The sequence below is a fragment of the Pedococcus sp. P2_A3 genome (assembly GCF_056405035.1).
In genome coordinates this window covers 113,269-169,620 of sequence record NZ_JBFUCW010000006.1, presented here as the reverse complement: position 1 = coordinate 169,620, position 56,352 = coordinate 113,269, and the positions used below count along the sequence as shown (strand labels likewise).

Here is a 56,352-nt window from a genome sequence, read left to right as displayed (position 1 = left end):
GAGCCAGCCCTCGGCGGCCCCGTGACCGGTCAGCACGACGTGGACGATCGTGCGTTGCGCGGGCAGCTTGCTCGGGATGGCGTGCTGGTGAAGTCGCCAGATGAGTGACAGCCCGTCGCAGTCGGCTTCGGTCGGGTCGCCGAACACCCACTCGGCCGCCCAGTGCCCCATGGCCCAGACGACTGGCGTCAGGGCGTGGCCCGACTCGGTCAGGCGGTAGCCGCCCGGCCGACCGCATGCACTGACCGTGCGCTCGACCAGGCCCATCCGCTCGAGCTGGCGCAGTCGCTGGGCGAGCAGGGTGCGGCTGACCCGGGGGATGCCGCGGTGGATCTCGTTGAAGCCACTGGCGCCGACCATCAGCTCCCTGATCACCAGGGGTGTCCACCGGTCGCCGAGCACGTCGACGGCCACCGAGATCGGGCAGTAGTCCCCGCCCCGTTCGCTCATGGATTCCATGGTGCACCGACTCGGCCTGCCGGGGTAGTACGAAATCTGTACCCCGGGGCGTGCCTGCGAGACCCCCGAGGCGCCCGGTTTGCCCTCTTCCGAGTGACCTCCAGCGGGGGGCGCGAGGCCGCGAGGGGGTACGACATCGCCACTCGTTGCGAGCACAGGGGCCCACGCATCCTCGGTGCAGACGACGGCGCGGTGCCGTCGCACGACGAAGGAGCACCACATGAGCACCACCACGAACCTGGTCGATCTGGCGGCAGTCAAGGCCAAGCAGCAGAAGACCTGGTCCAGCGGCGACTTCTCGGTCGTCGCCTCCCGCATCGTCCTCGTCAGCGAGCAGCTGGCCGAGAGCGCGGACCTGCGCGCCGGATGGACGGTGCTCGACGTGGCCTGCGGCAACGGCAATGCGACCCTCGCCGCAGCCCGGTCCGGCACGCACGCCATCGGTGTCGACTACGTGCCCGCGCTGCTCGAGGACGGTCGGGGCCGGGCTCTGGCCGAGGGGCTCGACGTCGAGTTCCGCGAGGGCGACGCCGAGGCCCTGCCGCTGCAGGACTCCTCGGTCGACGCCGTCCTCAGCGTCTTCGGGACGATGTTCGCGCCCGACCACCAACGGACCGCCGACGAGGTGCTGCGCGTGGCGAGGCCCGGGGGGACGGTCGCGCTCGCGTCCTGGACTCCGGGCGGCTTCATCGGGCAGATGTTCCGCGTGATCACCTCCCACGTCCCTGCGCCGGCCGGGGTCGCCTCACCGCTGCTGTGGGGGACGGAGGAGCACCTCGCGGAGCTCTTCGGGACAGCGGTCGACACCATCGAGTCGCAGGAGCGCGAGTGCGTCTTCCGGTTCACCACGGCCGAGGAGTTCGTGACGTTCTTCCGTCGCTGGTACGGCCCCACCCTCAAGGCCTTCGAGGCCCTCGACGCGAGGGGGCAGGCGGCGCTGGGTGCAGACCTGGTGGAGCTGGCCGACCGGTTCGACCGCAACCGTGACGGCGGCAGCATCAGCATCCCCTCGACCTACCTCGAAACGGTGATCTCCCTGCGCTGAGGCGTGGGGGGAGAAAGGAGAACAGCATGACGATGGTCACCTTCCAGGCCCTGGGAGCCGTCGCGATCGTGGTCGGTCTGCTGGGCACCTGGCTGGCGGCCCGGAGGCGCAGCGGATGGCTGCTGTGCATCGCCTCCTCCGGACTGTGGTTCCCGGCTCTGGTGTCGGGAGAGCAGTGGGTGGCGGTGGTGAACTGCTGCCTCTCGGTCGGGATCTGCGTCCGCAACTTCCGCACCCAGGACGAAGGCGCCACGACAGCCTGACCCGCAGTCCTCCTCACCCGAGTCTTTGAGTGATCCGACGGGCCAGGGTCCGTCGGATCACTCAAAGACTCGGGTGAGAGGGCTGGGGGCGGGGGTCCTAGGCTGGCCACCATGAGCCCGGTCTACGACTGCAGCACCGACGAGGGTCGACGCGACGGGGTGGCCAGGGCGGTCGAGGCCGTCCGCGCCGGCGAGATCGTCGTCCTCCCGACCGACACCGTGTACGGCGTGGGCGCCGACGCGTTCTCCGCCGAGGCGGTCGCGTCGCTGCTGGCCGCCAAGGGGCGGGGTCGCGACATGCCCCCGCCCGTGCTGGTGCCCAGCATCCGCACCGTGGACGGGCTGGCCACCGACGTGCCCGCCTGGGCGCGTGACCTCATCCGGGAGTTCTGGCCGGGGCCGCTGACCCTGGTCTTCAAGGCCCAGTCGTCCCTGATGTGGGACCTCGGGGAGACCAACGGCACCGTCGCCCTGCGCATGCCCCAGGACGACATCGCGCTCGCGGTGCTCAGCGAGGTCGGCCCGATGGCCGTGACCAGCGCCAACCTCACCGGTCGGCCGGCAGCCACGACGGCCGCGGATGCCGCGTCGCAGCTGGGCGCGGCCGTGTCGGTCTACCTCGACGGCGGCCCGACGACCAGCACCGAGGTGTCGACGATCGTCGACTGCACGGGCGAGGAGCTCGTGGTGCTGCGGGCCGGTGCGGTCAGCGAGGAGCAGCTCCGTGCCGTCCTCGAGCCGACGGAGCCCGAGCCCTCGGAGACCCCCGAGAGCGACGAGACCCAGGCAATAGAGTTGCCCGCGGATCCCGCCACCCGCAGCACCGACGCCACCGGCAGTACCGACGCCACCAGCACTACCGACGCCACCAGCAGCACCGACGACACCGACAGCACCCTCCCAGGAGACCCGCATGAGCGCTGACACCTTCTACGGCTCCGACTTCGGCGCCCTCGAGTCCTTCGACCCCGAGATCGCGGGGGTGCTCGTCTCCGAGCTCGACCGCATCCGTAGCGGTCTGCAGCTGATCGCGTCCGAGAACATGTCCAGCCCCGAGGTGCTCACCGCCCTCGGCTCGACGCTGTCCAACAAGTACGCCGAGGGCTACCCGGGGCGTCGCTACTACGGCGGTTGCTCCGAGGTCGACAAGGCCGAGACGCTCGCGATCGAGCGGTGCAAAGCGCTCTTCGACGCCGACCACGCCAACGTGCAGCCGCACTCCGGGGCCAGCGCCAACCAGGCGGTCTACGGCGCGTTCATGCAGCCGGGAGAGACCATCCTCGCGATGGCGCTGCCGATGGGCGGCCACCTCACCCACGGCACCAAGGTCTCGTTCTCCGGCAAGTGGTTCAACGCCGTCCACTACGGCGTGGACAAGGAGACCGAGAACATCGACTACGCCGAGGTCGAGCGCCTCGCCAAGGAGCACCGGCCGAAGATCATCCTCGCCGGTGGCTCGGCGATCCCGCGGCTGATCGACTTCGAGTTCTTCCGCAAGCTGGCCGACGAGGTGGGCGCGATCTTCTGGGTCGACGCGGCGCACTTCATCGGGCTGGTCGCCGGCAAGGCGATCCCGAGCCCGGTGCCCTACGCCGACGTCGTCACTTTCACCACCCACAAGGTGCTCCGGGGGCCCCGCTCGGGCGCACTGGTCTGCAAGGAGGAGCACGCCGCCAAGCTCGACAAGGCGGTCTTCCCGATGATGCAGGGCGGCCCGCAGATGCACACCATCGCGGCCAAGGCCGTGAACTTCAAGGAGTGCTCGACTGCCGCCTACCAGGACTACGCCAAGCGCGTCGTGGAGAACGCCGCGGTCCTCGCGACCTCGTTGGGGGAGAAGGGGATCCGGCCCACGACGGGTGGCACCGACACCCACCTGTCGTTGCACGACCTCCAGGGAGTCGGCGTGACCGGCGCCGACGCCGAGGCGCGGTCCGACGCGGCCGGGATCGTCCTCAACAAGAACGCCATCCCGTTCGACCCGCAGAAGCCCAACATCGCCAGCGGAATCCGGGTCGGCACCCCCTGTGTGACCACCCAGGGCATGGGCCCCGACGAGATGCGCCAGATCGCCGACCTCATCGCCACGGCGGTCACGCGCGGTGACGCCGACCCCGACCACGCCGTCTCCAAGGAGGTCCGCGCCGGGGTCACGGACCTCGTGACCCGTTTCCCGGCATACCCTCGAGGCTGAGTCCCGACCCACCCGAGAGGCGCCTTGAGTGCGCGAGTACCTCCTCGTCCTGATGGTCGCCGCGGTGATCACGTATGCCGCGACGCCGCTGATGCGCGCCGTCGCGGTGCGGACGGGCGCCTTCACCCCCGTCCGCGACCGTGACGTCCACTCGACACCGATCCCGCGGCTCGGGGGAGTGGCGATCTACCTCGGCTTCGCGGCGTCCATGATCGCCGCCAGCCACCTGCCGTTCCTCGGTCAGGTCTTCCGGCTCGGCCCCGAGCTGCGGGGGGTGCTGCTGGGCGCAGGGATCGTGTGCCTCATCGGGGCGATCGACGACGTCCGGGAGATGGACTGGCTGACCAAGATGGGCGGGCAGATGATCGCCGCCGGCATCATGGCGTTCAGCGGCGTCCTGCTCTACCAGCTGCCGATCGGTGGGGTGACGGTGCTCCCACAGCCGATCATGGTGGGTCTCACCGTGTTCGCGGTGGTGCTGTTCACCAACGCGGTCAACTTCATCGACGGGCTCGACGGGCTCGCAGCCGGCGTGGTGGTGATCGCGGGCGCGGCGTTCTTCATCTACAGCTACGGCATCTCACGCAGCTACGACCCGCCCAACGTGTTCTCGTCGGCCACCCTCATCTCGGCCGCCCTGATCGGCTGCTGCGTGGGTTTCCTGCCGCACAACTACCACCCGGCGCGGTTGTTCATGGGTGACTCGGGGGCACTCCTGCTCGGGCTCCTCCTGGCTGCCGCGACGATCTCCACGACCGGCGCCGTGACCCCGGCGCAGGTGAGCACCAACCCCGTCGCCGCCACGCTGCTGCCCCTCGTGGTTCCGGCGGCGATCATCCTGCTGCCGCTGGTCGACATCCTCCTGGCGGTCGTCCGGCGCACGGCCCGCGGGGAGCGCCCGTGGCACCCCGACAAGCAGCACCTGCACCACCGCATGCTCCAGCTCGGTCACGGTCACCGGCGAGCCGTGCTGCTGCTCTGGCTCTGGGCGGCCGTCGCCGCCCTCGGGTCGGTGAGCTTCATCTTCGTCGACGACGCCCGGGTCGCCGGGGCCGGCGTGCTCGGCGCGATCGTGGTCATCGGGGTGCTGACCATCTGGCTGCCACGCTGGTCGATCCCGGGTCACCGGCCGCATTCGCACTGAGCCACCCTCCGAGCGTCCGGTCAGCTGTCGGGCAGCCCCAGGCGCTCCCTCAGGCCGGCGCGCACGGCGGGCCACTCCTCACGCAGCACGCTGTAGACCACGGTGTCGCGAAAGCTCCCGTCGGCCCGTCGCGTGTGCCGCCGCAGCACGCCCTCGCGAGTCGCACCGAGCTTGGCGATGGCGGCCTGCGAGCGCAGGTTCACCGCGTCGGTCTGGATCTTGACGCGGCCGAAGCCGCAGTCGAAGGCGTGCCCGAGCAGCAGCAGCTTGCACTCGGGGTTGACCTGGGTGCCCCACCAGCGCGAGCCGTACATGGTCCACCCGAGGTGGATCCGCTCGTTCTCGAGGTCGACGTCGCCGAGCGACGAGGTGCCCACCACGGTGCCCGACGCGCCGAGACCGCCCTCGCCCGTGAGCCTCACGGTGTAGGCCGTGCGGCCCCGGGCTCCGGCGGCGATGGTGTCCTCGGTGGCGGTGCGCGTGGCGGCGAGGTCCTCCGGGGGTGGGCGCATGATGAAGCCCTGGGTGTAGACCGCCGGGTCGGTGTAGACCGCGTGCAGCCCGGGGGCGTCCTCCATCGTCATCACGTCGAGCCGGACGAACCGGCCCCGCAGGGGTGCACCGGTCGGGGGAGTGGCTGGCATGCCCGCAGGCTACCGACGCAGCCACCCAGCGTCGTGGGTGCCAGCCCGCGTCGAGGCGCGTCCAGGCGCGTCCAGGCGCGTCCTGGCACGTACGACTCGGGTGGTGGCGTGCGGGGCCCCCGGTGGAAAGGCCTGAACTGCTTGTGATACCTTTCACAAGCACCCCAAGGAGGGTGCAGACCACCCCTTTCGCCAGGCACCGCAGCCCCGACGAATCAGGCAGGCCAGACCGATGAGCGCAGCTCCGCACACCGACCGCGACCCGTTCGCGGTGATGCTGCGTGGAGCCCTCCTCCCGACCATCGCGGTGGGTCCGGTCGCGGTCGTCGTCGCCGCGATCGTGGGTGGCGGCAAGGCAGCCCTGGGCGCGGCCCTCGGCTTCGTGATCGCCTTGGCGTTCTTCGCCCTCGGCCTGCTCGTCATGCGCAAGCTGGGGAGTGCCTCCGACCCGCTGCGCTTCCTCGCGAGCGCGCTCGCGGTCTTCATGGGCCAGATGATCTTCCTGCTCGTGGTCATCATCGCGCTGCAGGGTGCGACGTGGCTCGACGGCACCGCCTTCGGCCTCACCGTCCTGGCGGTCGCACTCGTGTGGCAGGTGTTCCAGGTGATCGCCTTCGTCCGCTCTCGTCGCCTTGCTTTCGACGAKCCGCAGGAAACGCGGCAGGATGGGGGCTCGGCCACATGACCACAGGAGCTCACYGTGACCACACCGCCCTCGCGACCGTCGCCGGACGCCCGGCAGACGCCGTTGCAGAAGGCCGACTCGGGTCATCAACGGCTCGACGAGGCGAGGATGTGGAACGTCGTGTCCTACCTCATCACCGGGCCGGCGATGTTCGGCGCCATGGGCTGGGGACTCGACCACTGGCTGGGCACGACCTGGCTGGTCGCCGTGGGGATCGTGGGCGGGATGGCACTGTCGCTGTACCTCGTGTGGTTCCGGTACGGTACGCAATGACTTCCGCAGGTCAGCTCCCCCCTCTGTATGCCGGGCTCAGGCGCATGAGCGCTGCCCCCGTTGGCCCGTGGACTGTTTCGAACGCAAAGCTCAAGGAGAACCTGTGAGTCTGAACGTGCTGGGTGCCATCAGCCTGGCTGCCGAGGGCGGCAAAGGTGAGGGCTTCCACGCCCCCACGCCGGCCGAGTTCTACCAGCCTCTGATCGGTCACGGTGACTTCGCGATCACCCGCCCCATGGTCGTCCTGGCCATCTCGGTGGCGCTGATCTCCTGGTTCCTCGTCGCCACCACCAAGCGCGCGGCCGTCGTGCCGGGCAAGGGTCAGTGGGTGACCGAGAACGCCTACAACTTCGTGCGCAACGGAGTGGCTCGCGACATCATCGGCAGCCACGACTTCCTGAAGTTCGTCCCCCTGCTGTTCAGCATGTTCATGCTGATCCTGGTCAACAACCTGTTCGGCATCATCCCGCCGATCCAGTACCCGACCATGAGCCGCATCGGGTTCCCGATCGCGTTGACCCTGTTGGTCTTCGTCATCTACCACGCCGTCGGCATCAGGAAGAACGGCGCGTGGGGCCACATCAAGCACATGATCCCCCCGGGTCTGCCCAAGGGCATCTACGTGCTGATCATCCCGCTCGAGCTGCTGACCTACTTCGTCACGCGCCCGCTCACGCTCGCGCTGCGACTCTTCGGCAACATGTTCGCCGGCCACATGCTCCTGCTGCTGTTCATCACCGGTGGCGAGTACATGCTGATCCACGGCGGGCTGGGGCTGAAGGTCGCCGGGGTCGGCTCGTTCGGCATGGCCTTCGTGCTCACGGCCTTCGAGGGACTGATCGAGTTCCTGCAGGCCTACATCTTCACGCTGCTCGCAGCCACCTACATCGCCGGCTCACTCGCCGACGAGCACTGAGATCGTCCGGGCCGTCGACCGGCTCGGTGCAGGACCGCCACACCCACAACTGAATACGCCACACGAACTCCCGCTCGGCGAGGTGCCGACGGACCTGATAACCGAAAGAGGACCACTGACATGACTGGCAACATCGCCATCCTCGGCTACGGCCTGTCTGCGATCGGCCCCGGTGTGGGCATCGGCCTGATCTTCGCCGCCTACATCAACGGCGTCGCCCGCCAGCCCGAGGCGCGCGGCGTCCTCCAGGGCATCGCCATCCTCGGCTTCGCCCTCGCCGAGGCGCTGGCCATCTTCGGTCTGGTTCTCGCGTTCGTCTTCAAGTAAGCCGAACCACCCAGCCCAACGCCCCCTGGCACCACAGCACTAGGAGAACCCGTGCAGCACTTCACCGGCATCACGCAGGTGGTTGTCGCGGCCGCCGCCGAGGACAAGACCGGCGAACGCCTGCCGATCCTGCCCCTCTGGGGCGAGCTGATCTTCGGCGTCATCGCCTTCGCGATCCTGTACTGGGTCGTGGCCACGAAGGTCGTGCCCAACCTCGAGAAGGCGTACGCCGAGCGCACCGCCGCGATCGAGGGCGGGATGCAGCAGGCCGAGGAGGCCCAGCAGCAGGCCCAGGCTGCCCTGGAGCAGTACCAGGCCCAGCTGACCGAGGCCCGTGCCGAGGCTGCCCGGATCCGCGAGGAGGCGCGCGAGCAGGGTGCGGCCATCGTCGTGGAGATGCGCGGGCACGCGCAGGCCGAGGCGGCGCGCATCACCGAGGCGGCGCACAAGCAGATCGAGGCCGAGCGCCAGCAGGCGGTCGTCTCGCTCCGCTCGGAGGTGGGTCGTCTGTCGACCGACCTGGCCAGCCGCATCGTGGGTGAGTCGCTGCACGAGGAGACCCGTCAGAAGGGCATCGTCGACCGGTTCCTGGCCGAGCTCGAGGCTGGCGAGATCCAGCCCGAGAAGGTCGGGGAGGACGCCTGATGCGTGGGTCCTCGCGCGCGGCCGCCATCGCCGGGAGCAAGGCGCTCGACGCCGCGCTCGCCGGCGGGGTCGACCGTCGGGTGCTCGGTGACGAGCTGCTGGCTGTCGTCGGTGTCATCGACGGCTCCGCCACCCTGCGCCGCGCCCTCGCCGACCCGTCCCGCGAGGGCACGGAGAAGCAGGCCCTCGCCGAGCGACTGCTCGACGGCAAGGTCTCGGCCGAGACCATCGTCGTGGTCAAGAACCTCGTGGGCCAGCGCTGGGCCACCGAGCGCGACCTGTCAGACACCCTCGAGGAGCTGGCGGTCACGTCGATCCTCGCGGGTGCCGAGCAGGCCGGACGGATCGACCGGGTCGAGGACGAGCTGTTCCGCTTCGAGCGGATCGTCGCCGGCAACCCCGACCTCCGTGACCGGCTGACCAACCGTCAGGGTGACGTCGACGCCAAGGCGGGCGTCGTCAGCCAGCTCCTCGACGGCAAGGTCGCCGAGGAGACGGTGCGCCTGGCGCGCCAGGCCGTGCTGGCCCCGCGGGGTCGCAAGCTCGACCGCACGCTGGAGCGCTACCTCGCCCTCGCGGCCCAGCGGCGGGAACAGATCACGGCCGTCGTGACCGCGGCCACCGACCTCACCCCGCAGCAGCGCGAGCGGCTGTCGGCGGCGCTGCAGGGCATCTACGGCAAGCCCATCCTGCTCCAGGTCGTCATCGAGGAAGAGGTCCTCGGCGGCATCCGGGTGCAGGTGGGCGACGAGGTCGTCGACGGCACCGTGCTCCGCCGCCTCGACGAGGCCCGCCGGCACCTTGCCGGCTGACCCCGCACCCAGCCCCACGGCATACGCACCATCGCTGCTCCACCACAACTGAAGATGCAGGACCACACCACAGACTTCGGTTCGACTCATCGGACCGGTTATCGAGGAGAAGAGATCAGATGACGGAGCTTTCGATCCGTCCGGAGGAGATCCGGGACGCGCTGGACAACTTCGTTCAGTCCTACGAGCCCGGCACGGCCTCCCGCGAAGAGGTCGGCCGCGTCAGCGACGCCGGGGACGGCATCGCCCACGTCGAGGGCCTGCCCTCGTGCATGACGAACGAGCTGCTCGAGTTCGAGGACGGCACGTTGGGCCTCGCGCTCAACCTCGACGTCCACGAGATCGGCGTCGTCATCCTCGGTGACTTCTCCAAGATCGAGGAGGGGCAGGAGGTCAAGCGCACCGGAGAGGTCCTCTCCGTGCCCGTCGGCGACGCGTTCCTGGGCCGCGTGGTCAACCCGCTCGGCCAGCCGATCGACGGCCTCGGCGCGATCGAGTCCACCGAGCGTCGTGCACTCGAGCTCCAGGCCCCGACGGTGGTCCAGCGCAAGTCGGTGCACCAGCCGCTGCAGACCGGGCTCAAGGCGGTCGACGCCATGACCCCCATCGGTCGCGGCCAGCGCCAGCTCATCATCGGCGACCGCCAGACCGGCAAGACCACGGTCGCGGTCGACACGATCATCAACCAGAAGCAGAACTGGGACTCGGGCGACCCGGAGCAGCAGGTCCGCTGCATCTACGTCGCCATGGGCCAGAAGGGCTCCACCATCGCTGCCGTCCGCGGCACGCTGGAGGAGGCCGGCGCCCTCGAGTACACGACCATCGTCGCGGCCCCCGCGTCCGACTCGGCCGGCTTCAAGTACCTCGCCCCCTACACCGGCTCGGCCATCGGCCAGCACTGGATGTACCAGGGCAAGCACGTCCTCATCGTGTTCGACGACCTGTCGAAGCAGGCCGAGGCCTACCGCGCGGTGTCGCTGCTGCTGCGCCGCCCGCCGGGCCGCGAGGCGTACCCCGGTGACGTGTTCTACCTGCATTCCCGCCTGCTCGAGCGCTGCGCCAAGCTCTCCGACGACCTCGGCGCGGGCTCGATGACCGGCCTGCCGATCATCGAGACCAAGGCCGGCGACGTCTCGGCGTACATCCCGACCAACGTCATCTCCATCACCGACGGCCAGATCTACCTGCAGGCCGACCTCTTCAACGCCAACGTGCGTCCCGCGATCGACGTGGGTGTCTCCGTCTCCCGAGTCGGTGGCGCCGCGCAGATCAAGGCCATGAAGGAGGTCTCCGGTCGTCTGAAGCTCGACCTCGCGCAGTTCCGCGCGATGGAGGCCTTCGCGATGTTCGCCTCGGACCTCGACCCGGCGTCCCGCGCCCAGCTCGCCAAGGGTGCCCGCCTCGTCGAGCTGCTCAAGCAGAAGCAGGCCGCGCCGTTCCCGGTCGAGGAGCAGGTCGTCTCGATCTGGGCCGGCACCACCGGCCAGCTCGACTCGGTCGCCGTGGAGGACGTCTCCCGCTTCGAGACCGAGTTCCTCGACTACCTGCGCCGCGAGAAGAAGGGCCTCCTGGACGCGATCCGCGAGTCCAAGAAGTTCGAGGACGAGACGCGCTCGGGCCTCGAGGAGGCCGTGGGCAAGTTCAAGGAGCAGTTCCAGGCGTCCGGCTCCGAGAAGACCCCCGTGGGCCACGAGGCCGACCCGGGTGCCCTCGAGCACGACGTCGAGCAGGAGAAGATCGTCAAGCAGAAGCGCTGACCGGTATGCCGGGTGCCCACCTCGGTGGGCACCCGGCGCCACCAGCGCGGGTGCCACTTCGGCACCACCCCGACGCACCGCGGTCCCCGGGCCGCACCACCGACACAGAGCGAACGAGAGAGGCGGCAACATATGGGAGCGCAGATGCGGGTCTACCGCCAGCGCATCCGGTCCGTCCAGGCGACCAAGAAGATCACCCGGGCGATGGAGCTCATCGCAGCCTCCCGCGTGGTCAAGGCGCAGCAGCGGGTGCGGGAGTCCTCGCCCTACGCACGCGCCCTGACCCGAGCGGTGTCGGCGGTCGCGACCTACTCCAACGTCGACCACCCGCTGACCACCGAGCACGACGACGTGCGTCGCGCGGCGGTCCTCGTGGTGACCTCCGACCGTGGGCTCGCCGGGGCCTACAGCTCCTCTGTGCTCAAGGAGAGTGAGCGCCTCGTCGGCGACCTGCGGGCAGCCGGCAAGGAGGTCGTGCCCTACCTCGTCGGACGCAAGGCCGTGGGCTTCTACAAGTTCCGCAAGCGCGAGTACGCGGACGAGTGGACCGGGTTCACCGACCAGCCCAACTTCGAGGTCGCGCGCGAGATCGGCGAGACCTTGGTCGCCGCGTTCAACCAGGACTACGCCGAGGGTGGGGTGGACGAGGTCCACATCGTCTTCACACGGTTCGTCAACATGGTGAACCAGGAGCCCGACGTCATCCGCATGCTGCCGCTCGAGGTCGTCGAGGGCGAGGAAGCCCCGGCCGAGGACGACATCCTGCCGCTCTACGAGTTCGAGCCGAGCGCCGAGCAGGTGCTCGACGCGCTGCTGCCGAAGTACGTGACTGCGCGCATCTACAACTGCCTGCTGCAGGCCGCGGCATCCGAGCTGGCGTCGCGCCAGCGGGCCATGAAGTCGGCCACGGACAACGCCGAAGAGCTCATCAAGAAGTACACCCGGTTGGCCAACCAGGCTCGCCAGGCCGAGATCACCCAAGAGATCAGCGAGATCGTGGGCGGCTCCGACGCCCTCGCCGACGCCAGTTGAGAAGGTAGAGAGAAACCAATGACTGCCACTGTCACTGAAGAGACCAAGGCCGCCACCCCCGGTGGCATCGGCCGCATCTCCCGCATCATCGGCCCGGTCGTCGACGTCGAGTTCCCTGCGGACGCGATGCCGGAGCAGTACAACCTGCTGACCACCAAGGTCGAGCTCGCGGGCGAGACGAAGAACATCAACCTCGAGGTCGCCCAGCACATCGGCGACAACATGGTGCGGGCCATCTCGCTGCAGCCCACCGACGGCCTCGTCCGCGGCACCCAGGTGCAGGACTCCGGCGGCCCCATCACCGTCCCGGTCGGCGACGTCACCCTCGGCAAGGTGTTCAACACCACCGGTGATGTCATGAACCTCGCCGAGGGCGAGAAGTTCGAGGTCAAGGAGCGCTGGGGCATCCACCGCAAGGCTCCGGCCTTCGACCAGCTCGAGTCCAAGACCCAGATGTTCGAGACCGGCATCAAGGTCATCGACCTGCTGACGCCCTACGTCCAGGGTGGCAAGATCGGCCTGTTCGGCGGTGCCGGCGTGGGCAAGACGGTGCTCATCCAGGAGATGATCGCCCGAGTCGCCCGCGACCACGGTGGTGTGTCGGTGTTCGCCGGTGTCGGCGAGCGCACCCGTGAGGGCAACGACCTCATGGTCGAGATGGAGGAGGCCGGAGTCCTCGGCCAGACCGCCCTCGTGTTCGGCCAGATGGACGAGCCGCCGGGCACGCGTCTTCGCGTCGCCCTCTCCGCGCTGACGATGGCGGAGTACTTCCGCGACGTGCAGAAGCAGGACGTGCTGCTCTTCATCGACAACATCTTCCGCTTCACCCAGGCCGGTTCCGAGGTCTCCACCCTGCTCGGCCGGATGCCGTCCGCCGTGGGTTACCAGCCCACCCTCGCCGACGAGATGGGTGTGCTCCAGGAGCGCATCACCTCCACGCGTGGTCACTCGATCACCTCGATGCAGGCGATCTACGTGCCGGCTGACGACTACACCGACCCGGCCCCGGCCACGACCTTCGCGCACCTCGACGCCACTACCGAGCTCTCGCGTGAGATCGCCTCGCTCGGTATCTACCCCGCCGTGGACCCGCTGACGTCGACCTCGCGCATCCTCGACCGTCGCTACATCGCCGAGGACCACTACAACACCGCGGTGCGCGTCAAGCAGATCCTCCAGCGCAACAAGGAGCTGCAGGACATCATCGCGATCCTCGGCATCGACGAGCTCTCCGAGGAGGACAAGATCCTCGTCAACCGGGCCCGTCGCATCCAGCGCTTCCTGTCGCAGAACACCTACGTCGCCAAGCAGTTCACCGGCATCGAGGGTTCGACGGTGCCGCTGGTCGACAGCATCGAGGCGTTCACCAAGATCGCCGACGGTGAGTACGACCACGTGCCCGAGCAGGCCTTCTTCATGTGTGGTGGCCTCGACGACGTCGAGCGCCAGGCCGCGGAGATCGAGAAGAACCTCTGAGCAGGAGCACCACCGCGTGACCCGTGGGGCCGGCCGGACACGGCTGGCCCCACGGCATACCACCGGCCCACAGGGCCCACCCGGCAGGCCGTTAGACTCGAAGCACCGCACCACTGGAGGACACCGTGAGCACCCTGCAGGTTGAACTCGTCGCAGCAGACCGCAAGGTCTGGGAGGGCGAGGCCGACATGGTCGTCGCGCGCACCGTCGACGGCGAGCTGGGCATCCTGCCCGGCCACACCCCCCTGCTCGGCGTCCTCGTCGAGGGCGAGGTCAGGATCAAGTCGGGCGAGGGCTCCCAGAGCGCCACCATCGACAGCGGCTTCCTGTCCGTCGACCGCGACAAGGTGATCATCGTCGCCGAGGCCGTCGACGCCTCGAACTTCTCGGCCTAGGCACCACCGACGGCCCACCACGGCCTACTGCGAAAGGGGTGAGCATGTCGCCCGTCGTCTCCGCGGAGATCGTCGCCAGCGCCCTCATCCTGCTTGCGGTCCTCGCGCTGACCTACATCTTCGTACGGCGGCGGCTGCTCGCCTCCGGGGCACCGCTCATGCTGTGCGCCCTCCAGCCCCATGGTCGGTCGCAGTACCGCCTGGGGCTGTTGCGGTTCGCCGGGAGCTCGCTCGAGTGGTTCACGCTGATCGGGCCCTCACCCCGCCCGGCCCGCACCTGGGAGCGACCTCGCCTCGAGCTGGGGCCGCCCGGCCAGCCGGAGACGGCCATCGCCGGTCTGCCGGAGGCCGTCACCGTCGACTGCCACTACGGCAGCGACACCTTCGCCCTCGCCCTCGCGCCGGCCGCCTACACCGCGATGCGCAGCTGGCTGGAGAGCTCGCCCCCGGGCTTCAACGTCAACGTGGCCTAGGGCCGCCTGTCGTCGCGCAGCCCCATGGAGGGTCAGCCGTTCCGCGGGGGCGGTCCCTCGGCGCGACCACCGCCGGGCTGCCACAGGACGTCGCCGCCGATCGGCAGGTTGGCCACCCTCGCCAGCACGAAGAGCAGGTCCGAGAGCCGGTTGAGGTACTTCGCGGTGAGGACGTTGACGCCGCCCTCGCCCTTGCCGGACCCGGGCTGCTCGCCATAGTGCGCGATGGCGGCCCAGGCCTGCCGTTCCGCGCGGCGGACGACGGTCGTGGCCACGTGCAGGTGGGCCGACCCCACGGTCCCGCCGGGCAGGATGAACGAGCGCAGCTTCTCGACCCGCTCGAGGTAGCGGTCGCAGTCGGCCTCGAGCTCGTCGATCCAGGCCGCCTCGACCCGCAACGGGGGGTACTCGTAGGTCTCCTGCAGCGGCGTGCACAGGTCGGCGCCGACGTCGAAGAGGTCGTTCTGCACGCGCAGCAGCGTGGCGCGCACGTCCTCGGGCAGCTCACCCGCCGCCAGGGCGACGCCGATGGCCGCGTTGGCCTCGTTGGCATCGGCGTAGGCGAGCAGCCGCACGTCGGTCTTGCTGGTGCGGCTCATGTCCCCGAGGTGGGTCTGGCCGTCGTCACCCGTGCGGGTGTAGATGCGCGTGAGGTTGACCATGGCACGAGGGTATGCCGCGGGGTCGGGAGGCGGGCCGGTGGTGTGTCAGGGGTCTCGGCACGCCTCGATAGGGTGGTTCGGTGGCTGAACGTTTCCGGGTCGTCGGTGGGACCGCGCTGCGCGGTGAGGTCGCCGTGTGGGGCGCCAAGAACAGTGCCCTCAAGCTGATGGCCGCGGCGCTGCTCGCCGTGGGACGCACCCGGCTGACCAACGTGCCGGCCATCCTCGACGTGACGATCATGGCCGAGCTGCTGCGCCGGCTCGGCTGCACGGTCGACTACGACGCCCCGAGCGGGGTCGTGGAGATCGACGTGCCGGACCAGATCGGCCACCGGGCCGACTACGACCTGGTGCGGGCCCTGCGGGCGTCCACCGCGGTGCTCGGCCCGCTGGTGGCCCGCTGTGGGGCTGCCGACGTGGCGGTCCCCGGGGGCGACGCGATCGGATCGCGCGGTCTCGACCTGCACGCCGCCGGTCTGGAGGCCCTGGGGGCAAGCGTCCACGTCACCCACGGGTTCCTCGTCGCCGAGGCGCCGCGCGGGCTGGACGGTGCGGAGATCCGGCTCGAGTTCCCGAGCGTCGGCGCGACCGAGAACGTCCTGACCGCGGCCGTGCTCGCCCGCGGCACGACGAGGCTCGAGAACGCAGCCCGCGAGCCCGAGATCGTCGACATCGCCGAGATGCTGGTCTCGATGGGTGCTCGCATCACCGGCGCGGGCTCCTCCTTGGTGCAGATCGAGGGCGTCGAGCGGCTGGCCCCGGTCGAGCACGCGGTGGTCCCCGACCGGATCGCGGCCGGCACCTGGGCCTTCGCTGCTGCGGCCACGCGGGGTGACGTCGAGGTGGTGGGGGCTCGACCGGAGCACCTCACCAGCGCGCTCGAGCTGGTGCGGGCCAGCGGGGCGACCGTGACGACGACCGACCGCGGTTTCCGGGTCGACTCGGGTGGTCGGCGTCCGAAGGCGTTCGACGTGGCGACGCTGCCCTACCCCGGGKTCCCGACCGACCTCCAGCCCTTCGCCCTCTGCTGCAACGCCGTGGCCGACGGGTCGGCCATGATCACCGAGAACCTCTTCGAGGCGCGCTTCCGGACGGTCCAGGAGCTCAACCGGCTCGGTGCGGAGACGCAGATCGACGGGCACCACGTCATGGTCCATGGCGTCGAGAGGCTGTCCGGGGCGCCGGTCGAGGCCAGCGACATCCGGGCCGGTGCCGCTCTGGTGATCGCCGGGCTGGTCGCCGACGGCATCACGACGGTCAGCGGCGCGCAGCACATCGACCGTGGGTACGCCGGGTTCGCGGAGAGCCTGCAGGGTCTGGGTGCAGACGTCACGAGAGAGCCCGACGACGACCCGTTCGTCTGATCTGGGCGCCGTCCTGCAGCCAGCCGGTCGCGGGACCTTTATCAGATCTTGATCTGGACGGTGCCAACCGAAACCCCCGTGGCTCGCGTCCCTGTGAGTGAATGTCTGTCACGGACGAGGGGGTTCGCATGTCGATCAGCAGCATCGGGGCACTGCCCGTGGAGGTCCGCGCCATGCACACGGGGCAGGACGTCGCGATCACCGGTCGGATCGACGTGCACACCGTCCCCGACGTGCGGCTGCTGCTCCACGAGATCATCGACACCGGTTGCGGCGACGTGCACCTGCGGCTCGCGGCCGCAGAGATCGGTGACGCCACGGGACTCGGCGTCCTCGTCGAGGCGTACAACCGGGCCCGCCGGGCCGGACGACGGTTGGCCGTCGTCGACATGACCGAGCGCACGGGGCGGCTGTTGCGTGCATCACGCCTCGACCGCGCGCTGGTGCTCCGGGACGAGGTCGCGGCACCCACTGTGGCGGCTGTCACCGCCTGAACGCCTGCCTGACCGTGCTCCCGCACGGGTACGTTCGGCCCTATGCCCGAGCACACCGACGTCCAGGCGCCTGAGCGCGAGGCACCCGCTGTCACCGAAGCTGGCGCGGAGACCGTCACGGTCGCCGCCGCCCCCGCGCGCCCGGAGCGTGACCGCCCGTGGGTGATGCGCACGTATGCCGGCCACTCCAGTGCCGCGGCCAGCAACGAGCTCTACCGCCGCAACCTGGCCAAGGGCCAGACCGGGCTGTCGGTGGCCTTCGACCTGCCGACCCAGACCGGCTACGACCCGGACCACCCCCTGGCGCGCGGCGAGGTCGGCAAGGTGGGCGTCCCGATCTCGCACCTCGGCGACATGCGCGCGCTGTTCGACCAGATCCCGCTCGACCAGATGAACACCTCGATGACCATCAACGCGACGGCGATGTGGCTGCTGGCGTTGTACCAGGTCGTCGCCGAGGAGCAGGCCACCGCGACCGGCGCGGACCCCGCGGAGGCCGTCCGAGCGCTGGCCGGGACCACCCAGAACGACATCATCAAGGAGTACCTGTCGCGGGGGACCTACGTCTTCGCGCCCGGCCCGTCACTGCGGCTGATCACCGACATGGTCGCCTACACCGTGTCGGACATCCCGAAGTGGAACCCGATCAACATCTGCAGCTACCACCTGCAGGAGGCGGGGGCCAGCCCCGTCCAGGAGCTCGCCTACTCGATCTGCACGGCGATCGCGGTGCTCGACGCCGTCCGCGACTCGGGCCAGGTGCCGCCCGAACGCTTCGGTGAGGTGGTCGCCCGGATCTCCTTCTTCGTCAACGCCGGGGTGCGGTTCATCGAGGAGATGTGCAAGATGCGCGCCTTCGTCCAGCTGTGGGACGACCTGACGCGCGAACGCTACGGCGTGACCGACGCCAAGCAACGACGCTTCCGGTATGGCGTGCAGGTCAACTCCCTCGGGCTGACCGAGGCCCAGCCGGAGAACAACGTGCAGCGCATCGTGCTCGAGATGCTTGGCGTGACGCTCTCGAAGGACGCCCGGGCCCGCGCGGTGCAGCTGCCGGCCTGGAACGAGGCGCTCGGTCTGCCTCGACCGTGGGACCAGCAGTGGTCGCTGCGGATGCAGCAGGTGCTCGCCTTCGAGTCCGACCTCCTCGAGTACGACGACCTCTTCACCGGGTCCAAGGTCGTGGAGGCCAAGGTGGCTGAGCTCGTCGCGGGGGCCCAGGCCGAGATCGCGCGCGTCCAGGAGCTCGGTGGTGCCGTGCCGGCTGTGGAGAGCGGCTACATGAAGTCGGCGCTGGTCGCGTCGCACTCGTTGCGTCGCCAGCGGATCGAGACCGGCGAGGACGTCGTCGTGGGCGTGAACCGCTTCCAGACCACCGAGCCCAACCCGCTGACGGCCGACCTCGACGCGGCCATCCAGACGGTCGACCACGATGTCGAGGCGAAGGCCGCAGCCGCCGTTCGCGAGTGGCGCGAGCGTCGTGACGCCGACCCCGAGCGTCGCGACCGCGCGGCAGCAGCGCTGGCGGCCCTCACCGCGGACGCACGCAGCGGCACCAACCTCATGGCGGCCTCTCTCGAGGCGGCCAGGGCAGGACTCACGACGGGGGAGTGGGCCCAGGCGTTGCGCGAGGAGTTCGGGGAGTTCAGGGCGCCGACGGGCGTCTCGGGGTCGGTCGGTGTCTCGAGCGGGGGCAGCGACGAGCTCAAGGCGGTCCGTGCAGAGGTCCGGCGCACCGGCGAGGAGCTCGGGGAGCGGCTGCGGGTGCTGGTGGCCAAGCCTGGGCTGGACGGCCACAGCAACGGTGCCGAGCAGGTCGCGGTCAGGGCGCGTGACGCTGGCTTCGAGGTCGTCTACCAGGGGATCCGGCTGACGCCTGAGCAGATCGTGGCCGCGGCGGTGGCCGAGGACGTCCACCTGGTCGGTATCTCGATCCTCTCCGGCTCCCACATGGAGCTCGTGCCCGAGATCCTCGAGGGGCTGCGCGACGCGGGGGCGGGCGACGTCCCCGTCATCGTCGGCGGGATCATCCCGGACGCCGACGCCCGCGCCCTGCGCGAGCGGGGGGTGGCTGCGGTCTTCACCCCCAAGGACTTCGGGCTCAACGACATCATGGGTCGGTTCGTCGAGATCATCAGGGCCTCGCGAGGGCTCGACGGGGCCTCGACAGGATCCTGACCAGCCACGGAAGGCCCAGGAGGGGCTCGGGGGAGGTCCGAAGAGGTCGCGGTGAGGGCCTGCCGAAGGGCGGAGGGGCGATTCGGGGGCAAAGAGCGGAAACCAAGGCAAAATTCTTGTTCTGGTCTCCCCGAATCCGTGTCCATCGCGGGGCCTGATGGCTTACCTTCGGCGACGGCGTGGTGAACCGGCGGGGGAGTGTGTCCTCCGCGGGCCGCGGGTGATCCCCGAGGCCAAACGGCTTGCGGCCACGCGAAGGAGACCTCGTGTCGATGGAACCTCGGGGAAGGCGTCGTCGCGGCTACACAGCCGTCGTCGGCGTCAGCGCCCTGTCGATGGTGGCGGCAGCTGCAATCAGTGCAACTCCCGCCGTCGCGAGCACCACGCCGACTCCGGCCAAGCACCGTGGCCCGGCGCTGAACCTCCCCGACGGTCTGACGGGGGGTGGCTCCTTCAAGCTCGGCACCCAGCGTTCGCAGGCCGAGAAGGTCGACCGCTCGCTTGCAGGCGCCAAGGGCGCGGTTGACGTGATGATCGAGCTCGACGCGGCGCCCGCGTCGGCCGCCTTCAGCCAGGCCCGCACCCGCGGTGGCACTGCGGCCACCCTCGCGGCCCGCAACCAGACGGCCACGATTCGCCGCGCCCAGTCAGTGGTCGAGGCGCGCTTCGGCGCCTCCGCGACCAAGGCGCACACCCTCTACCGGGCGCACGCCTTGTACTCCGGTATCGCGGTGCGGACGGACGCCAGCAAGCTCCAGGCGCTCGCTGCCCTCCCGGGGGTCAAGGCCGTCCACCGCATCACGCCCAAGTCCCCGTCCAACTCGTCGTCCGTGCCCCTCATCGGCGCCCCCGAGGTGTGGAAGGCCAAGGCCGAGACCGGCCAGGGCGTGCGGGTCGGCGTCATCGACACCGGCATCGACTACACCCACGCCGACTTCGGCGGTCCCGGCACCGTCGCGGCCTTCAACGCCGCCAAGGCCTCCAACACGTTCACGCCGACCGCCAAGGTGGTCGGCGGTTACGACTTCGCCGGTGACGCGTACAACCCCGGTGAAGGCGTGACCACCCCGGTCCCCGACCCGAACCCGCTCGACTGCGAGGGGCACGGCTCCCACGTCAGCGGCACGGTCGCGGGTCTCGGCGTCACCAAGGCGGGTGACACCTACACCGGCGGCTACGACGTCGACATCGACCCCGCCACGCTCGCGGTCGGCCCCGGTGTCGCACCCGGCGCCTCGCTCTACGCCCTGAAGGTCTTCGGCTGCGACGGCGACACCAGCGTCGTCGGCGAGGCCCTCGACTGGGCTGCCGACCCCAATGGCGACGGTGACCTGTCCGACCGCCTCGACGTGGTCAACATGTCGCTCGGCTCCAGCTATGGCTCCCCGGACGACCCGGACGCGGTCGCGTCCAACAACCTCGCCGCCCTCGGCACCGTCGTGGTTGCCTCGATCGGCAACAGTGGCGACGTCTACGAGGTCGGCGGTTCGCCGGGCAACGCCACCCGCGTGCTCGCGGTGGCAGCGTCCGACGACCGCGACTCCGTGGTCGACGGGCTCAAGGTCGACAGCCCCGCCGGCATCGAGCCGGCCAACACGGTCGACGGCACCCAGGACAACGTCTTCGGCGCGCTGAAGTCGGTCGCGTACGACTGGGCCAACGAGCCCGGTCTGACCAACACCGACGTCGTGACGATCGGCGACTGGAGCACGACGACCGTCGGCAGCCTCACGGATGACACGGACTTCGCTGGGCGGAACAACACCGACGGTTGTGCGGTGTTCTCCCCGACGGAGGCAGCCGCGGTCGCGGGCAAGGTCCTCATGACCAAGTGGTTCGACGGCACGGGTCGTCGCTGTGGCTCGGCTGCTCGCGCCAAGAACGCGCGGCTCGCGGGTGCGGTCGGTGTCATCTACGGCAGCGACGTGAACTCGTTCTCGGCCGGGGTCACCGGTGACGCGATCATCCCCGCGATGCTGACCGTCAACCAGGCCACTGTCGCCATCAAGGCCCAGCTCGACGCGAGCAACCCGGTCAAGGTGACGATGACGAACGAGCTGCGCAACAGCGTGACCATCAGCAACCAGGGCGCGGTCGACCAGGTCGCAGGCTTCTCCTCGCGGGGCGTCGGCATCGCCGGCAACGTCAAGCCCGACGTCGCAGCCCCGGGCGTCACCACGTTCTCCGTCGCCGTCGGCACGGGCAACGAGGGCATCGCCGAGAGCGGCACCTCGATGGCCTCCCCGCACGTGGCCGGCGAAGCCGCCCTCGTGCGTGGCGCCCACTCCACCTGGACCTCCGAGGAGGTCAAGGCCGCCATCATGAACACGGCGACTCAGGACGTCTTCGTGGGTGAGAACCACACCGGCGACGTCTACGGCCCGGAGCGGGTCGGCTCTGGTCGCGTCAAGGCCGATGCGGCCGTCGGCACGACCACGCTGGCCTACGTGAAGGACACCCCCGGTGCCGTCAGCGTCTCGTTCGGACCGGTGGCCGTCACGGCGCCGACCACGACCCTGACCAAGACGGTGAAGGTCGTCAACAAGCGCCCGACCGGGTCGTCGGCCTACACGATCGACTACGCCGCGGCGCACCCCAGCCCGGGTGTGACGTACTCGTTCAGCCCCAACCAGGTCAACCTCCCGGCTGGTGGCTCGGTGGACGTCACGGTCACGGCGACCATCCAGCGCGACCAGCTCCAGGCCGTGCACGACCCGACCACGCCGAGCGACCCGCTGGGCGTGGGCGCCCAGATGAGCTACCGCGCTGACGCCAGTGGCCGCATGGTCCTGACGCCCGTCGGCACCACCCCGGGCGCGGCGCTCCGCGTCCCGGTGTGGTCCGCTCCCCGCCCGGCCTCGGCCATGGCGGCCGCCAAGACCGCCACGGTCACGGGTGCCGGCGCGATCAAGACCGGCACGCTGGCCCTCTCGGGGACCGGTGTCTCGCAGGGCAGTGGCAGCACCGGCTACGAGTCGTCGGTGTCCACGTTCCAGCTGCAGGGCGTCAGCACGAAGATCCCGAGCTGCTCGGCCACCCTGGTGGTCAGCTGCATCGCCTTCGCCGATGACCGGTCGGCCGACCTGCGTTACGTCGGTTCGGCCTCGACCGTGCCGCTGCAGGTCTCGCGGCCGGCCGATCCGACCCAGGACGGCAGGTACGTGAGCATCGGAGTGAGCAGCTACGGCCCGTGGCGCACACCGGCGTCATACACCGAGTTCGACGTGCTCCTCGACACGGATGCGGCGAACCCGGGGCCGGACGCGGTGGTCTACAACACCCGCTTGGTCACGACCGACGACTACGACTACTTCGTCGCGGAGCTGGTCGACCTCCGACCGGGTCCGGACCAGTACTCGGTCCTCGACGACCAGCTGATCAACGGCTACGACGGCAGCTTCGACACCAACCTGTTCAACAGCGACTCCCTGACCCTGCCGGTCTGGGTCCGGTCGCTGGAGGACGCCGGTCTCGTCTCGGGTGCCACCCCGAAGATCAAGTACTGGGTCGAGTCCTACACCGCCGAGGCCGGTCGGGTCGACGCGGTGGGCTCGCAGGCCGCTCCGATGACGCTCAGCGTGGCTTCGCCGGCGCTGTCCGCCTTCGGCGACTACGGCACCATGCTCAACACCGACCTGCCCGGTGCGAGCCTCGACCTCCGGCGCGACGACGCGGCCTACGCCTCGGACAAGCCGGTGGGCCTGATGCTCATCCACCACCTGAACACCGACGGTGTGCGGGCGCAGTACGTGGCGGTCAAGGCGCCGACGACGACGCGGCTCACCTCGAGCACGACGGCGTACACCTACGGCGGGAAGCCGGTCTTCACCGCCACGGTGTCTCCGGCGGTCGCGACGGGCACGGTCTCGTTCAGGGACGGCACCAAGGTCGTCGCCACCGTGCCGGTCAGCGCCGGCAAGGCGGTGTGGACGGCCGTGGGCCAGACCCGTGGGGTCCACTCGATGACGGCGATCTACAACGGTGACGCCGCGCACATCGCGAGCGGATCGGCCGCGGTCAACGTGACGGTCAACGGGCTGGCTGCCAAGGCGGCGCTCAGCGTCAACGACCGTGACTTCTCGTACGGTTACCGGCCGACGCTGACCGCAGCGGTCGCCCCCACGAGTGCCACCGGCTACTTCGTGTTCAGGGACGGCAGCCGGGTCATCGGGACCGTGACCATCGTCAAGGGCAAGGCGGTCCTCCGGGCGCCGCTGCTGGCCCGCGGCACGCACAAGCTGTCGGCGACCTACAGCGGCTCGGGGATCTACAACCCCGTCATGGCGCCGGTCGTCTCGGTGGTCGTCCGCTGAGTCCGCTCCACCCCGTGTGACCTCTGGGCCCCTGCCATCCGGCAGGGGCCCAGAGTCGTCTCCACCCCGCGCGGCAGGGACCCAGAGTCGCCTCCACGCCGCACTTCGGGCCAGCAGTGGTCCACCACCGTCCATCTGCGCCATCTGAGTGGGTCACCGGTGGCCAGAAGTCGGGCTCAGAGCCAGCTGCCGCGGCGCAGCACCCGGTGGGGGGTCAGGTGGGAGTCGACGACCACGACATCGGCCTGCTGACCAGCGGCCAGGGCGCCCACCCGAGGCAGGGCCAGGGCGCGGGCCGGGGTGGCGGACGCGGCTCGCACGGCGTCGCCCAGGGGGACGGCGAGGTCGAGGACCAGCCAGCGCACCTGGTCGAGCAGCGTGCTGAGGCCACCGGCGAGGCTGCCCGTGGCGGTCAGCCGCGCCGCGCCACCGCTCACCGTCACGTCGAGGCGCCCGAGCGAGTACCCGCCGTCCGGCAGTCCGCTCGCCGACATCGCGTCGCTGACGAGGGCGAGGTGCTCGGGCCCGACGGTGTCGAACAGCATCCGGACCGTGCCCCCGTCGAGGTGCACGCCGTCGGCGATCACCTCGACGACCGCCGCGGCCCGCCCCGCCGACGCGATCGCTGCACCGACCGGTCCGGGCGAGCGCGACAGCAGCGGGGGCATGCCGTTGAACAGGTGGGTGACGAGGGGCAGGCCGCCACGGATGCCGAGGCCCGCCACCGCGTCGAGCGCGCGCGTCGCCGTCGCGTAGTCGGCGTCGGTGTGGCCCAGCGCCCCGACCGCGCCGACCGCCGCGAGCGCAGCGGGCACGGTCTCGCCCCCGGGACGCTCCGGTGCCCAGGTCAGGTGGGCCAGCGCACCGTCACCAGCCGCCTCCGCGACGGCTTCGACCAGCGCCAGGTCGGCATCGACCAGCGCGGCCGGGTCCTGGGCGCCGCACCGCGCGGTGGACAGGAAGGGCCCTTCGAGGTGTATGCCGGCCAGCTCGCCACTGCGCACGAGGTCGCCGAGCGTGCGCGCTCCGTCGAGCAGGGACTCCGCCGGGGCGGAGGTGAGGGAGCCCACGACGGTCGTGGAGCCGTGCTGGTGGTGGTGTCGGGCGGCGCGGTGCGACCCGGCCGGATCGGGCCCGAACTCACCCCCGTTGCCGCCGTGGCAGTGGATGTCGACGAGCCCGGGCAGGAGCGTCAGACCGGCCTCCCACCCGTCAGGCTCCGCCACGTCGGACCAGCCTGCGGGCAGCGAGCCGCGCTCTCCGGCATACGCGATGGTGTCGTCGAGGACCGCCACGGCGCCGTCGGCGACGACCCGGTCCGCCAGGACGACCGCGCCGGTGAGCAGCATCGGGGAGGTGCGCGGGTTGGGGGGCGTCACCTGACGATGATGGACCGTGCCGGCGCTCGGGGTCGAACCGTGCGCCGCCCCGCGCTGAACCGGTGGCGCGGCATACGCTCGGGGGATGAGTGACCTGCAGTGTGCCGCCACCCTCCTGGTCGCCCGCCACGGTGATGCGGAGTACGGGCACCCGTCGGTGTTGTCGGACGAGGGCGGGTGGCTGTCGGCGAAGGGCATCGAGCAGACCACCGCGCTGGCCCAGTCCCTCGCCGGGCGCAGGGTGGCGGCGGTCCGCACCAGCACACTGGCCCGCGCGGTCCAGTCGGGAGCGGTCGCGGCAGAGGTCCTGGGCGTGGACTCGCACGCCGTCGAGGGGCTGGAGGAGTTCTCGGTGGGCGCCCTTGCCGGGCGGCCCCACGACGACCCCGAGCTGCAGGCGGTGTTCAGGTCCTGGGTGCACGGAGACCTGCGGAGACAGGTCCCCGGGGGAGTGACGGGGGAGCAGGTGCTCAGCCGGTACCGCGAGGCGCTGTCGTCGATCGCCGACCAGTTCCGTGGCGAGACCGTCCTGGTCTTCTCGCACGGTGGCGTCATGTCGTTCGTGCTGCCGCGCCTCTCGGGCGCCGTGCGAGACGACCTGGCGGCCGCCACGTACCTGCCGAACTGTGCCGTGGCGGAGGTGGCGGTCGACGGTGATGGTTTCGACCTGCGGACCTGGCCCGGCTCGACCGACCGAGCGGTGGTCTGACCGGACCGGCCGCAGTGCCTAGAACAGGCGGTGCTCGCTGTTGTCGATGCCCTTGAGGGCGTCGTAGTCCAGCGTCACGCAGCGGATGCCGCGATCGGTCGCCAGCGTGCGGGCCTGCGGCTTGATCTCCTGGGCCGCGAAGACCCCGGACACCGGTGACAGGTGCGGGTCGCGGTTCATCAGCTCGAGGTAGCGGGTCAGCTGCTCGACGCCGTCGATGTCGCCGCGCCGCTTGATCTCCACGGCGACCGAGGCCCCGGAGGCGTCCCGGCACAGGATGTCGACCGGGCCGATGGCGGTCATGTACTCGCGGCGCACAAGGCTCCAGCCGTCGCCGAGGGTGTGGATGTGCTCGGCGAGGAGCTTCTGGAGGTGGGCCTCGACGCCGTCCTTGACGAGACCGGGGTCGACCCCGAGCTCGTGCGCCGAGTCGTGCAGCACCTCGTGGATGAGCACGCGAAGCCGGTCCTCCGACTTGGCGTGCTGCACGAGCCAGACCGCCGTGACGCCATCCGCGACCTCGTGCTCCTCCGGTGACACCTCGGCCATCGCGCAGGGAGGGGACATCCAGTTGAGTGGCTTGTACGACCCACCGTCACTGTGCACGAGCACCGACCCGTCGGCCTTCACGAGGAGCAACCTCGTCGCCAGGGGCAGGTGGGCCGTCAGCCGACCCTCGTAGTCCACCGAACACTTCGCTATGACCAGCCGCACGAGGGGTCACTCTACGGGCCGCGAACCGTTGCGTCGTGCGGGGTCGGTGGCGCACACTCGGAGCACAGAGGTGAGCTGGTATGCCGAACGTCCTGGGCAACGTCGCCGGTCTCGTCCTCGTGATGGGCACCCTCGTGAGCGGGGTGCGTTGGCTCACCACGGGCCGGCCACCCCGTTTCGTGCAACCGGCCGTCACGAGGCTGGAGGCACGGCGCGATCTGCGGCGCCCCGTGCCGGAACCCATCCCGCCGATCCTGCTCGCCATGGAGCTGAGCCGGCTGGCTGCCCACATCCGCCGCGTCGAGGCGGGCGACCAGCCCCGCAAGGCCGAGCGGCTGATGGCGGCGCGGCTGGCCTACGACCACGCGCTGCGTGACTACTGCCGGGCCGTCGACATCCCCGTGCCCCTCGCGATCCGGGGCCTGTCCCGCGAGCAGCGTTTCCACATGGAGTCAGCCCTGATCGGCGCCGGTCACGACTGGTGAGGCCCGGGTGTGTGCGACCCGGATCGCCGGGGTGGTGACCGTCACGCCGCCCGGGGGTCCACGCGGCATACCTGCTCTGCCAGACTCGCCGCATGGCTCGTGAGTTCAGCAAGGTCGGAGTGATCGGTCTCGGCACCATGGGTGCCGGCATCGTCGAGGTGTTCGCCCGCAACGGCATCGACGTCGTCGCCGTCGAGGTCGACGAGGCGGCGGTCGAGAAGGGCCGCGGGGTGCTGGAGCACTCCACCGGTCGTGCCGTCAGCCGGGGCAAGCTGAGCGAGGAGGACCAGGCGGCCCTCCACTCGCGGGTGCACTTCACCTCGAGCCTCGACGAGCTCGCCGAGTGCCAGCTCGTCGTGGAGGCGGTCCCGGAGCACCTCGACCTCAAGAAGGACGTCTTCGGCAAGCTCGACGCCATCGTGGGTCCTGACGCCATCCTCGCGACCAACACGTCGTCGCTGTCGGTCACCGAGATCGCCGTGGCCACCGGCAACCCCAAGCGCGTCGTCGGCATGCACTTCTTCAATCCCGCGCCGGTCCTGCAGTTCGTCGAGGTGATCCGCACCGTCGTCACCGAGGACGAGGTCTTCGAGGACGTCAAGGCGCTGGCCCAGCGGCTCGGCAAGCAGCCCGTCATCGTGGGTGACAAGGCCGGGTTCATCGCCAACGCCCTGCTGTTCGGCTACCTCAACCACGCCGTCTCGATGTTCGAGTCGCGCTACGCCAGCCGCGAGGACATCGACGCGGCGATGAAGCTCGGGTGCGGCTACCCGATGGGTCCGCTGGCCCTGATGGACCTCATCGGCCTCGACACCGCCTACGAGATCCTCGACACGATGTACAAGCAGGGGCGCGACCGCCTGCACGCTCCCAGCCCGGTCATCAAGCAGATGGTCAGCGCGGGGCTCAAGGGTCGCAAGAGCGGGCGCGGGTTCTACACGTACGCCGAGCCGGGCAGCAGCCAGGTCGTCGACGACGCCCTGACCCCTCGTCCCGCAGGCGCGTCGGACGCCGCCCTGCGCGAGGTCCGTACCGTCGGCGTCGTGGGCTCCGGCACCATGGCCACCGGCATCATCGAGGTCTTCGCCAAGGCCGGCTACGACGTCACCTACGTGACCCGCAGCCAGGCCAAGGTCGACGCCGTCACCGCCGCGATCACCAAGTCGCTCGAGAAGGCGGTGCAGCGGGGCAAGCTCGAGGAGTCGGCCCGCGCCGACGCACTGTCCCACCTCACGGGCACCACCTCGCTCGACGCGCTGGCCGGCGTCGACCTCGTGGTCGAGGCGGTCGTGGAGGACCTCGCCGTGAAGAAGGCGCTGTTCGAGAACCTCGACGAGATCTGCAAGCCCGGCGCGATCCTCGCCACCACCACCTCGTCGCTGCCGGTGGTCGACTGCGCGGCCGCCACCACGCGCCCGCAGGACGTCATCGGGATGCACTTCTTCAACCCGGCCCAGGTCATGAAGCTCGTCGAGGTGGTCTACACGGTCTCGACCGCCCCCGACGTCGTCGCCACGGTGCAGGACATCTGCGCCAAGGTCGGCAAGCACGCCGTGACGTGTGGCGACCGCTCGGGCTTCATCGTCAACGCCCTGCTGTTCCCGTACCTCAACGACGCCGTGAAGATGCTCAGCGCCAACTACGCCACGGCCGACGACATCGACACGGCCATGAAGACCGGCTGTGGTCTGCCCATGGGTCCGTTCGAGCTGCTCGACGTGGTCGGCAACGACGTGTCGCTCGCGATCCAGCGCGAGCTCTACCTCGAGTTCCGCGAGCCCGGCTTCGCACCGGCACCCCTGCTCGAGCACATGGTCACCGCCGGCTACCTCGGTCGCAAGACGGGCCGCGGCTTCCGCACCTACGCCTGACGGGGGTCGCGGGGCCTCTGGGACACTGGAGCCATGYCCCGCGCCAACCGGCGTCGCCGTGACGACGCCCCGCTGAACCTCGACCGTGCGGTCGGGGGCACCGCTCGTCGCGAGATGTATGCCGGCGGCGAGTGGTTCGTCCGCCGCGTCACCGGCAGCGGGGCGAGCCGCGCGTACCTCTGTCCCGGCTGCCAGCAGAACATCGCGGTCGGGACGCCCCACGTGGTGGCCTGGCCGGCCGAGGGCATGGGCGGCCTGGACGACCGACGGCACTGGCACACCCCCTGCTGGGAGGCGCGGGACCGGCGCCACACCCGCGGCGCCACCCGCTGAACCTTCCCGGTCGGCTGGGCGCCATCCGTCAGAGCTGCACGGGTGCGAACCCGGTCCTCATGATCGCGTCTGCGGTGAAGGTCTGGTCGTAGCCGCGGTCGTGGCCGCTCCACATGAACCAGTTCGCAGGCAGGGCCGTGGTGCCGTCTGCACCGTTGATCCCGTGGTAGATGTCGATGCAGACCGCCCGGTGCGCCACCGCAGTGGCACAGATCCCGTCGTTCAGGGCGTCGGAGAACACCTTGGCGCCCTTGCGGCCCTTGGCGACCCACTCAGCAGGTCGGTCGGGAAGGTAGTCCTTGCTGGCGATGAGCTCGTTGTAGAAGTTCGTCACCCTGATGGCCGTGGGCTTCGTGCCTCGGATGCTGTGGATGGCGTCGATGATCCGTCCGAGCGCCGCAAGCGATGGCGCCACCTTCTGGTCGATGCACGACTTCGCAGCCCAGTCGCCCGAGCAGACCGGGTCGTCGTCCCGCTGCCAAGGCGCGTCGTTGGCGCCCAGCGTGATGGTGACGATGTCGGCCGCGGCGATCGCCGGCTTGGGGGCGGGCGCCTTGGGATCCTGCGTCGCGGCACCCCACGAGTCGTGGGTGATCTCGTCCAGCAGCGGTGGAGCGGTCAGTCCATTCTGCTGGGTGGCGTCGATCAGCGCGATCTCCTTGCCCGTCGATGCAGCCAGTGCGGCGCGGATCAGGTGTGGGTACGAATGGGTGCAGTCGACGCAGTCGTGGTCCCAGACCGTCGAGTCGCCCATCGCGAGGATCGTGAGCGCGGCGGGTGGTGGGCTGGTGGTCCTGGTTGTGGTGGAGGTGGTGGAGGTGCGAGGCGCGGGGGTGTCGGCGGCGGCGCATCCCCCGAGCAGCGCCACGCCGACGAGCAGGCTCGTGGCGGCAACCAATCGTGTGGTCCGCATGGTCGCAGACTAGAAACGGGTGGGCCCCCTGTCATCGGGGGAACCACGTAGCGGTCGTGTGTGTGAGCACGCGCCATGCCGCGTGCCCACTCACACACGACTCGAGGGGGCGGGCTCAGTGGCGGCGCTGGCGGGGGAGCAGGACCTCTTCGTAGAGGAGGAGCAGGCCGGCGGCGACGGGGATGGCCAGCAGCGCGCCGAGCACACCGAGGAGGGTGCCGCCGGCGAGGGCCGCGACGACGGTGACCGCACCGGGCACGGAGACCGTGCGCTGCATGATCCGGGGAGCGACGACGTAGTTCTCGAGCTGCTGGTAGACGACGTAGTAGATGAGGGCGATGACCGCCTTCTTCGGCTCGTCGAAGACGGCCACGAGGCAGACCACGGATGCACCGGCCGTGGCACCCACCATGGGGATCAGGCCCAGGAAGCCGACGGCCACGGCCAGCACGGCGGCATACGGGATGCCGACGATCATCATCATGATCCACGAGCAGATGGCGTTGATGGTCGCCACGGCGACCTGGCCGATCGCGTAGGAGCCGGTGCGGCGCATGATCTCCTCCGACAGGGAGATCACGCGGGGCCGGCGCGAGGCGGGCACGATGGCGTAGGCGCCCTGCTTGACCCTGGGGAAGGACGCGAGCAGGAACAGCGTCAGCACCAGCACCGTGAAGGCCTGGAAGATCCCGCCGATGACGGCCGCACCCACGCCGAGCACGCCACCGAAGACCTGGCTGAGGAAGTTGCCGTCGGTGAGGCGCTTGTTGAACTCGGCCTGGATCTTGTCGACCACGCCGTAGTGCCGGTCGAGGTCCCTGATGAAGTTGCTCTTGAGGATGTGGTCGAGGTAGTCGGGCGCCTTCTGGGCCAGGTCGGTGCCCTGCGAGACCACCGGCGGCACGACCACCAGCCCGAGCAGGGTGAACACCGCCACCACCCCCGCGAAGACGAGGGCGACCGCACCGCCACGACCCAGCCCGCGGCGAGTGAGGAACTCGACGAGGGGGTTGAGCGTGAGGACGAGGAAGAACGCCACGACCACGAGGGTGAGGACCGTGGTCAGGCGACCCAGCGTGTGCCAGAGCAGCACGGCGGTGAGCACGCCGATCGCCCCCACGAAGCCCATGTAGAAGGGCGACTGGCGGTTGAGGGGGCGCCCGGCTCGTCCGTAGCGCCGACCGTCGTCCTCGTCCGACTGGGAGTCGCCCTGCTCGCGGTCGTGCAGCCGGGTGCCGAGGTCGGGCTGGTCCGGGGGAGCCGAGCCGTCGGCGTGCGCGTCGCCGTCGCGCTCGTCGTGCTCACCGGACACCCCCGACACCGACCGTCGGGGCGGCAGCATGTCGGTGAGCAGGTCGCCCAGCTCCCGTGACTGCTCCGGGTCGGCGTGGGGGTGGTTGCTGGCGCTCAACGCATCGCGCTGGGCGCGCCGGAACTCTTTCCACCGGTCGAGCACTGACATGCGACGACCCTATGGCACCGGGGCGCACGCCGGACGCAACGGTGCAGGTCAGGCGTTGCGGAAGCGGTTGATCTTCGGCAGGAGCGACTCGCGCTTCTCGGGATCGGTGACGCCGAGGCCGGCTTCGGGCGCGAGTGTGAGGACGCCGACCTTGCCCTGGTGGGCGTTGCGGTGGACGTCGAGGGCGGCCTGGCCCACCTCGTCCATGGCGTAGGTCTTCGAGAGAGTCGGCTGGATGAGTCCGCGGTCGATCAGCTCGTTGGCCTCCCACGCCTCGCGGTAGTTGGCGAAGTGGCTCGAGATGATCCGCTTGAGGTTCATCCACAGGTAGCGGTTGTCGTACTCGTGCATGTAGCCCGAGGTCGACGCGCAGGTGACGATCGTGCCGCCCTTGCGCGCCACGTAGACGCTCGCCCCGAAGGTCTCGCGGCCCGGGTGCTCGAAGACGATGTCGACGTCGTGCCCACCGGTCAGCTCGCGGATCTTCTTCCCGAGCCGCTGCCACTCGCGGGGGTCCTGCTGGGTGTTCTCGTCGTTCCAGAAGCGGTAACCCTCGGCGCTGCGGTCGATGATCAGCTCGGCACCCATCTCGCGACAGATCTGCGCCTTCTCGGGCGACGACACGACGCAGATGGGGGTGGCGCCACCGGCGAGGGCCATCTGCGTGGCATAGGACCCGAGGCCGCCTGAGGCGCCCCAGATCAGCACGCGGTCGCCGAGCTTCATGGCGGCGCCGTTCTTCGAGATCAGCTGCCGGTAGGCCGTGGAGTTCACGAGGCCGGGGGAGGCCGCCTCCTCCCAGGACAGGTGGGCGGGCTTGGGCATCAGCTGGTTCGACTTCACGATGGCGAGCTCGGCGAGACCCCCGAAGTTGGTCTCAAAACCCCAGATGCGCTGCTGCGGGTCGAGCATCGTGTCGTTGTGGCCGTCGGCGTCCTCGAGCTCGACCGACAGGCAGTGCGCCACGACCTCCTGGCCGGGCGACCACTTGGTCACCCCGGGCCCCGTGCGCAGCACGACGCCAGCCAGGTCGGAGCCGACCACGTGGTACGGCAGGTCGTGCCGCTTGGCGAACTCCGATGTCCTGCCGTACCGCTCCAGGAAGCCGAACGTCGAGACCGGCTCGAAGATCGAGGTCCACACGGTGTTGTAGTTGATGGCACTGGCCATGACGGCGACCAGGGCCTCGCCCGGGGCGAGCTCGGGCACGGGCACGTCGTCGACGTGCAGGGACTTGCGTGGGTCCTTGTCCTTGCTGGCCAGGCCCTCGAACATCCCGACCTCGTCCTTGTGCACCGTCACGGCGCGATAGGTCTCGGGGATGGACAGCCCGGCATACGTCTCACGGGTGCGGTCCCCGGAGAGGATGGCGTCGCGGATTTCCTGCATCGGTGTGGCTCCTCGGCGTCGTCGGCACGTGCAGCCGAAACTACTGCTGGGTAACGCGATCCGGCGGCCGGTGAGACTCCGGTCACGCGGTGACCTACCTCACCTGCCGTCCACCTCACTTCGGGCGGCGGAGGAGGTATGCCGCGGAGCCCGGTCGCGGTGCCGGCCGCGGGCGGCGGTCAGTGCGTCTCGTGCGCGGGCTGGACGAGCTCGACGAGGATGCCGCCCGCGTCCTTGGGGTGGATGAAGTTGACCCGGGAGTTGGACGTGCCTCGACGTGGCTCGTCGTAGAGGAGGCGCAGCCCGCGGTCGCGGAGCACCTGGCTCACGGCCTCGACGTCCTCGACCCGGTAGGCCACCTGTTGGACGCCCGGCCCCGAGCGGTCGAGGAACTTCGCGATCGTGGACTCGGGCGAGAGCGGGGCGAGCAGCTGGATGTGCGACCCGCTGCCTCCGACGGCCATCATCGCCTCGCGGACGCCCTGCTCCTCGTTGACCTCCTCGTGCGCGAGGGCCATGCCATACGTGTCGCGGTAGAACGCGATGGCCTCGTCGAGGTCGCGCACCGCGACTCCCACGTGGTCGATGGCGGTGAACAGTTCGATCGGCAGACGGCTCATGACCACCACCGTAGGCACCCGGCCGTCCGGCATACAGGGGGAAGGCTTGTGGTGCTGCCCACGCAGGGGTGACCCGGCGGGCCAGGATCGGCGACGGCCCGCCGGGTCACGGTGGTGGTGATGGGGCAGACCGGTCCCCCTCGGGTGCCTCACCGGCCGCCGAGGYGGCCTGGTCAGCGCGTCACGGGGCCATCAGCGGCTCGATGGTGCGCGTGGTGATCGCCGGCCCACCGGGCCTGCCACCCAGCTCGCGCGCCGTGTGGATGGCGCTGACCGACAGCGGGCGGTCCGACACGATGTCGAGCACGCCCAGGACGAGCCCGGAGCCCTTGCCGACGGCCTCCTCGAGGGCGCAGCAGTCGTCCATCGTGGCGTGGCCGGCCTCGAGCTCGATCTTCGCGAACGGCCTCGCTGGCACCTGCTCGGGCTCCCGCCCGATGGTCTTGCCGTGCAGCACCAAGGGAGCGAAGCGCTTCTCGATCACGGCCGGGCAGGTCGACGGGTTGTAGATGGTGACGGCGGTGGCGTAGTGGCCGGCGACCACGGCGCAGGCAAGACCAGTGTCGTCGTCCCCGTGACCGTCGCCGTGGTCGTCGCCATGACCCTCGCCATGACCCTCACCGTGACCCTCGCCATGACCCTCGCCATGGCTCCCGTGGTCGTCGCCCGAGGACGGGCGGCTCGGCGGCTGCTCACCACAGACCACCTCGACGCTGTAGTGGTAGCGGCACCGGGGCACGGTGACGCGCACCCGCTTGGCAGCGACCGCGACCCCGTCGGCCACCACGTCGATCGTGCCGGTGAACACCTGGTCCTTGTCGCGGCACGGACGGGAGCCGACCCAGACGACCTCGAAGGTCAGCACGTGCTCCTCGTTCCCGGCCAGTGGCCCGTAGCCGCCGGAGGGGGTGATCGACTCGATGAAGGGCGCGATGGAGGCACTCGGCTCGAGGTGGACGTTGCCGGTCGACGCGACTGCGGCGGCGATCAGCACGCTGAGGGTCGCCACGATGGTCGTCGGGTCCACCCCGGTCGTGTGGCTGCCGCCGGTCGCGGCCGCGATGCGGGTCGCCTGGCCGGGGGTGCCCGACCCCGGACAGGTGGCGTAGTTGCCGGCATCGGCGTTCGGGTCGTCGTCGAGCGCGTTCGCCGGCCCGGTGGTGGTGCTGACGGCGACCACGGTGATGTCGGCCCCCGTCAGGTCGGCGGTGACCGAGGCCTCCGTGATGGCACTCGCCAACCCGGTGAGGTCGGTGCAGATCGGGTCGTGACCCGGCGCGTCACCGAACCAGACGACGATCCGCTTGCTGTCCGGCCGCCACCCGATGCCGGCGTTGGTCGCGAGCTCGTGGAGGGCGAAGAACTGCCCCTCGGAGGTGTCCCCGCCCTCGTTGGCGAACCACGCGCCGATGGCGAGGTCGGCCTGGGTGTGGTCGGTGGTCGGCGAGAGCTGGTGCTGGAACGCGTACGAGTTGATGCCGGGCACCGGGAAGTCGCGGTAGTTGCCGACCCCCCACGCCACGTCGAACGCCGCCAGGGCAGGGTCGCCGAGGATGGCGGCGGCGCCGGCCTTCACGGCGTCGAGGATCGGCGACATGCTGCCGGTGCTGTCGGCCAGGAGGTAGACGTCAGCCTTGGCCGCGACGCCGGTGGGCGGCACGGTGACGGTGATGGTCTCCGAGGTGCGCTCGCACTGCGACAACCGCCAGTCGTTGGTCGTGGGGTCGATCGTCACGGGCTCGCGCGGCGGTCGCTCGTGGCCGGGACCGACCGCGGTGAAGTCAGGGACGAACGGGTTGCGCCCGAGGTCCGCGACCAGGCGGTCGAGCGGGCGCAGCTCGCCCGCGTCGTCCAGGGTCACGGCGGTGACCTCATTCGGTCGCCCCTCGACCGCTGCGTGGAAGGCGCGGACGCTGCCGCCCGTGGGCAGTCGCGCCGCGCCGGCGTCGGTGATGGTGATGGCGTCGCTGCCGAGCGACGCGACGAGGTGGGCTCGCACCTCGTCGGGCACGGCCGGGCCGTGCGTGGTGTCTTCAGGCATGGTGGGGTCCTCCCCTTGAACGTGGCGGGCCGATCCCCCAGTCCGTCTGGTCCATCCACGGGAAAGGAGTGCTGGGTGACCCGCCTGATACATCGGTATGCCGCGTCCACGGCCCTTCGCGTCTGTTTGCCTCGCTTTCGTGCGCCGTCCGCGGCGCCCGGTCCGGTCCGGGTCGGGTCCGGTCCCGGCGGCGCCCGGGGACGGCTCGCCGCACGGAGGGCCCCTAGACTGGCGCCCATGTCCGCACTGTCCCGGGACGACGTCGCGCACCTCGCCGGCCTCGCCCGCATCGACCTGTCCGATGCCGAGCTCGACCGCATGGTCGGCGAGCTGGGCGTCATCCTCGAGTCCGTCGCCAAGGTGCAGGAGGTGGCCGCCGACGACATCGAGCCGATGTCGCACCCGCTGCCCCTGACCAACGTCACGCGTCCCGACGAGGTGCGTCCCTCCCTCGGGGCGGAGGCTGCGCTGGCGGCCGCGCCCGAGCAGGAGCAGCAGCGCTTCTCGGTGCCCCGCATCCTCGACGAGGACTGAGCGGCCGCGCCCACCGCTCGTCCCACGCCGCGACAGACCCCGCGACAGACCCCGCGACAGACCCTGCGACAGACCCTGCGACAGACCCTGCGACAGACCTAAGGACCACCACTCGTGACCACCGACATCACTCGCTTCAGCGCCGCCGAGCTGGCCCATTCGCTCGGCTCGGGGGAGCTCAGCTCCGTCGAGGTCGTCCAGGCCCACCTCGACCGCATCGCGGCGGTCGACGCCGACGTGCACGCCTTCCTGCACGTGGACGGCGAGGGAGCGCTGGCCGCCGCCCGGGCCGTCGACGAGCGGCGCGCGGCGGGGGAGGACCTCCACGTCCTCGCCGGCGTCCCGATCGCCGTCAAGGACGTCATGGCCACCAAGGGCCTCCCCACGACCTGCGGCTCCAAGATCCTCGAGGGCTGGATCCCGCCCTACGACGCCACGCTGGTCTCGCGGCTCAAGGCAGCGGGCATGCCGATCCTCGGCAAGACCAACATGGACGAGTTCGCCATGGGCTCCTCCACCGAGCACTCCGCCTACGGGCCCACCCACAACCCCTGGGACCTCACCCGGATCCCCGGCGGCTCGGGAGGTGGCTCCTCGGCTGTCGTCGCGGCATACGAGGCCCCGCTGGCCATCGGCACCGACACGGGCGGCTCGATCCGCCAGCCGGCCTCGGTGACGGGCACCGTCGGCGTCAAGCCGACGTACGGCGGGGTGTCCCGCTACGGCCTCGTGGCGCTCGCCTCCAGCCTCGACCAAGCGGGCCCCTGTACGCGGACCGTGCTCGACGCCGCCCTGCTCCACTCGGTCATCGGTGGCTACGACCCGATGGACTCCACCTCGATCAACGCCCCGGCGCCCCCCGTCGTCGAGGCCGCCCGGCGCGCCGACGTCAAGGGGCTCAAGGTCGGTGTCATCAAGGAGCTCGGGGGAGAGGGGTACCAAGCGGGGGTGCGGGCCCGCTTCGACGAGTCGGTGGCCCTGCTCCAGGAGGCCGGTGCCGAGGTGGTCGAGGTGTCCTGCCCGAGTTTCGACTACGCACTCGCCGCCTACTACCTCATCCTGCCGAGCGAGGCGTCCTCCAACCTCGCCAAGTTCGACGCGATGCGCTACGGCCTGCGGGTGCTGCCAGAGGGCGTCGACGACCCGAGCGCCGAGCAGGTGATGGCCGCCACCCGTGACGCCGGCTTCGGCGACGAGGTGAAACGCCGCATCATCCTCGGCACCTACGCCTTGTCCAGCGGCTACTACGACGCCTACTACGGCCAGGCCCAGAAGGTGCGCCGGCTCATCGCCGACGACTTCTCCGCCGCCTTCGGCCAGGTCGACGTGCTCGTGAGCCCGACGGCGCCCACCACCGCGTTCAAGCTGGGTGACAAGCTCGACGACCCGATGTCGATGTACCTGCAGGACGTCGCCACCATCCCCGCCAACCTCGCCGGCGTGCCAGGCATGTCGCTGCCCAGCGGTCTCGCCGACGAGGACGGGCTGCCCACCGGCATCCAGATCCTCGCCCCGGCCACCCAGGACGAGCGCCTGTACGGCGTGGGTGCCGCGCTGGAGAAGATGCTCATCGACCGATGGGGTGGGCCGCTGCTGGCCAAGGCCCCCCAGCTGACCGCGAAGGGAGCGTGACCGCGATGAGCGGCACTGCCGTCGCCGAGGAGATCGTCGACTACGACGAGGCCCTCGAGCGCTACGACCCGGTGATGGGGCTCGAGGTGCACGTCGAGCTCAACACCGCCACGAAGATGTTCTGCGGCTGCGCCACCGGGTTCGGGGCCGAGCCCAACACCCAGGTCTGCCCGGTCTGCCTCGGCCTGCCGGGCGCGCTGCCGGTCGTGAACGAGAAGGCTGTCGAGTCGGCCATCCGCATCGGCCTGGCGCTCAACTGCGAGATCGCGCAGTGGTGCCGGTTCGCGCGGAAGAACTACTTCTACCCGGACATGCCGAAGAACTTCCAGACCAGCCAGTACGACGAGCCGATCGCGTTCGAGGGCCACCTCGACGTCGAGCTGGAGGACGGCACGACCTACCGGGTCGAGATCGAGCGCGCCCACATGGAGGAGGACACCGGCAAGTCTCTCCACCTCGGTGGCGCGACCGGCCGCATCCACGGCGCCGACCACTCCCTGGTCGACTACAACCGCGCGGGGATCCCGCTCATCGAGATCGTGACGAAGCCGCTGACCGGCGCAGGCGAGCGGGCCCCTGAGGTGGCCAAGGCGTATGTCGGCGCCCTGCGCGAGCTGCTCCGTGCCCTCGGGGTGTCGGACGTGAAGATGGAGCAGGGGTCGCTGCGCTGCGACGCCAACGTCTCGCTGCGGCCCCGGGCGACCGGCGACCAGTCACAGGACGACGTGCCCCTGGGCACCCGCACCGAGACCAAGAACGTCAACTCGCTGCGCAGCGTCGAGCGGGCGGTCCGCTACGAGATCACCCGGCACGCAGCGATCCTCGACAAGGGCGGCAAGATCACCCAGGAGACGCGTCACTGGCACGAGGACACGGGAGTCACGACCAGCGGTCGTGAGAAGTCGGACGCCGAGGACTACCGCTACTTCCCGGAGCCCGACCTGGTGCCGGTCGCCCCGACTCGCGAGACCGTGGAGGCGCTGCGCGGCACCCTGCCGGAGCCTCCCGGGGAGCGGCGACGCCGGCTCCAGAACGACTGGGGCTACAGCGATCTCGAGATGCGCGACGTCATGAACGCGGGGGCGGTCGCCCTCATCGAGGAGACGGTGGCTGCCGGCGCGACCCCTGCCGGCGCGCGCAAGTGGTGGACCGGCGAGCTGGCTCGACGGGCGAACGCCGAGGGCAAGGGCGTCGAGGAGTTCGGCGTCACGCCGGCCCACATCGCCGAGCTCGACCGCGTCGTCCGCGACGGCCGGCTCAACGACTCGATGGCCCGTCAGGTGCTCGACGGCGTCATCGCCGGTGAGGGCGCGCCCGCCGAGGTCGCGGACGCCCGCGGCCTCGAGCTGGTCCAGGACGACGGGGCCCTCGAGGCTGCGGTCGACAAGGTGATCGAGGCCAACGCCGACGTGGCCCAGAAGGTGCGGGACGGCAAGGTGCAGGCCGCCGGTGCGCTCATCGGCCAGGTGATGAAGGAGATGAAGGGTCAGGCCGACGCGGGCAAGGCCCGCGAGATGATCCTCGCCAAGCTCACCTAAGCCGCGTCAGCGGCCTCAGCGGCGTCAGCGGCGGCCGCCGCCCAGGAGGCCGCCGAGCACGTCGCTGATGATGGCGCCGGTGTCGACACCGCCGGACTGCGTGCCCTTCGTGGCCCCGCCGAGCACCTGGCCCAGGATGTCCCCGATCCCGCCGCCGGTCGCGCTCCCCGAGGGCGACCGGCTCGCGTCAGCGGCGCCGCCGAGGACCTTCTTCGCCAGCCAGGACAGCACGATCGGCGCCAGGATCGGGATCAGCTTGGCGATGATCCCCTTGCCCGCTGCCCCGCCGACACCGCCCAGCTGGCTCACCACCTGTTCACGGTTGTCGCCGAAGATGTGCTGGGCGATCTTGTCGCCCTCGGCCGGGTCCACCTTGCTGAGGTCGACGCCACTGTCCACGAGGGCTGGGTCGTGCTGGCCGAGCGCCTCGGCCAACGAGGCGGCCCCGGCAGGGTCGGCTGCGTTGGCGTCGAGCCCGCCGAGCAGGGCCGGCAGCGCGGTCCTGGCAGCCTGCTCGACCTCGGCGGGGTCGGCCCCGACCTGCTGGGCGAGCTGCTGGAGGTCGACCTGCGACAGGATCTCGTCGACTGCTGACATGGGTGCCCCCTTCTGACGTGGTCGGCCGCCATGGCCGCGCCTGCCGTCAACGTACCGCGCGGTCGCCGCCCGGGCGGGACTCACAGGTCGTCGAACGAGAGCGCGACGACGCGGTCGTCATCGGGCCCGGGGCTGCCTCGGAAGGTGTTACTCGTCAGCACCCAGAGGCGCCCGTCGGGGGCAGCCACGGCATCGCGCAACCGACCGTACACGCCGTGGAGCAGTCGTTCTGGTGTGCCGATGCCGTTGCTGGTCAACGGGATCCGCCACAGCGACTCACCCCGGAGGGCACTCATCCAGATCGACCCGTCGGCCACCGCGATCCCGCTGGGCGAGGCGTCCGAGGTCGCCCACTGGGCCAGCGGGTCGGTGAACCCCGAACGCCCCGCCCTGCCCTCGACGACCGGCCAGCCGTAGTTGCGGCCGGGCTCGATGAGGTTGAGCTCGTCCCACCGGTTCTGGCCGAACTCGCTGGCGAACATCCGGCCGTCGGGTGCCCAGGCGATGCCCTGCACGTTGCGGTGGCCGTAACTCCACACCGGGGAGCTGCCGAACGGGTTGCCCGGGGCGGCCTTACCGTCCTTGGTGATCCTGAGGATCTTGCCGCCCAAGGACTTCGTGTCCTGTGACCGGTCCGGCTTCCCGGCATCGCCGGTGGTGACGTAGAGGTACCCGTCGGGTCCGAAGGCCAGTCGCCCTCCGTTGTGGTTTCCCGCCCTCGGTATGCCGCGCAGCACCACCGTCGGCTTCGTCGCCGTGCCATGCGCGAAGGTCAACCGCACGACGCGGTTGTCCTCGGCCGCCGTGAAGTAGACGAAGATGCTGCGGTCGCTGGCGAAGTCCGGCGAGACGGCCACACCGAGCAGGCCACCCTCACCGTCCGGGTTCACACCGCTGATGCGGCCGAGCACCGTCGGCGCTCGTCCGGCCCGCACCTGGAGCAGCCGTCCCTCGTCGCGCAGCGTGACCAGCCCCGAACCGTCGGGGAGAAACGCCAGTCCCCAGGGGACATCGAGGCCCGTGGCGATCGTGGCGGTGGAGGGAGTGCTCGTCGTGCTCGTGCTCGTGCTCAGGGTCGGCGTCGGGCCCGTGGACGACGTGCTGGTGCCCGGGGCTGCGCTGACGACCGGCGCGGAGACCGTGCCAGCCGCGCCCGGGTCGTCGCCGGAACACCCGCCGGCGAGCAGCACACCGACGACCGCGCAGGCGACAGCGGCCCCTGCGGGCGTGTGCCGGGGACGAATCGGTGCACGCGGCATACCCCATTGTGCGTGATGGGCACCTCGCGAACCCGGGGCGCGACGGCGCTAGCGTGCTGGACATGACCTTGGTGACCCTTCCCGGACAGGAGTGGGTCGACGCCGTCGGCCCGATCTCCGGCGTCGAGCTCGCGGTGTGGGACCTCGATGGTGTGCCCGACCGCGCCGACGAGGTCAGGGTGGTGGTGCCGCCCTACATCGGTGGTGGTGAGCGCCTCGCATCCCTGTCACGGCTCCCGCGCCTCGAGCTGGTCCAGCTGCTCACGGCGGGCTACGACACCGTGCTCGAGGCGCTGCCCGACGGAGTCCGCCTGGCCAACGCCACCGGGGTGCATGACGCCTCCACCGCGGAGCTCGCCGTCGCCCTGACCTTGGCGAGCCTGCGGGACTTCCCCGACTTCGTTGCGGCCCAACGCGATCGGGTCTGGCTGCCGTCGGTCTTCCATGAGTCGCTGGCCGACAAGCGGGTGCTGGTGCTCGGGTACGGGTCGATCGGGCGCGCCGTCGCGGCTCGGCTCACGCCGTTCGAGGTGCAGGTGACCGCGGTCGCGAGCAAGGCCCGCGCCGGTGACGAGCTGGTGCGGTCGGTGCACGGGGTCGACGAGCTGCCGACGCTCCTGCCGCACCACGACGTCGTCGTCGTCATCGTGCCGCTGGGTGCGCAGACGGCCGGTCTCGTCGACGACGACTTCCTCTCGGCCATGCCCGACGGGTCGCTGCTGGTCAACGTCGCCCGAGGCGGGGTGGTCGACACCGACGCCCTCGTGCGCCATGCCACCACGGGCCGGATTCGAGCCGCCCTCGACGTCACCGACCCCGAGCCACTGCCGGCCGACCACCCCTTGTGGGGGCTGCCGGGAGTCCTCATCACGCCCCACGTGGGCGGCGCGTCGACGGCGTTCATGCCGCGGGCGGCACGCCTGTTGCAGGAACAGCTCGGCGCGTATGCCGCCGGGAGACCCCTGCGCAACCTCGTCGCGCGCGACTGACCCCCGCGGGCCAGCAGGGCCAGCAGGGCAGGCCGGGCAGGCCGGGCAGGCCGGGCACGCCGGGCAGGCCGGGCACGACCTGGTCGCCCGGGGGGCTTGCGCCCGACGGTCAGGACCCCATCGGGACGGGTGCCACCGTCAGTGGTCAGTGCCATGCTGGGGCCATGGGAGAGACGACTGGTGCCATGGCCGGTGAGACGATCGTCGGGATCGGGACGCGCAAGGGTCTCTGGCTGGCCCGCAGCGACGACCGGCGGGAGTGGACGGTCGAGGGGCCGCACTTCCTCATGAGCGAGGTGCTCTCCCTCCTGTTCGACACGCGTCGCGCGCAGCCCCGCCTGCTGGTGGGCTTCCGGTCGTCCCACTGGGGTCCGTCGCTCCAGCACTCCGACGACTTCGGCGCCACCTGGGTCGAGCACCCGGAGGGCTCGATCCGCTTCCCCGAGGACACCGACACGGCGCTCAAGGCCACCTGGCAGCTCGTCGCCGACCCCCACGACCCCGACGTGGTCTGGGCCGGCACGGAGCCCCAGGGCCTGTGGCGCAGTGCCGACGGTGGCGAGACGTTCGAGCTCAACCGGGGCCTGTGGGAGCACCCGCACCGCCCGGAGTGGGGTGAGGGGTTCGGCGGCGGCGCGATCCACACGGTGCTGCCGAGCCCGGCCGACCCCGACCACATGCTCGTCGCGATGAGCACCGGGGGCGTCTACAACAGCCGGGACGGCGGACGGTCGTGGGCCCCCGGCAACACGGGCATCCACGCCTACTTCCAGCCCCACGACGAGTGGCCCGAGTTCGGTCAGTGCGTGCACAAGGTGGTCCGCGACAGTGCGACCCCCACCCGCCTCTACGCGCAGAACCACCGGGGCGTCTACCGTTCCGACGACGACGGGGTCACCTGGACCTCGATCGAGGCTGGGCTGCCGACGAACTTCGGGATGACTGCCCTGGCCCACCCCACCCAGGGCGACACCGTCTGGTTGGTGCCCATCGCGTCGGACGGCGAGCGCATCCCGCCGTCGGCCGTGTTGCAGGTGCAGCGCAGTGACGACGCCGGCGCGACCTGGCGCACCCAGCACGAGGGCCTGCCCTCGCCCTCCTACACCAACGTGCTGCGCGATGCCGCCGGTCTCGACTCCCATGAGGAGCCCGGGCTCTACCTCGGCACCCGCAACGGTGAGGTCTACGCGTCGGTCGACGGCGGAGAGTCGTTCGACCGGATCGTCGAGCAGCTGCCCGACGTCCTCTGCGTCAGGGCGGTCACGCTCCCATGACCGCACGCGTCGTGCTGCCCGGCCTCCTGCGCGACCTGGCCGAGGGTGCAGCCGAGCTCCCCGTGGAGCTGTCGTCCGACGTCCCCTTGGCCGAGGTGCTCGACCGCGCCTTCGAGCCGTGGCCCATCCTCGCCTCCCGGGTGCGCGACGAGCGCGGCCAGATCCGTCGCCACGTCAACGTGTTCGTCGACGGGGAGGACGCCAAGCGTGCCGAGGGCGTGCAGACACCCGTGTCGCCGACCTCCACGGTGCACGTGATCAACGCCGTCTCCGGCGGCTGACGACGGGTCAGGCGGTCCAGAGGCCGTCGTCCCAGGCCCGCTCCAGCACGCCGACGTACGGGGTGAGGTCCCAGCCGTGCTCGGCGAGCCAGTCGTCGTTGCGGTAGGTGCCGGCATACCGCTCCGACCCGTCGCACAGCAGCGACACGATGCTGCCGCCCTGTCCACGCTCGGCCATCTCGCAGGCGAGYCGCAGCGCCCCGAAGAGGTTGGTGCCCGTGGAGGCGCCCGCGCGCAGACCGGTGCGTTGGGTGAGGAACCGCATCGCGGCGACCGAGGCGGCATCGGGCACGAGCAGCATGCGGTCGACCACGGTCGGGATGAAGCTCGGCTCCACGCGGGGTCGTCCGATGCCTTCGATGCGCGACCCGCAGGCCGCACTGACTCCTTCGTCGTCACCGCAGAAGCCCGGGAAGAACGCCGAACGCTCGGGGTCGACCACACAGACCTGGCTGCTCAGGCCCCGGTAGCGGACGAACCGCCCGATCGTCGCGCTCGTGCCTCCCGTGCCGGCCCCGACGACGACCCACTGGGGGACCGGGTGCCGCTCCCTGGCCATCTGCTCGAAGATCGACTCCGCGATGTTGTTGTTGCCCCGCCAGTCGGTGGCCCGCTCGGCGAAGGTGAACTGGTCGAGGTAGTGACCCCCGCGCTCCTCGGCCAGCCGCCGTGCCTCGTCGTACACCTCCGAGGCGTCCTCGACGAGGTGGCACTGGCCGCCCTCGCGCTCGATCAGGGCGATCTTCTCCGGGCTCGTGGTGCTGACCATGACGGCGACGAACGGCAGCCCGAGCATGCGCGCGAAGTACGCCTCGGAGACGGCCGTCGACCCGCTCGACGCCTCGATGACGGTGGTGCCCTCGTGCAGCTCGCCGTTGCAGAGGGCGTAGAGGAACAGCGACCTGGCCAGCCGGTGCTTCAGGCTGCCGGTCGGGTGCGTCGACTCGTCCTTGAGGTAGAGGTCGATGTCGGGCAGGCCGGGAATGGGCACGTGCACCAGGTGCGTGTCGGCGCTGCGGTTGGCGTCGGCCTGGATCCGTCGGACGGCCTCGTCGAGCCACGCTCGGTCGGTCGGGGCGGACGTCGTGGCGTCGATCAGGGCGGGCGCCTGTTCCATCGGTCGTTCCTCACTGTGCGAGAGAGGTATGCCGCGGCGGCGGGTGCGCTGCCTCGGGTCACCTCGTCGTGTGGCACGAGGCTAGCGGTCGCCCGGGTCGCCGTCGGCGGGTGTCGAGGAGTCCTTGGGTCGGGTGGTGGCGGCCACCAGGAGGGGGAGGAACTTCCGCTCCAGCGACCCGGCCGGGACGGCGCGGGGTTCCAGGAGGTGCTGGCCGAGCCCCCCTTGGAGCACGATCGTCACCATCCGGACGATGTCGCGGGTCGGCACGGTGGGAGCCAGGCCGTGGGTGTCGGCGATCTGGTCGACGAGGGTGACGAGGCCGCCGCGCAGGCTGCGCTGGAGCGCGGCGTAGGCCGTCCTCGCCCCCGGGTCGCGCAGTGCGTGCAGCGCGAACTCGCTGATCAGGAGGTGCCAGCGACGCCGTTCCTCGGGCTGGCCCGTCCAGATCCGGATCACGCCGTCGAGCAGCTCGTCGAGGTCGAGTCCGGGCTGGGCGGCCAGCTCGGCGACCGCCTCCTGCAGCCTGGTGGCGTGCTGGGCGTAGAGCTCGAGGACGAGCTCGTCCCGGCTGGCGAAGTTGGAGTAGAACGCCCCACGGGTGAACTCGGCGCGCTCGCAGATGTCCTCGACGCTCGCGCCGTGGAAACCACGCTCGGCGAAGACGTCGGCGGCCGCGGTGAGGAGGCGCTGACGGGTTGCCTCACGCCTCGCGGTCCTCCGCGGGTGGGCGGCGCCCCCCGGGGTGGCGGGCGTCACGGTGTGCGCGGTGGCAGGAGGCATGCCCAAAAGAATACACTCTCGTATTGAATACAGATGTGTATCGAGAAGTGGGTCGCCGGTGTGACCCGGGAAACAGGGTGTGGACATGGAGCTCATCGCCGACCAGGTGGCTGTCGCGGGCATGCACGGGCCGCTCCTGCTGCCCACCAGCCTGCGTGCGACCCCGCGCCACGTCACCGTCGTCGCCGGAGACCCGGGCTACGGGCACGTCGCGCTGGCACTCGCGCTGGGGGGCCGCGTGCCGCTGAGCGGGGGTTCGGTGGCCCTCGCCGGATCGAGCGCCGCGACCGACCTGCGTCGTCACGTTGCCCTCGTCGACGTCCCCGACGTGACCGCCCCCGAGGACGCCCTCTCGGTCCGAGCGGTCGTGGCCGAGCAGCTCGCCCTCGCCGGGCGCCCCTCCAGCCGGGCGGCGACGCGGGCCTTCCTGCGCGGCCGCGGTGTYGAGGGCTTCGCCACGGAGCGGTTCGAGGCGCTGCCGCCCCACGAGCGCACCACCCTGCTCATGCAGGTCGCGGCGAGCCGCGCCGCGACGACCGTGCTCGTCATCGCGGCACCCGACCGCTGGGGCGGTGAGCCGGACCGGTGGTGGCGGGCAGCCGTGGATCTCGCGACCCAAGGGCTGACCGTCGTCGTCCAGTGCACCCATGCGACCGCGCGTGACCTCGACCAGCCGATCCACCACGAGCTCGGCGTCGCGGCATGACCGCGATCCGGCTGGCCCTCACTGAGCTGCGCCGCGTCACGGCAGGAAGGCTCCCGCGCGCTGCCCTCATCGCCCTCGTGCTGGTGCCCACGCTCTACGGCGGTCTCTACCTCTACGCCAACAAGGACCCCTACGGCGGTCTCGAGCGGGTGCCGGCCGCGGTGGTCGTCGAGGACGCCGGCACGACTCTCGCCAACGGTGAGGAGCTCGCCGTCGGGGACACGGTGGCCAAGGAGCTCGTCCGCTCCCGCAGCTTCGAGTGGCACCGGGTGTCGCGGTCGGTCGCCGACCAAGGCGTCGACGACGGCACCTACAACTTCGCGCTCGTCGTCCCTCGCGACTTCTCCAGCGCCCTGGCCTCGAGCGCCGAGTTCACGCCGCGCCAGGCCGAGCTCGAGATTGAGACCAACGACGCCAACAACTACCTGTCGCGCACCATCGCCAACCAGCTCGTCGGCCAGGTGACGAAGTCCGTTGCCGCACAGGTGACGTCGACCGCCGCCAACCAGCTCCTCGTGGGTTTCAGCACGATCCACGACAAGGTCGCCGATGCTGCCGATGGCGCAGGCAAGCTGGCCGACGGAGCCGCCCGGGCGTCGGATGGAGCGGATCGGCTCGCCGCCGGTGCAGCGCAGCTCGTGGCAGGCGAGCGGAGGCTCGTGAGCGGCGCCGACGCACTGTCCTCCGGTGCGTCGCAGGCGGCCGTCGGTGCCGACCGCCTGGCAGGGGGTGCGTCCACCCTCCAGGCGGGGTTGTCGACCCTCGACCAGCGCACGGCTTCCCTGCCGGCAGACGCCCGACGGCTGGCGCAGGGGGCGCAGCAGGTCGCCGACGGGAATGCCAGGGTGGCCGCGGCTGGTGACCGGGTGGCCACGGCCACCGACGAGCTCGTGACGGCCATGACGGCGAACGGGGGCGCGTTGGCGGACCGGTTGCGCGCCGCAGGGTTCACCGAGGCGCAGGTGCAGCAGGTGCTCGACGCCGCCGACCGGTTGAGCGCGCCGGTGTCCGACGCCAGCGCCCAGGTCCAGAACTCCTCGAAGCAGCTCGAGCAGCTGTCGGCCGGCGCGGCGCAGGTGGCGGCCGGGGCCGACCGGCTGGCCGACGCAGCCGGGCCGCTGCGGGCCGGCATCCACGACGCATCGGTCGGCAGCGCGACGTTGTCGTCCGGCGCGACGGAGCTCGCCGCAGGTAACCACCGGCTGGCCTCGGGTGCGGCGGAGCTGGCGTCCGGCCAACACTCGGCGCTCGACGGGGCGACCGCGGTGCAGTCGGGCGCGTCGGACCTCGCCACCGGTCTCGACACCCTCGAGTCGGGCGCGGGCCGGCTCCGTGACGGCCTGCGCGAGGGCCTGCGGTCGATCCCCGACCCCAGCGACGACGCCCGCAAGGCCGTCGCGCAGACGTTGGGCAACCCGGTGGGTGTGCAGGGTTCGTCCCTGGCCTCGGCAGCCAGCTACGGCGCCGGCCTGGCCCCGTTCTTCCTCAGCCTCGCCCTGTGGATCGGCGCCTACGTCCTCTTCCTCCTGGTCAAGCCGCTGTCGTCCCGTTCCCTGGCAGCGGGCCAGCCGAGCTGGCGCACCGCCCTGGGGGGCTGGCTCGCGCCGGCGGTCCTCGGGGCGGTCCAGGCCGTTCTCGTGTATGCCGTGGTGCTGCGTGGCGTGGGAATCGCCGCCGCGCACCCGGTCCTGCTCCTCGGGTTCATGCTCGCCGTCTCGATGACCTTCGTGATGATCCTGCACGCCCTCGCGGCCAGGCTCGGGTCTCCCGGCAAGTTCCTCGGGCTGGTCTTCATGGTGCTCCAGCTGGTGAGCGCGGGAGGCACCTTCCCGTGGCAGACCCTGCCCGAGCCGCTGCACCCGGTGCACCACGCGCTGCCGATGACCTACGCCGTGGACGGCATCCGGAGGCTGATGTACGGCGGTTCGATGGGTCACCTGACGATCGACCTCGCGGTGCTGGGGGCCTACCTCGCGGGGGCGTACCTGTTGTCCACCCGGGCCGCTCGGGCGGCTGCCACGTGGTCGGCGCTGCGCATCAAGCCCGAGCTCACCCTGTAGGCGCCGCAGCCCTGCCTGGGCTGGCCGTCCGGGGCCATCAGGGCCATGCTCAGGGTATGACCCTCGCCAGTGATGACAAGGTGCTCATCCTCTTCCGCCACGCCAAGGCGGAGCAGGTCTTCGGCAAGCCCGACCACGACCGCGAGCTGACCGGTCGGGGCGTGCGGGACGCCCGAGCGGCGGGGGCGTGGCTGCACGAGCACGAGCTCGGTCCGGAGCTGGTGCTGTGCTCGTCAGCGACCCGGACGCGCCAGACCTGGGCGGCCGCCGAGGAGGGTGGGGCATGCGGCGAGACGGTGGAGTTCTCGGACAGCATCTACTCCGGTGGCGCCGAGACGGTGCTGCGATCAGTGCGTGAGTCGGGGGGCGAAGCGCAGGTGGTGATGGTGGTCGGCCACAACCCCACGATGGCCCTGCTGGCCAGCGGGCTGTCGGAGGGCGACGGCTCGAGCGCCGCGCACGACTGCCTCGCAGCGGGTTTCCCGACCTCGGCGATCGCCGTCCTGCGCTACGCCGGACCCTGGTCGGGACTGAGGTTCGGCACCGCGGCCCTGGAGCGGTGCCACGTCTCGCGCGGGTGACCGCGCGGCATACCGCTGCTGTGGCCTCGGCGAGCTGGCCGGACAGTGAGACCCGCGTCCCACCCTGTGGACCCGAGTTCTAGACTGCGGCCATGACGACCACCGAGCCCACTGCGGGAGCGACCACGTCCGGCGTCGACATCAAGCCGCGCAGCCGCGACGTGACCGACGGCATCGAGAAGACCGCCGCGCGAGGCATGCTCCGCGCGGTGGGCATGGGTGACGACGACTGGGTCAAACCGCAGGTCGGGGTGGCCAGCTCCTGGAACGAGATCACGCCGTGCAACCTCTCCCTCGACCGACTCGCCAAGGCGGTCAAGGACGGCGTGCACGCCGCCGGTGGCTACCCGCTGGAGTTCGGCACCATCTCGGTCAGCGACGGCATCTCGATGGGCCACGAGGGCATGCACTTCTCGCTGGTGAGCCGCGAGATCATCGCCGACTCCGTCGAGACGGTCATGAACGCGGAGCGGCTCGACGGCTCGGTGCTGCTCGCCGGCTGCGACAAGTCGCTGCCGGGCATGTTGATGGCCGCGGCGCGCCTCGACCTCTCCAGCGTGTTCCTGTATGCCGGGTCGATCCTCCCGGGCATCGCCAAGCTCTCCGACGGCTCCGAGAAGACGGTGACGATCATCGACGCGTTCGAGGCCGTGGGTGCGTGCGCCGCCGGGCTCATGTCGCGAGCTGACGTCGACGCCATCGAGCGGGCGATCTGTCCGGGCGAGGGCGCCTGCGGGGGCATGTACACCGCCAACACGATGGCCTCGGTGGCCGAGGCCATCGGGATGTCGTTGCCCGGCTCGGCGGCTCCGCCTGCGACCGACCGACGACGCGACGGGTTCGCCCGCAAGTCTGGGGAGGCGGTCGTCGAGCTGCTGCGACGCGGCATCACTGCGCGCGACATCATGACGAAGGAGGCGTTCGAGAACGCCATCGCCGTCGTGATGGCCTTCGGTGGCTCGACCAACGCGGTCCTGCACCTGCTCGCCATCGCCAACGAGGCCGAGGTCGACCTGACCCTCGATGACTTCGTCCGGGTCGGCGCGAAGGTGCCGCACCTGGCCGACGTGAAGCCGTTCGGGCAGTACGTCATGACCGACATCGACCGGGTCGGGGGAGTGCCGGTCGTCATGCGGGCCCTGCTCGACGCGGGCCTGCTGCACGGCGACTGCCTCACCGTGACCGGCAAGACGATGGCCGAGAACCTCGCCCACATCGCTCCGCCGGACGTCGACGGCAAGGTCGTCCGCGCGATGGGCCAGCCGATCCACAAGACGGGCGGGATCACGATCCTCAAGGGGACGCTCGCGCCCGAGGGCGCCGTGGTGAAGTCGGCCGGGTTCGACTCCGACGTCTTCGAGGGCACGGCCCGCGTGTTCGACGGCGAACGGGCCGCGATGGATGCGGTCGAGGACGGTTCGCTCAAGGCCGGTGACGTCGTCGTCATCCGGTACGAGGGGCCCAAGGGCGGCCCCGGTATGCGCGAGATGCTCGCCGTGACGGGAGCCATCAAGGGTGCGGGGCTCGGCAAAGACGTGCTGCTCCTCACCGACGGCCGGTTCTCCGGAGGGACGACGGGTCTGTGTGTCGGGCACGTCGCCCCCGAGGCCGTGGACGGTGGGCCGATCGCGTTCGTGCAGGATGGCGACCGGATCACCCTCGACGTCGCGAACGGCGTCCTCGACGTACACGTCGACGAGGCCGAGCTGGCCCGACGGGCCGAGGGCTTCGTGCCGCCCGAGTCGAAGTACCCCCGTGGGGTCCTGGCGAAGTACCGCAAGCTGGTCGGCAGCGCGAGCGGYGGAGCCGTCTGCGGCTGAGGATGACTGCCCGGCTCCCGACTTGTTGCCGTCTGGTCGTCACGGTCCGCCCAAAGCGGGGGTCCCGTGACGACCAGGACGCAACAGGTCGGGGAGACGTGGTCTGTGACTGAGACGACAGGTCCGGATCGTGGGACCGGCTGTCTCGCACGTTGACACCATCAGGGGACGGCGGGAGAGTTCTCGTGTGGCACGAATCCTCGTACTTCACTAGCGCGCCGGCTCCTCGAGCCAGCGCGCTGCCCTCCGTGGTCCTCACCTGAGGACTGGAGGGCTTTTTTGTGAGCAGATTCGGTGTGGACACCCAGTGCGAGCACCCAGCGTGAGCAGACCAGCGTGAGACCCAGCGAGAACCGAAAGCGGTAGTGACGTGAGCGACGCGAAACCGGCACCGAGTCCGGCGCCCAGCCCGGCGACCCCGGCACCCAGCCCGGCGCCCAGCCCGTCCCGGCTGGCCGAGCAGGCGAAGGCGAAGGTGCCCACCGAGGTGACCGGCGCGCAGAGCCTGGTGCTCTCGCTCGAGGCCATGGAGGTCGACACGGTCTTCGGCATCCCCGGCGGGGCGATCCTGCCGGCCTACGACCCGCTGCTCGACTCGGTCAAGGTGCGTCACATCCTCGTCCGCCACGAGCAGGGGGSCGGCCACGCCGCGGAGGGCTACGCCAGCGCCACCGGCAAGGTCGGGGTCTGCATGGCCACCTCGGGCCCCGGCGCCACGAACCTGGTGACGGCGATCGCCGACGCCTACATGGACTCGGTGCCGATCGTCGCCATCACCGGCCAGGTCGCCTCGGCCGCCATCGGCACCGATGCCTTCCAGGAGGCCGACATCCGCGGCATCACGATGCCGATCACCAAGCACAACTACCTCGTCACCGACGCCGCGCAGATCCCGCGCGTCATCGCCGAGGCCTTCCACATCGCCTCCACGGGTCGCCCCGGTCCGGTCCTCGTCGACATCTCCAAGGACGCGCTCCAGGCCAAGACCACCTTCGCGTGGCCGCCGAAGTACGACCTGCCCGGCTACCGGCCCGTCGCGCGCCCGCACAACAAGCAGATCCGTGAGGCCGCCCGGCTCATCGCGGCGGCCCGGCGCCCGGTCTTCTACGTGGGCGGTGGGGTCATCCGCGGCCGCGCCTCCGAGGCCCTGCGCGAGTTCGTCGAGCTGACCCAGATCCCCGTCGTGACCACCCTGATGGCCCGTGGAGCCGTCCCCGACAGCCACCCGCTCCACCTGGGCATGCCGGGCATGCACGGGTCGGTCGCAGCCGTCACGGCCCTGCAGAAGTCCGACCTGCTCATCACGCTCGGCGCGCGGTTCGACGACCGCGTGACCGGCCAGCTGTCGACCTTCGCCCCCGAGGCCAAGGTCATCCACGCCGACATCGACCCGGCCGAGATCTCCAAGAACCGCACCGCCGACGTCCCGATCGTCGGCGACGTGCTCGAGGTGCTGCAGGAGCTCATCAAGGCCGTGGCCGCCGACCACGAGGCGGGCACGAAGGGCGACTACGCCGCCTGGCGCGACCAGACCGCAGGCTGGAAGGCGACCTTCCCGCTCGGCTACACCACGCCGGAGGGTGAGGAGAACGCGGTGTCGCCGCAGCAGGTCATCGAGCGGATCGGGGCCATCAGCGGTCCCGAGTCGATCTACGTCGCCGGGGTCGGCCAGCACCAGATGTGGGCTGCCCAGTTCGTCCAGTACGAGCGCCCGAACGCGTGGCTCAACTCCGGTGGCCTCGGCACGATGGGGTATGCCGTGCCGGCTGCGATGGGCGCGAAGGTCGCCGAGCCCGACCGCGTGGTCTGGGCGATCGACGGCGACGGCTGCTTCCAGATGACCAACCAGGAGCTGGCGACCTGCGTCATCAACAACATCCCGATCAAGGTCGCGATCATCAACAACAGCAGCCTCGGCATGGTGCGCCAGTGGCAGTCGCTGTTCTACGACAAGCGCTACTCCAACACCGACCTGCACACCTCGGTCGGCAGCCGCATCCCTGACTTCGTCAAGCTCGCCGACGCCTACGGCTGTGTCGGCCTGCGCTGCGAGCGGCCGGAGGACATCGACGCCACCATCAAGAAGGCGATGGAGATCAACGACGTCCCGGTCATCGTCGACTTCGTGGTCCACCGCGACGCCATGGTCTGGCCGATGGTCCCGGCGGGCGTGAGCAACGACGCCATCCAGGTCGCCAAGGACACGGCCCCGCAGTGGGACCGCGAAGAGGACGAGGCCACCGAACAGCCCGAGGACGCCGACAAGGACGGGAAGTGATGACGATGAGCAAGCACACCCTGTCGGTGCTCGTCGAGAACAAGCCCGGTGTCCTGGCGCGCATCGCGGCGCTGTTCTCCCGGCGTGGCTTCAACATCGACTCGCTCGCGGTGGGCCCGACCGAGCACCCGGAGATCTCGCGGATGACCGTCGTCGTCGACGTCGACGCCCTCCCGCTGGAGCAGGTGACCAAGCAGCTGAACAAGCTCATCGAGGTGCTCAAGGTCGTCGAGCTCGAAACCACCGCCTCGGTCCAGCGCGAGATCCTGCTGGTCAAGGTGCGGACCGACATCCACAGCCGCAGCCACGTGCTGGAGACGGTGCAGCTGTTCCGTGCCAAGGTGGTCGACGTCGCCAGCGACACCCTGACGATCGAGGTCACCGGCAACCGCGACAAGCTCGCTGCCTTCCTCGAGGTCATCGAGCCGTTCGGCGTCAAGGAGCTCGTCCAGTCAGGGATGGTCGCCATCGGACGCGGCACCCGCTCCATCACCGACCGCGCCATGCGGTCCGCCTGATTTCCACTGAACCCCCCGAGAAGACAGACAACCTAAGGAGTGGCCACCGTGGCCGAGATGTTCTACGACGACGACGCTGACCTGAGCGTGATCCAGGGCAAGAAGGTGGCCGTGATCGGCTACGGCAGCCAGGGCCACGCCCACGCGCTGAACCTGCGCGACTCGGGGGTCGACGTCCGCGTCGGTCTCGCCGAGGGAAGCAAGAGCCGCCCCAAGGCCGAGGCCGAGGGACTCACCGTGAAGTCGGTGGCGGACGCCGTCAAGGAGGCCGACCTCGTCGTCATCCTGACGCCCGACCAGGTGCAGCGGACCGTCTACGCCAACGACATCGCGCCCAACCTCAAGGAGGGCGCTGCGCTGCTGTTCGGGCACGGCTTCAACATCCGCTTCGACTACATCAAGCCCGAGGCCGGGTCCGACGTGATCATGGTGGCACCCAAGGGTCCCGGTCACCTCGTGCGCCGCGAGTTCGTCGATGGTCGTGGCGTGCCGGTGCTCCTGGCTGTCGAGCAGGACGCCTCCGGTGACGCGTGGGCGCTGGCCCAGTCCTACGCCAAGGCCATCGGCGGCCTGCGCGCCGGCGGCATCAAGACCACCTTCACCGAGGAGTGCGAGACCGACCTGTTCGGTGAGCAGGCCGTGCTCTGCGGTGGCGCGTCCCAGCTGGTGCAGTACGGCTTCGAGACGCTGGTGGAAGCCGGCTACCAGCCCGAGGTCGCGTACTTCGAGTGCCTCCACGAGCTCAAGCTGATCGTCGACCTCATGGTCGAGGGCGGCATCGCCAAGCAGCGCTGGTCGGTCTCCGACACGGCCGAGTACGGCGACTACGTCTCCGGACCCCGGGTCATCGACCCGCGCGTCAAGGAGAACATGCAGGCGGTCCTCGCCGACATCAAGAACGGCGCATTCGCCAAGCGGTTCATCGACGACCAGGACGCCGGGGCACCGGAGTTCAAGGCGTTGCGCGAGAAGGGTGCGCAGCACCCGATCGAGGCCACCGGCAAGGAGCTCCGCAAGCTGATGAGTTGGATCAAGGAGACGGACTCCGACTACGTCGAGGGTTCGGCCGCGCGCTGACGCGAGCGAGCACGGCGCCCTGGCGCCGCTGGCGGTGTGCCGGCCGGTCCCCTCTCGGGGCCGGCCGGCACCCTTGTCAGCCGGGGAGGTGCAGGACGAGCTCGGTCGTCTGCGTCACCCGGCCGCCCACGGTGTCGACGACCTTGACCGGCGGGCCCGGGATCGACCGGGCGAACCACAGGGTCGACACCTCCTGGCCGTCCTCCACCGTGTAGCGGAGGCACTCGAGGTGCCCCGCGGGCACGTCCACCGTGTCCTCGTCGATGCGGGTCGCGGTGGCGGGGTAGGACGCGTGGCGCTGCAGCTCCACCCACGTGCACACCCTGTCGCGCAGCGGACCGAGCGGCTCACCCGAGGCGTCGCAGGGGCCGCCACCGAAGCGGACGGCGTCCGTGTCGGCCTCGAGGAACCGGTAGAGGCGGTGGCTGACGGCACCGTCTGCCTCCGTCACCCTCAGCACCCCGACCCTGCCGCTGGGACAGGCGGCCCGGATCTCGTCCGCCGTGAACGGCGTGGGTGCCGTGTCCGGGCCCATGCGGTGCGGGTCGGCCTGGTCAGCGCTCATGGCGACAGATTACGGCCAGCGATGTGATCTGCGTGTCACATGTCGAGCCAAGGCATCCACATGCTGAGCCAAGTCGTATGCTGTGCGGCGGGCACAGCGTGGTGCCGGTACCCCCAAGAGACCATCAGTGACCCACCCGAAGGACTGACCCGTGAGCAAGCCGATCGTGCTGATCGCCGAGGAACTCTCGCCCGCCACCATCGAAGCCCTCGGGCCCGACTTCGAGGTGCGTCACGTCGACGGCGCGTCCCGCGAGGCGCTCCTGCCGGCGCTCGCCGACGTCGACGCCGTCCTGATCCGCTCGGCCACCAAGATGGACCCCGAGGCCATCGCCGCGGCCAAGAACCTCAAGGTCATCGCCCGTGCCGGGGTCGGCCTCGACAACGTCGACGTCCCAGCAGCCACCCGGGCAGGGGTGATGGTCGTCAACGCCCCGACCTCCAACATCACCTCGGCCGCCGAGCTGGCCGTCGGTCTCCTGCTGGCCACGGCGCGCAACATCGCCCCGGCCAACCAGGCGCTCAAGGGCGGTGCGTGGAAGCGCAGCAAGTACGGCGGTGTCGAGCTGCTCGACAAGAAGGTCGGCGTCGTCGGCTTCGGCCGCATCGGCCAGCTGGTCGCGGAGCGGCTCAAGGGCTTCGGCATGGAGATCCTCGCCTACGACCCCTACGTCTCGGCCCAGCGTGCCGGCCAGCTCGGGGCGCAGCTCGTCACCCTCGACGAACTGCTCGCGCAGAGCGACTTCATCACGGTGCACCTGCCCAAGAACCCCGAGACCCTGGGGCTCATCGGCAAGGAGGCGCTCACCAAGGTCAAGCCGAGCGTCCGCATCATCAACGCCGCCCGGGGCGGGATCGTCGACGAGGAGGCCCTGGCCGAGGCGCTGCGCGAGGGCCGGGTGGCCGGCGCGGGCATCGACGTCTTTGCCACCGAGCCCACGACGGAGAGCCCGCTGTTCGAGCACGAGTCGGTCGTCGTGACGCCGCACCTGGGCGCCTCGACCGACGAGGCCCAGGAAAAGGCCGGTGTCTCGGTCGCCAAGTCCGTGCGCCTCGCCCTGGGTGGCGACCTCGTCCCCGACGCAGTCAACGTCTCCGGCGGCGTCGTGCCCGAGGAGGTCCGTCCGGGCATCGCCCTGGTCGAGAAGCTCGGCCGCATCTTCACCTCGCTCGCCGGCTCGGTGCCGGTGCAGCTCGACGTCGACGTGCAGGGTGAGATCACCGCGTACGACGTGTCGATCTGGAAGCTCGCCGCGCTCAAGGGCCTGTTCACCGAC

The 56,352-nt window shown here is 70.6% G+C and carries 53 protein-coding genes (2 of these 53 cut by a window edge); 38 read left to right on the top strand and 15 right to left on the bottom strand.

Translation table 11 applies throughout. From position 1 onward, the window contains the following. Positions 1-450 carry the 5' portion of a winged helix-turn-helix transcriptional regulator gene (locus AC1DX8_RS07105; RefSeq protein ID WP_477629211.1) on the bottom strand. It extends 276 nt beyond the left edge of the window, so 450 of the gene's 726 nt are visible here — the first part of the coding sequence; it begins with the start codon at positions 448-450; its stop codon lies off the left edge, out of view. 229 nt (positions 451-679) lie between these two features. Here AC1DX8_RS07105 and AC1DX8_RS07100 point away from each other — a divergent pair, with 229 nt between their 5' ends. The 5 genes from AC1DX8_RS07100 (at position 680) to AC1DX8_RS07080 (ending at position 5,105) form a co-directional block, all read left to right on the top strand. Further along, positions 680-1,504 (top strand): class I SAM-dependent methyltransferase, encoded by an 825-nt coding sequence (locus AC1DX8_RS07100; protein WP_477629210.1) that lies wholly within the window; start codon positions 680-682, stop codon positions 1,502-1,504. 26 nt (positions 1,505-1,530) lie between these two features. After that, the gene (locus AC1DX8_RS07095; RefSeq protein ID WP_477629209.1) at positions 1,531-1,767 is read left to right on the top strand and encodes a hypothetical protein; all 237 of its coding nucleotides are present in this window, start codon (positions 1,531-1,533) and stop codon (positions 1,765-1,767) included. Positions 1,768-1,878: 111 nt separating this feature from the next. Next, entirely contained in the window at positions 1,879-2,691 is an 813-nt protein-coding gene (locus AC1DX8_RS07090; protein WP_477629208.1) for an L-threonylcarbamoyladenylate synthase, read from the top strand. Next, the gene (locus tag AC1DX8_RS07085) at positions 2,681-3,961 is read left to right on the top strand and encodes a serine hydroxymethyltransferase (RefSeq protein WP_477629207.1); all 1,281 of its coding nucleotides are present in this window, start codon (positions 2,681-2,683) and stop codon (positions 3,959-3,961) included. The genes AC1DX8_RS07090 and AC1DX8_RS07085 overlap by 11 nt, the downstream gene beginning before the upstream one ends. A 28-nt stretch (positions 3,962-3,989) precedes the next feature. After that, entirely contained in the window at positions 3,990-5,105 is a 1,116-nt protein-coding gene (locus AC1DX8_RS07080) for a glycosyltransferase family 4 protein (protein WP_477629206.1), read from the top strand. A 20-nt stretch (positions 5,106-5,125) separates the two neighbouring features. Here the strand turns inward: AC1DX8_RS07080 and AC1DX8_RS07075 are convergent, their stop codons facing one another. Continuing rightward, positions 5,126-5,749 carry a GNAT family N-acetyltransferase gene (locus AC1DX8_RS07075; RefSeq protein ID WP_477629205.1) on the bottom strand — a complete coding sequence of 208 codons (624 nt, stop codon included), beginning with the start codon at positions 5,747-5,749 and terminating at the stop codon, positions 5,126-5,128. 232 nt (positions 5,750-5,981) lie between these two features. Here AC1DX8_RS07075 and AC1DX8_RS07070 point away from each other — a divergent pair, with 232 nt between their 5' ends. From AC1DX8_RS07070 to AC1DX8_RS07020, 11 genes are all read left to right on the top strand, one after another. Next, the gene (locus AC1DX8_RS07070; protein ID WP_477629204.1) at positions 5,982-6,434 is read left to right on the top strand and encodes a hypothetical protein; all 453 of its coding nucleotides are present in this window, start codon (positions 5,982-5,984) and stop codon (positions 6,432-6,434) included. A 15-nt stretch (positions 6,435-6,449) separates the two neighbouring features. Continuing rightward, positions 6,450-6,707, top strand: coding sequence for an AtpZ/AtpI family protein (locus AC1DX8_RS07065; protein ID WP_477629203.1), 258 nt, complete (start codon positions 6,450-6,452; stop codon positions 6,705-6,707). 103 nt (positions 6,708-6,810) lie between these two features. Then, the gene (atpB, locus tag AC1DX8_RS07060; RefSeq protein WP_477629202.1) at positions 6,811-7,623 is read left to right on the top strand and encodes a F0F1 ATP synthase subunit A; all 813 of its coding nucleotides are present in this window, start codon (positions 6,811-6,813) and stop codon (positions 7,621-7,623) included. 120 nt (positions 7,624-7,743) lie between these two features. After that, on the top strand, positions 7,744-7,950 hold the full coding sequence (atpE, locus tag AC1DX8_RS07055) for an ATP synthase F0 subunit C (protein WP_056883533.1): 207 nt from the start codon (positions 7,744-7,746) through the stop codon (positions 7,948-7,950). Between the two features lie 69 nt (positions 7,951-8,019). Next, the gene (locus AC1DX8_RS07050) at positions 8,020-8,595 is read left to right on the top strand and encodes a F0F1 ATP synthase subunit B (protein ID WP_425564827.1); all 576 of its coding nucleotides are present in this window, start codon (positions 8,020-8,022) and stop codon (positions 8,593-8,595) included. Beyond that, a complete protein-coding gene (locus AC1DX8_RS07045; protein WP_477629201.1) occupies positions 8,595-9,407 on the top strand; it encodes a F0F1 ATP synthase subunit delta in 813 nt (270 codons plus the stop codon). Before AC1DX8_RS07050 ends, AC1DX8_RS07045 begins: the two co-directional genes overlap by 1 nt. A gap of 119 nt (positions 9,408-9,526) precedes the next feature. Beyond that, entirely contained in the window at positions 9,527-11,164 is a 1,638-nt protein-coding gene (gene atpA / locus AC1DX8_RS07040) for a F0F1 ATP synthase subunit alpha (protein WP_477629200.1), read from the top strand. 132 nt (positions 11,165-11,296) lie between these two features. Continuing rightward, on the top strand, positions 11,297-12,196 hold the full coding sequence (locus tag AC1DX8_RS07035) for a F0F1 ATP synthase subunit gamma (RefSeq protein WP_477629199.1): 900 nt from the start codon (positions 11,297-11,299) through the stop codon (positions 12,194-12,196). Between the two features lie 18 nt (positions 12,197-12,214). Then, positions 12,215-13,672 carry a F0F1 ATP synthase subunit beta gene (gene atpD / locus AC1DX8_RS07030; RefSeq protein ID WP_477629198.1) on the top strand — a complete coding sequence of 486 codons (1,458 nt, stop codon included), beginning with the start codon at positions 12,215-12,217 and terminating at the stop codon, positions 13,670-13,672. 125 nt (positions 13,673-13,797) lie between these two features. Further along, entirely contained in the window at positions 13,798-14,067 is a 270-nt protein-coding gene (locus AC1DX8_RS07025; protein ID WP_477629197.1) for a F0F1 ATP synthase subunit epsilon, read from the top strand. A 44-nt stretch (positions 14,068-14,111) separates the two neighbouring features. Further along, positions 14,112-14,540 (top strand): DUF2550 family protein, encoded by a 429-nt coding sequence (locus tag AC1DX8_RS07020; protein WP_477629196.1) that lies wholly within the window; start codon positions 14,112-14,114, stop codon positions 14,538-14,540. Positions 14,541-14,572: 32 nt separating this feature from the next. Here AC1DX8_RS07020 and AC1DX8_RS07015 read toward each other — a convergent pair whose 3' ends face one another. Next, complete coding sequence (locus AC1DX8_RS07015; protein ID WP_477629195.1) at positions 14,573-15,202, bottom strand: cob(I)yrinic acid a,c-diamide adenosyltransferase; 630 nt, start codon at positions 15,200-15,202, stop codon at positions 14,573-14,575. Between the two features lie 80 nt (positions 15,203-15,282). Between AC1DX8_RS07015 and murA the strand changes: the two genes are divergently transcribed. From murA to AC1DX8_RS06995, 4 genes are all read left to right on the top strand, one after another. Continuing rightward, positions 15,283-16,566, top strand: a complete 1,284-nt coding sequence (murA, locus tag AC1DX8_RS07010; protein ID WP_477629194.1) for a UDP-N-acetylglucosamine 1-carboxyvinyltransferase — start codon at positions 15,283-15,285, stop codon at positions 16,564-16,566. Positions 16,567-16,694: 128 nt separating this feature from the next. Then, complete coding sequence (locus AC1DX8_RS07005; protein WP_477629193.1) at positions 16,695-17,060, top strand: STAS domain-containing protein; 366 nt, start codon at positions 16,695-16,697, stop codon at positions 17,058-17,060. A gap of 165 nt (positions 17,061-17,225) precedes the next feature. After that, a complete protein-coding gene (locus AC1DX8_RS07000; RefSeq protein WP_477629241.1) occupies positions 17,226-19,238 on the top strand; it encodes a protein meaA in 2,013 nt (670 codons plus the stop codon). Between the two features lie 272 nt (positions 19,239-19,510). Beyond that, entirely contained in the window at positions 19,511-23,551 is a 4,041-nt protein-coding gene (locus AC1DX8_RS06995) for a S8 family serine peptidase (protein WP_477629240.1), read from the top strand. A 176-nt stretch (positions 23,552-23,727) separates the two neighbouring features. Here the strand turns inward: AC1DX8_RS06995 and AC1DX8_RS06990 are convergent, their stop codons facing one another. Continuing rightward, the gene (locus AC1DX8_RS06990) at positions 23,728-24,930 is read right to left on the bottom strand and encodes an N-acetylglucosamine-6-phosphate deacetylase (protein WP_477629192.1); all 1,203 of its coding nucleotides are present in this window, start codon (positions 24,928-24,930) and stop codon (positions 23,728-23,730) included. 85 nt (positions 24,931-25,015) lie between these two features. Here AC1DX8_RS06990 and AC1DX8_RS06985 point away from each other — a divergent pair, with 85 nt between their 5' ends. Continuing rightward, a complete protein-coding gene (locus AC1DX8_RS06985; protein WP_477629191.1) occupies positions 25,016-25,639 on the top strand; it encodes a histidine phosphatase family protein in 624 nt (207 codons plus the stop codon). 18 nt (positions 25,640-25,657) lie between these two features. On the opposite strand, the gene nucS is transcribed toward AC1DX8_RS06985, so the two are convergent. Next, positions 25,658-26,353 (bottom strand): endonuclease NucS, encoded by a 696-nt coding sequence (nucS, locus tag AC1DX8_RS06980; protein WP_477629190.1) that lies wholly within the window; start codon positions 26,351-26,353, stop codon positions 25,658-25,660. Positions 26,354-26,433: 80 nt separating this feature from the next. On the opposite strand from nucS, the gene AC1DX8_RS06975 reads away from it, so the two are divergent. From AC1DX8_RS06975 to AC1DX8_RS06965, 3 genes are all read left to right on the top strand, one after another. Beyond that, entirely contained in the window at positions 26,434-26,838 is a 405-nt protein-coding gene (locus AC1DX8_RS06975; RefSeq protein ID WP_477629189.1) for a hypothetical protein, read from the top strand. 92 nt (positions 26,839-26,930) lie between these two features. Further along, positions 26,931-28,709 (top strand): 3-hydroxyacyl-CoA dehydrogenase family protein, encoded by a 1,779-nt coding sequence (locus tag AC1DX8_RS06970; protein ID WP_477629188.1) that lies wholly within the window; start codon positions 26,931-26,933, stop codon positions 28,707-28,709. A 33-nt stretch (positions 28,710-28,742) separates the two neighbouring features. Beyond that, positions 28,743-29,042, top strand: a complete 300-nt coding sequence (locus AC1DX8_RS06965; RefSeq protein ID WP_477629187.1) for a hypothetical protein — start codon at positions 28,743-28,745, stop codon at positions 29,040-29,042. A 28-nt stretch (positions 29,043-29,070) separates the two neighbouring features. Here the strand turns inward: AC1DX8_RS06965 and AC1DX8_RS06960 are convergent, their stop codons facing one another. The 5 genes from AC1DX8_RS06960 to AC1DX8_RS06940 form a co-directional block, all read right to left on the bottom strand. Beyond that, complete coding sequence (locus AC1DX8_RS06960) at positions 29,071-29,955, bottom strand: SGNH/GDSL hydrolase family protein (protein WP_477629186.1); 885 nt, start codon at positions 29,953-29,955, stop codon at positions 29,071-29,073. Between the two features lie 115 nt (positions 29,956-30,070). Then, positions 30,071-31,417, bottom strand: a complete 1,347-nt coding sequence (locus AC1DX8_RS06955; protein WP_477629185.1) for an AI-2E family transporter — start codon at positions 31,415-31,417, stop codon at positions 30,071-30,073. Positions 31,418-31,465: 48 nt separating this feature from the next. Next, positions 31,466-32,806, bottom strand: coding sequence for a crotonyl-CoA carboxylase/reductase (gene ccrA, locus AC1DX8_RS06950; RefSeq protein WP_477629184.1), 1,341 nt, complete (start codon positions 32,804-32,806; stop codon positions 31,466-31,468). Between the two features lie 179 nt (positions 32,807-32,985). Further along, positions 32,986-33,426 carry a methylmalonyl-CoA epimerase gene (gene mce, locus AC1DX8_RS06945; protein ID WP_477629183.1) on the bottom strand — a complete coding sequence of 147 codons (441 nt, stop codon included), beginning with the start codon at positions 33,424-33,426 and terminating at the stop codon, positions 32,986-32,988. Positions 33,427-33,607: 181 nt separating this feature from the next. Then, positions 33,608-35,467 (bottom strand): vWA domain-containing protein, encoded by a 1,860-nt coding sequence (locus AC1DX8_RS06940; RefSeq protein ID WP_477629182.1) that lies wholly within the window; start codon positions 35,465-35,467, stop codon positions 33,608-33,610. A 237-nt stretch (positions 35,468-35,704) separates the two neighbouring features. Here AC1DX8_RS06940 and gatC point away from each other — a divergent pair, with 237 nt between their 5' ends. The 3 genes from gatC (at position 35,705) to gatB (ending at position 39,171) form a co-directional block, all read left to right on the top strand. Beyond that, positions 35,705-36,001, top strand: coding sequence for an Asp-tRNA(Asn)/Glu-tRNA(Gln) amidotransferase subunit GatC (gene gatC / locus AC1DX8_RS06935; RefSeq protein ID WP_477629181.1), 297 nt, complete (start codon positions 35,705-35,707; stop codon positions 35,999-36,001). A 114-nt stretch (positions 36,002-36,115) separates the two neighbouring features. Further along, entirely contained in the window at positions 36,116-37,633 is a 1,518-nt protein-coding gene (gene gatA / locus AC1DX8_RS06930) for an Asp-tRNA(Asn)/Glu-tRNA(Gln) amidotransferase subunit GatA (protein WP_477629180.1), read from the top strand. 5 nt (positions 37,634-37,638) lie between these two features. Then, positions 37,639-39,171, top strand: a complete 1,533-nt coding sequence (gene gatB / locus AC1DX8_RS06925; RefSeq protein WP_477629179.1) for an Asp-tRNA(Asn)/Glu-tRNA(Gln) amidotransferase subunit GatB — start codon at positions 37,639-37,641, stop codon at positions 39,169-39,171. Positions 39,172-39,195: 24 nt separating this feature from the next. Here gatB and AC1DX8_RS06920 read toward each other — a convergent pair whose 3' ends face one another. Both AC1DX8_RS06920 and AC1DX8_RS06915 read right to left on the bottom strand, forming a co-directional pair. After that, positions 39,196-39,768, bottom strand: coding sequence for a DUF937 domain-containing protein (locus AC1DX8_RS06920; protein ID WP_477629178.1), 573 nt, complete (start codon positions 39,766-39,768; stop codon positions 39,196-39,198). Between the two features lie 80 nt (positions 39,769-39,848). Next, on the bottom strand, positions 39,849-41,027 hold the full coding sequence (locus tag AC1DX8_RS06915; protein WP_477629177.1) for a PQQ-dependent sugar dehydrogenase: 1,179 nt from the start codon (positions 41,025-41,027) through the stop codon (positions 39,849-39,851). A gap of 62 nt (positions 41,028-41,089) precedes the next feature. Between AC1DX8_RS06915 and AC1DX8_RS06910 the strand changes: the two genes are divergently transcribed. From AC1DX8_RS06910 to AC1DX8_RS06900, 3 genes are all read left to right on the top strand, one after another. Further along, a complete protein-coding gene (locus AC1DX8_RS06910) occupies positions 41,090-42,016 on the top strand; it encodes a 2-hydroxyacid dehydrogenase (protein WP_477629176.1) in 927 nt (308 codons plus the stop codon). 164 nt (positions 42,017-42,180) lie between these two features. Beyond that, positions 42,181-43,290, top strand: a complete 1,110-nt coding sequence (locus AC1DX8_RS06905) for a WD40/YVTN/BNR-like repeat-containing protein (RefSeq protein ID WP_477629175.1) — start codon at positions 42,181-42,183, stop codon at positions 43,288-43,290. Continuing rightward, positions 43,287-43,571, top strand: a complete 285-nt coding sequence (locus AC1DX8_RS06900) for a MoaD/ThiS family protein (protein ID WP_477629174.1) — start codon at positions 43,287-43,289, stop codon at positions 43,569-43,571. The genes AC1DX8_RS06905 and AC1DX8_RS06900 overlap by 4 nt, the downstream gene beginning before the upstream one ends. A 7-nt stretch (positions 43,572-43,578) precedes the next feature. Here the strand turns inward: AC1DX8_RS06900 and AC1DX8_RS06895 are convergent, their stop codons facing one another. Both AC1DX8_RS06895 and AC1DX8_RS06890 read right to left on the bottom strand, forming a co-directional pair. Next, entirely contained in the window at positions 43,579-44,688 is a 1,110-nt protein-coding gene (locus AC1DX8_RS06895; RefSeq protein WP_477629173.1) for a PLP-dependent cysteine synthase family protein, read from the bottom strand. Positions 44,689-44,769: 81 nt separating this feature from the next. After that, positions 44,770-45,471 carry a TetR/AcrR family transcriptional regulator gene (locus AC1DX8_RS06890; RefSeq protein ID WP_477629172.1) on the bottom strand — a complete coding sequence of 234 codons (702 nt, stop codon included), beginning with the start codon at positions 45,469-45,471 and terminating at the stop codon, positions 44,770-44,772. 85 nt (positions 45,472-45,556) lie between these two features. Here AC1DX8_RS06890 and AC1DX8_RS06885 point away from each other — a divergent pair, with 85 nt between their 5' ends. The 7 genes from AC1DX8_RS06885 (at position 45,557) to ilvC (ending at position 54,511) form a co-directional block, all read left to right on the top strand. Next, complete coding sequence (locus tag AC1DX8_RS06885) at positions 45,557-46,177, top strand: hypothetical protein (protein WP_477629171.1); 621 nt, start codon at positions 45,557-45,559, stop codon at positions 46,175-46,177. Further along, entirely contained in the window at positions 46,174-48,237 is a 2,064-nt protein-coding gene (locus tag AC1DX8_RS06880; RefSeq protein ID WP_477629170.1) for a YhgE/Pip family protein, read from the top strand. Before AC1DX8_RS06885 ends, AC1DX8_RS06880 begins: the two co-directional genes overlap by 4 nt. A 56-nt stretch (positions 48,238-48,293) precedes the next feature. After that, positions 48,294-48,818 carry a SixA phosphatase family protein gene (locus AC1DX8_RS06875; protein WP_477629169.1) on the top strand — a complete coding sequence of 175 codons (525 nt, stop codon included), beginning with the start codon at positions 48,294-48,296 and terminating at the stop codon, positions 48,816-48,818. Between the two features lie 92 nt (positions 48,819-48,910). Next, positions 48,911-50,638, top strand: coding sequence for a dihydroxy-acid dehydratase (ilvD, locus tag AC1DX8_RS06870; protein WP_477629168.1), 1,728 nt, complete (start codon positions 48,911-48,913; stop codon positions 50,636-50,638). 451 nt (positions 50,639-51,089) lie between these two features. Beyond that, on the top strand, positions 51,090-52,916 hold the full coding sequence (locus AC1DX8_RS06865; protein ID WP_477629239.1) for an acetolactate synthase large subunit: 1,827 nt from the start codon (positions 51,090-51,092) through the stop codon (positions 52,914-52,916). A gap of 5 nt (positions 52,917-52,921) precedes the next feature. Beyond that, the gene (gene ilvN / locus AC1DX8_RS06860) at positions 52,922-53,434 is read left to right on the top strand and encodes an acetolactate synthase small subunit (protein ID WP_477629238.1); all 513 of its coding nucleotides are present in this window, start codon (positions 52,922-52,924) and stop codon (positions 53,432-53,434) included. A 48-nt stretch (positions 53,435-53,482) separates the two neighbouring features. Next, positions 53,483-54,511 carry a ketol-acid reductoisomerase gene (gene ilvC, locus AC1DX8_RS06855; RefSeq protein WP_477629167.1) on the top strand — a complete coding sequence of 343 codons (1,029 nt, stop codon included), beginning with the start codon at positions 53,483-53,485 and terminating at the stop codon, positions 54,509-54,511. A 76-nt stretch (positions 54,512-54,587) separates the two neighbouring features. Here the strand turns inward: ilvC and AC1DX8_RS06850 are convergent, their stop codons facing one another. Further along, entirely contained in the window at positions 54,588-55,076 is a 489-nt protein-coding gene (locus tag AC1DX8_RS06850; protein ID WP_477629166.1) for a hypothetical protein, read from the bottom strand. A gap of 151 nt (positions 55,077-55,227) precedes the next feature. Here AC1DX8_RS06850 and serA point away from each other — a divergent pair, with 151 nt between their 5' ends. Next, positions 55,228-56,352 carry the 5' portion of a phosphoglycerate dehydrogenase gene (gene serA, locus AC1DX8_RS06845; RefSeq protein ID WP_477629165.1) on the top strand. Its footprint extends 462 nt past the window's final position, so 1,125 of the gene's 1,587 nt are visible here — the first part of the coding sequence; it begins with the start codon at positions 55,228-55,230; the stop codon falls past the right edge of the window.

Bases quoted from the DNA above. Each gene is read 5' to 3' on its own strand.
- AC1DX8_RS07035 (WP_477629199.1), top strand. From the start codon at position 11,297: ATGGGAGCGCAGATGCGGGTCTACCGCCAGCGCATCCGGTCCGTCCAG.
- AC1DX8_RS07005 (WP_477629193.1), top strand. From the start codon at position 16,695: ATGTCGATCAGCAGCATCGGGGCACTGCCCGTGGAGGTCCGCGCCATG.
- atpA (WP_477629200.1), top strand. From the start codon at position 9,527: ATGACGGAGCTTTCGATCCGTCCGGAGGAGATCCGGGACGCGCTGGAC.
- AC1DX8_RS07095 (WP_477629209.1), top strand. From the start codon at position 1,531: ATGACGATGGTCACCTTCCAGGCCCTGGGAGCCGTCGCGATCGTGGTC.
- AC1DX8_RS06900 (WP_477629174.1), top strand. From the start codon at position 43,287: ATGACCGCACGCGTCGTGCTGCCCGGCCTCCTGCGCGACCTGGCCGAG.
- AC1DX8_RS06910 (WP_477629176.1), top strand. From the start codon at position 41,090: ATGACCTTGGTGACCCTTCCCGGACAGGAGTGGGTCGACGCCGTCGGC.
- AC1DX8_RS07085 (WP_477629207.1), top strand. From the start codon at position 2,681: ATGAGCGCTGACACCTTCTACGGCTCCGACTTCGGCGCCCTCGAGTCC.
- AC1DX8_RS07000 (WP_477629241.1), top strand. From the start codon at position 17,226: ATGCGCACGTATGCCGGCCACTCCAGTGCCGCGGCCAGCAACGAGCTC.
- AC1DX8_RS07090 (WP_477629208.1), top strand. From the start codon at position 1,879: ATGAGCCCGGTCTACGACTGCAGCACCGACGAGGGTCGACGCGACGGG.
- AC1DX8_RS07075 (WP_477629205.1), bottom strand. From the start codon at position 5,749: ATGCCAGCCACTCCCCCGACCGGTGCACCCCTGCGGGGCCGGTTCGTC.
- AC1DX8_RS06890 (WP_477629172.1), bottom strand. From the start codon at position 45,471: ATGCCTCCTGCCACCGCGCACACCGTGACGCCCGCCACCCCGGGGGGC.
- AC1DX8_RS06960 (WP_477629186.1), bottom strand. From the start codon at position 29,955: ATGCGGACCACACGATTGGTTGCCGCCACGAGCCTGCTCGTCGGCGTG.
- AC1DX8_RS06955 (WP_477629185.1), bottom strand. From the start codon at position 31,417: ATGTCAGTGCTCGACCGGTGGAAAGAGTTCCGGCGCGCCCAGCGCGAT.
- ilvN (WP_477629238.1), top strand. From the start codon at position 52,922: ATGAGCAAGCACACCCTGTCGGTGCTCGTCGAGAACAAGCCCGGTGTC.
- AC1DX8_RS06875 (WP_477629169.1), top strand. From the start codon at position 48,294: ATGACCCTCGCCAGTGATGACAAGGTGCTCATCCTCTTCCGCCACGCC.
- AC1DX8_RS07100 (WP_477629210.1), top strand. From the start codon at position 680: ATGAGCACCACCACGAACCTGGTCGATCTGGCGGCAGTCAAGGCCAAG.
- AC1DX8_RS06995 (WP_477629240.1), top strand. From the start codon at position 19,511: ATGGAACCTCGGGGAAGGCGTCGTCGCGGCTACACAGCCGTCGTCGGC.
- AC1DX8_RS07045 (WP_477629201.1), top strand. From the start codon at position 8,595: ATGCGTGGGTCCTCGCGCGCGGCCGCCATCGCCGGGAGCAAGGCGCTC.
- AC1DX8_RS07020 (WP_477629196.1), top strand. From the start codon at position 14,112: ATGTCGCCCGTCGTCTCCGCGGAGATCGTCGCCAGCGCCCTCATCCTG.
- AC1DX8_RS06850 (WP_477629166.1), bottom strand. From the start codon at position 55,076: ATGAGCGCTGACCAGGCCGACCCGCACCGCATGGGCCCGGACACGGCA.
- ccrA (WP_477629184.1), bottom strand. From the start codon at position 32,806: ATGCAGGAAATCCGCGACGCCATCCTCTCCGGGGACCGCACCCGTGAG.
- AC1DX8_RS06975 (WP_477629189.1), top strand. From the start codon at position 26,434: ATGCCGAACGTCCTGGGCAACGTCGCCGGTCTCGTCCTCGTGATGGGC.
- mce (WP_477629183.1), bottom strand. From the start codon at position 33,426: ATGAGCCGTCTGCCGATCGAACTGTTCACCGCCATCGACCACGTGGGA.
- AC1DX8_RS07015 (WP_477629195.1), bottom strand. From the start codon at position 15,202: ATGGTCAACCTCACGCGCATCTACACCCGCACGGGTGACGACGGCCAG.
- gatB (WP_477629179.1), top strand. From the start codon at position 37,639: ATGAGCGGCACTGCCGTCGCCGAGGAGATCGTCGACTACGACGAGGCC.
- gatC (WP_477629181.1), top strand. From the start codon at position 35,705: ATGTCCGCACTGTCCCGGGACGACGTCGCGCACCTCGCCGGCCTCGCC.
- atpE (WP_056883533.1), top strand. From the start codon at position 7,744: ATGACTGGCAACATCGCCATCCTCGGCTACGGCCTGTCTGCGATCGGC.
- AC1DX8_RS06985 (WP_477629191.1), top strand. From the start codon at position 25,016: ATGAGTGACCTGCAGTGTGCCGCCACCCTCCTGGTCGCCCGCCACGGT.
- AC1DX8_RS06905 (WP_477629175.1), top strand. From the start codon at position 42,181: ATGGGAGAGACGACTGGTGCCATGGCCGGTGAGACGATCGTCGGGATC.
- atpD (WP_477629198.1), top strand. From the start codon at position 12,215: ATGACTGCCACTGTCACTGAAGAGACCAAGGCCGCCACCCCCGGTGGC.
- AC1DX8_RS06940 (WP_477629182.1), bottom strand. From the start codon at position 35,467: ATGCCTGAAGACACCACGCACGGCCCGGCCGTGCCCGACGAGGTGCGA.
- AC1DX8_RS06880 (WP_477629170.1), top strand. From the start codon at position 46,174: ATGACCGCGATCCGGCTGGCCCTCACTGAGCTGCGCCGCGTCACGGCA.
- AC1DX8_RS06920 (WP_477629178.1), bottom strand. From the start codon at position 39,768: ATGTCAGCAGTCGACGAGATCCTGTCGCAGGTCGACCTCCAGCAGCTC.
- AC1DX8_RS06970 (WP_477629188.1), top strand. From the start codon at position 26,931: ATGGCTCGTGAGTTCAGCAAGGTCGGAGTGATCGGTCTCGGCACCATG.
- AC1DX8_RS06915 (WP_477629177.1), bottom strand. From the start codon at position 41,027: ATGCCGCGTGCACCGATTCGTCCCCGGCACACGCCCGCAGGGGCCGCT.